The following is a 57,671-nucleotide window of genomic DNA, read 5'->3' as shown; positions in this document are numbered from 1 at the left end:
GGTCGCTCTGGCCGCCAACCAGACCCAGACCGTCGGCCCCTGCTTTGAGCTGGCCGCCGCCCCGCTGGGCAGCTTCTGCCTGACGGTGGCCGAGGGCCTGGTCCTCTCCTACGACGAGGCCGCCCGGACCGTCTCCCTGCGGTTCACCGACGCCGCCCTGGGCAGCGGCCGGGAGGAGCGCCACCTGACCCTGGAAGCTCCCTGCCGGGCCCTGCAGGTTCTGGCCGACGCCTCCAGCCTGGAAATCTTCCTGAACGGCGGCGCCGCAGTGCTGAGCACCCGCTACTATCCGGCCCCCGGCCCGGTGCCGGTCCGCCTGAACGGCACCGACGCCACCCTCTGGCCTCTGGCCCTATCCTGAACGGGTTTTCCACATTTGGGCAGCGCAGGGCGCTGGACCCCATATAAATAAGAAGGTAAATATCCGCGCCATTCAACGGCGGACAGGTTTTCCCTGCCCGCCGTTGGGTGCTGTGCGGCGTTGATTTCAACCCATACCATGAAGGAGGAACCACCAATGTCCGGTCACACTCTCTTTTCCATCGGCGAAGCCCTCATTGACATGATCCCCACCAAGAGCGGCTGTTCCTTTGCCGAAGTGCCCGCTTTCAGCCCCCGGGTGGGCGGCGCGCCCGCCAACGTCTGCGGCGCCTTCACCGCGCTGGGCGGCCACTCGGCCCTGCTGACCCAGCTGGGAGACGATCCCTTCGGCCACAAGATTGCAGACGAACTGGCCGGCCACGGCATCGACGTCAGCCGGGTATCCTTTACCGACAAGGCCAACACCGCTCTGGCCTTTGTCACCCTGGGCGCCGACGGCAACCGGACCTTCAGCTTCTACCGCAATCCCTCCGCCGACCTGCTCTACAGCGCCCAGCAGATTGACCCGGCCTGGTTTGACGATGCTTTCGCCCTTCACTTCTGCAGCGTGTCCCTGGTGGAAAGCCCCATGAAGCAGGCACACATTGCCGCCATTGAGGCCGCCGCCCGGGCCGGAGCCCTCATCAGCTTTGACCCCAACCTCCGGTTCCCCCTCTGGCCCGACCATGACGCCCTGAAAAAGACCGTTCTGGACTTTATGCCCAAGGCCTCGGTCCTCAAGATTTCGGACGAGGAGCTGGCCTTCCTGACCGGCACCGAGGATATCGACGCCGCCCTGCCCCAGCTGTTCACCGGCGACGTCCAGCTGATCCTCTACACCTGCGGCGGAGGCGGCGCTCACGCCTACACCCGCACCGCCCATGCCTTTGCCCAGGGCCAGAAGGTCCAGGCCGTGGACACCACCGGCGCCGGAGACGGCTTCATCGGCTCTTTCCTGTGGCAGCTGGCCCGGGACGGCGTCACCCGCGACACCCTGGCCGGACTCACTGCCAGCCAGCTGGAGAAGTATCTGGCCTTCTCCAACCGGTTCTGCGGCCTGAGCGTCCAGCGCTACGGCGCCATCGACAGCTACCCCACCCCCGCCGAAATGAATCTCTGATCCCTTTCTCCTGAATCCAGAATATTTCATCCCATCCAGGCCGCAGGCAGTTTTTGCCCGGCCTGGATTTTTTACTATTTTTAAAAGGTGGTTTTCCGCCAGAAATCTCCAAATCAGACCCTATTTTGCGGCTTATTTGGAAGTTCTGCACAAAAAATCCGCCACTTTTTTGGCGTATTGTTGTTTCAACACCATTAAAATGTAGGGATACAACGCAAAATATTTCTAATTTTCACCCCGATGTTGTGATATACTACAAGCACGGTAACCAATATTCCGCAACTTTGTCCAGTTCAGACTGTGCAAAGTGATGTACGCAAACCCACTTGGGCCAGTCCGGGGCAGGCGGTACCCCGCGGACGGCCCCCAGCCAAAAAAGGAGTAATCATCTATGGCAAACACCGGAACCACAGCCGTGCGCCCCTTCGGCATGAGGGACAAAATCGGCTACATGTTCGGTGACTTCGGCAACGATTTCACCTTCATGCTTTCCTCCAGCTTCATGATGGTGTTCTACACAGACATCATGGGCGTTCCCTCCGTCATCGTCGGTCTGCTGATGATGGTAGCCCGCTTTGTTGACGCCTTCACCGACGTCACCATGGGCCAGATCATCGACTATTCCAAGCCGACCAAGGACGGCCGTTTCCGTCCCTGGATCAAGCGGATGTGCGGCCCGGTGGCCATTGCTTCCTTCCTGATCTACCAGTCCGAGTTCGCCGGCATGCCCATGGCCTTCAAGGTCGTGTGGATGTTCGTCACCTACCTGCTGTGGGGCTCGGTGTTCTACACCTCCATCAACATCCCCTACGGCTCGATGGCTTCCGCCATCTCCCCCAACGCGGACGACCGCACCCAGCTGTCCACCTACCGCAGCATCGGCGCCACCCTGGCCAGCCTGGTCATCGGCACCGCCACCCCGCTGCTGGCCTATGAGACCGTCAACGGCAACCCCGTCCTGAGCGGCAGCCGCATGCTGGTGATGTCCGGTGCGTTCAGCATCTGTGCCGTGATCTGCTATCTGCTGTGCTTCAACCTGACCACCGAGCGTGTTGTCATTCCTGCCAAGACCGAGAAGTTCAGCTTTGTCACCCTGTTTAAGACTGTCTTTACCAGCCGTTCCCTGATCGGCATCATCCTGGCTGCCATCTGCCTGCTGCTCACCATGCTGACCATGTCCGGCATGAACCCCTACATCTTCCCCTACTACTTCCGCAACACCGCCGCCCAGTCCGCTGTGGCCATGTGTTCTTCTTTCGGCACCCTGCTGATTGCCGCTCCTCTGGCTCCGAAGCTCTCGGCCAAGTTCGGCAAGAAGGAGATTTCCATTGCCGGTTCTCTGGTCGGCGCCGGCCTGTTCCTGATCTGCTACCTGGTGCATCCTGAGAACGCCTGGGTCTACCTGGGCTTCTACACCCTGGCCTACATCGGCATGGGTCTGTTCAACACCGTTGTCTGGGCCATGATCACCGACGTCATCGACGACTGCGAAGTCCGCAAGGGCATCCGTGAGGACGGCACCATCTACTCCGTCTACTCCTTCGCCCGCAAGCTGGGCCAGGCCGCTTCCGCCGGTCTGGTGGGCGCCCTGCTGGGCATCATCGGCTACACCGCCGAGACCCAGTTCGAGCCCGCTGTCCAGAGCGGCATCTACACCATCGCCTGCATCGCTCCCGTCATCGGCTTTGTTGCCATCGCTCTGGTCCTGCTGTTCGTCTACCCGCTGGATAAGAAGACCGTGGACAACAACGTCAAGATTCTGGAAGCCCGCCGCGCAGAGAAAAAGTAATTTTACCAGCTCATGCTCCTTCTCTCATTCTCCGATGAGAGATGTTCCAACCTCCTAGCCATATGAAATAGAAGGGCCCTCCGGTTCCAGCCGGAGGGCCTTTCTGTTGGGGGCGGAGGGTTAAAACAGGACTCCACACCGAAAACTTTTTGTGAAAAGCCTTGCCAACCCGGGGCCGGACCGGTATACTGATACACCGATACGGAAAGGGGGCTATCCATGAGACCCAAAGTCATTGCGCACCGCGGCGCATCCTATCTGGCACCCGAAAACACATTGGCTGCCTTTCGTCTTGCCGCCAGCCTGGGGGCGGACGGCATCGAATTTGACACCCTGCTCACAGCGGACCGCCAGCTGGTGGTCCATCACGAATATATCACCGACCTGCACTGTTCGGCCCACAAGGTGATTCCCAACTGCACCCTGGCCGAGCTGAAGGAACTGGACTTCGGCAGCTGGAAGGGGGAACAGTGGGCCGGCGAGAAGATCCCCACCTTTGCGGAGGCCGTGGAGGCCTGCAGCTCGGTGGAGACCATCCAGGTGGAGTTCAAGTCCCCCCTGGGGGCCAACTCCACCACCGACCAGGACGCCTTTGCCGAGCTGATTCTGGAAGAAGTGGAGAGCTCCGGCCTGGCCGACAAGATTGTGGTCACGTCCTTCAACCATGGGATTCTCAGCCGGGTCAAGCGGCTGTCCCCCAACCAGCGGGTGGGCGTCCTCACTCTGAACTCGGTGGACTCCTATTTTGCGCCGCCTCCCGCCCTGCTCCAGGCCCTGGGCCTGGATTTCGGGTGGGGCCTGGGGGGCGAAAACGGCCTGCCCGACGAGGAGGAGGCCACCCGCACCCTGCTGGAGCTGTCCCAGCAGGGCCTTCTGGACGACGAAAACGTCAACCCGGCCCGCTGGACCATGGACCGCATCTGGGCCATCACCTCGGACTACCCGGGTCAGAACCTCTTTGAACTGCTCCAGAGCCTGCTGTCCCAGCACAACCTGGTCTCCTATGTATCCAGCCTGGACTTCAAGCCCGAGGTCCTCAGCTGCCAGTACAACACCTGTTTCCGGGACCGGGACCTGGTCCAGCAGATTCAGGCCATGGGGATTGAAGCCGCCCCCTGGCCGGTGGACGCCATCTACGACCTGAAAAGCATTCTGGACATGGACCCGGCCGCCATCGTCACCAACCGCCCCGAGCGGCTGCTGGAAATGCTGGATCCCTCCTACACCATCCCCCCGGAGGCCGCCGCCATGCTGGGCTGATGGGGCTGCATTTTTTATCATTCTCCGCGGATTTGTCACAATTTCGTCTTGACAAATCCGCTTTGTTTTTTCATAATGGTTTTGTATCAAATTGTTTTTACTCGGACAGTCCAAGGGCAAAACCATTTTGTCCCTGTCCGTTTTGTTCAAAGGAGAACCGGTATGTGTATGCAGCGATCCGAACTCACCATCCCCGTGGAAGAAATGTTTAAAAAAACGCCCAAAGACCTGCCCCAGGTGGTCCCGGCCCAGATCCGCCGGGTCAACAACCTGATTTCCCGCCGCGTCAACTATTACAGCCGCCTCAACGGCGTGGAGGACGTCACCGCCATGCACGGCTGGATTCTGGCCTATCTGTATGAGTCCCGGGACCGGGAGGTCTTCCAGCGGGATGTGGAGCGGGCTTTTTCCATCACCCGCTCCACCGTCACCAACATCCTCCAGCTGATGGAGAAAAAGGGGTATATCCGCCGGATGAGCGTCCCCCAGGACGCCCGGCTCAAGCGCCTGGTGCTGACCGAGGAGGGCGCCCAGGCCCATCAGCAGATCATGCTCAGCCTCCGCCAGACCGATCAGTGCATTTCCAGCCTCCTCACCGAGGAGGAAAACACCGAGCTTCTCCGCCTGCTCAACAAGCTGCGGGCCGGGCTGGAGTGAATCCCGCTCCCCTGGGTGCGCTGTTGAACAAAATGTGAACAGACTTTAAAACCTTCCATAAACCGGTTGACAACCGGTTTATGTTTGGATACAATGTTCGATGCAAAACTTTTTTGTTCGAGAACGAACATTTCAACACAACGGGCAAAACCGACCGAACCCCCTGGCATCCCGCCGCAGGCTGGGCCGGCTGGGCCCCCAGAAGCAAGGAGGAATAACCCATGATTAAAAAGTTGGCCTCCCATCTCGGCGAGTACAAGCGCGCGGCCATGGTCACGCCGCTTCTGTCCGCGCTCGAGGCCGTCATGGACGTTCTGCTCCCCCTTCTGATGTCCTACATCATCGACCAGGGCATCGAGAAAGGAGACATGAACGCCGTCCTCAAGTATGGCCTGCTCACCTTCCTGGTGGCACTGTTCGCGCTGTTCCTGGGCCTGACGGCCGGGCGCATGGCGGCCAAGGCATCGGCCGGCTACGCCGGGAATCTGCGCGACGCCATGTTTGAGCGGATTCAGCACTACTCGTTCACCAACATCGACAAGTTCTCCACCGCCGGCCTGGTCACCCGCATGACCACCGACGTCACCAATATGCAGAACGCCTTCCAGATGCTGATGCGCATGTGTGTGCGCGCCCCGGTTCACCTGATTTTCGCCCTGGTGATGTCCATCATCATCAATCCCCATCTGACCGGCATTTTCCTGGTGGCCATCCTGTTCCTGCTGGTGGTGCTGTCCTGCATCATGTTCCCCACCATCAAGATCTTCGACCGGGTGTTCAAGAACTACGACAACCTGAACGCCTCGGTTCAGGAGAACGTGGCCGCCATCCGGGTGGTCAAGAGCTTTGTCCGGGAGCAGCACGAGGACGAAAAGTACACCAAGGCCTGCCAGGATCTGTACAAACAGTTCGTCAAGGCTGAGAGCCGCCTGAGCTTCAACAACCCCTCCATGCTGCTGGCCGTCTACGGCTGCAACCTGGCCCTGTCCTGGTTCGGCGCCCACTACGTCCTGAACGGCATCATTTCCACCGGCCAGCTCAACGCCCTGTTCGGCTACGTCATGAACATCCTGATGTCCCTGATGATGCTGAGCATGGTGTTCGTCATGCTGAGCATGTCGGCAGCCTCCGCCCACCGCATCATTGAGGTGCTGGACGAAACCACCGACCTGCCCCCCGCCAAGACCCCCGTCAACGAGGTCAAGGACGGCGGCGTGGAGTTCGACCACGTCACCTTCAAGTATAAGCACGGCACCGGCAAGCCGGTCCTCAGCGACATCACCTTCCGCATCCAGCCGGGTGAGACGCTGGGCATCATCGGCGGCACCGGCAGCGCCAAGTCCTCCCTGGTCCAGCTGATCCCCCGCCTGTACGACGTGGCCGAGGGCAGCGTCAAGGTGGGCGGCGTGGATGTCCGGGACTACAACCTGGACGTCCTGCGCCACGACGTCTCGATGGTGCTTCAGAAGAACGTGCTGTTCTCGGGCACCATCCTGGATAACCTGCGCTGGGGCGACGAGAACGCCACCGAGGCCGAGTGCATCGAGGCCTGCCGTCTGGCCTGCGCCGATGAATTCATCGAGCGCTTCCCCGACAAATACAATACATGGATTGAGCAGGGCGGCTCCAACGTGTCGGGCGGCCAGAAACAGCGCCTGACCATCGCCCGCGCCCTGCTGCGCAAACCCAAGGTCCTGATTCTGGATGACTCCACCAGCGCGGTGGATACCGCCACCGATGCCAAGATCCGCCAGGCCTTCCGTGAGAAGCTGCCCGGCACCACCAAGATCATCATCGCCCAGCGCATTTCCTCGGTGCAGGATGCCGACCGCATCCTGGTGCTGGACAACGGCCAGATCGACGGCCTGGGCACCCACGAGGAACTGTTGGCCACCAACAAGATCTATCAGGAAGTCTACACCAGCCAGACTCAGGGCGGCGGCGACTTCGACAAGCAGGGAGGTGAAGAATAATGGCCGCACAGAATGTCCGTACCGTTCATAATCCCCGGGGCATGGCCGGACGCCCCCGTCCCAAGGTAGCCAATCCCGGCAAACTGCTCAAACGGATCATGGGCGAGGTGTTCAAGCACTACGCCCCCCACTGCGTCATTGTTCTGATCTGTATTTTCCTCAGCGCCTTTGCCAACGTGCAGGCCAGTCTGTTCCTGCAGACCCTGATCGACGACTATATCGCCCCCATGCTGCAGCAGCAGAACCCCGACTTCGGGCCCCTGATCGGCGCCCTGGTCAAGGTGGGCTGCATCTACCTGCTGGGCATCCTGGCCTCCTGGGCCAATGCCCGCATCATGGTCAACGTGACCCAGGGCACCATGCGGAACATCCGCATTCAGCTGTTCACCCACATGGAGAGCCTGCCCATCAGTTACTTTGACACCCATCCCCACGGCGACATCATGTCGGTGTACACCAACGACGTGGACACCCTGCGCCAGATGCTCAGCCAGAGCATTCCCCAGCTGATTTCCAGCGTCATCACCATCGCCTCGGTCTTCATCAGCATGTGCATCCTGGATATCCCCATGACCATCCTGACCATGTGCATGGTGGCCCTGATGCTGTTCTGCTCCAAGAAGATCAGCGAACAGAGCGGCAAGTACTTCATCTCCCAGCAGCGCGACCTGGGCGCCGTCAACGGCTACATCGAGGAAATGCTGGAAGGCCAGAAGGTGGTCAAGGTCTTCACCCATGAGGACAAAACCCTGGCCGGCTTCCGCGAGCTGAACGGCAAGCTGAAGGAGAGCTCCATCCGCGCCAACGGCTACGCCAACATCATGATGCCCGTCAACGCCCAGCTGGGCAACGTCAGCTATGCGCTGTGCGCCATTCTGGGCGCAGCCCTGGCGGTGGGCGGCATCGGCGGCATGACCCTGGGCACCGTCATGGCCTTCCTGGCCCTGAACAAGAGCTTCAACATGCCCATCACTCAGGTGTCCATGCAGGCCAACAGCGTTATCATGGCGCTGGCCGGCGCCGAGCGCATCTACGCCATGATGGACGCCCCCAGCGAGACCGACGACGGCTACGTCACCCTGGTCAACGCCAAGTACGACAAGGACAACAACCTGGTGGAGACCAGCGAGCGGACCGGCATCTGGGCCTGGAAGCATCCCCACCACGACGGCACCCTCACCTACACCAAGCTGGAGGGCGACATCCGGTTCAATGCGGTGGACTTCGGCTATGTGCCCGAAAAGACGGTTCTGCACGACATCGAGCTCTACGGCCTGCCGGGCCAGAAGATCGCCTTTGTGGGCTCCACCGGTGCCGGCAAGACCACCATCACCAACCTGATCAACCGGTTCTACGACATCCAGGACGGCAAAATCCGTTACGACGGCATCAACATCCGCAAGATCAAGAAGGCGGATCTGCGCCGTTCTCTGGGCATCGTGCTGCAGGACACCCACCTGTTCACCGGCACCGTCATGGACAACATCCGCTATGGCCGTCTGGATGCCACCGATGAGGAGTGCATCGTGGCCGCCAAGCTGGCCAACGCCGACGGCTTCATCCGCCGCCTGCCGGATGGCTACAACACCATGCTGACCGGCGACGGCGCCAACCTATCCCAGGGCCAGCGCCAGCTGCTGGCCATCGCCCGGGCCGCCGTGGCGGATCCCCCGGTGCTGATTCTGGATGAGGCCACCAGCTCCATCGATACCCGCACCGAGGCGCTGGTTCAGGCCGGCATGGACGGCCTGATGTACGGCCGCACCACCTTCGTCATCGCCCACCGTCTGTCCACCGTCCGCAACTCCGACTGCATCATCGTGCTGGAGCAGGGCCGGATCATCGAGCGCGGCAGCCACGACGAGCTGATCGCCAAGAAGGGCAAATATTACCAGCTCTACACCGGCAACCTGGCGGAGTAATCCAGCTTCTTCCAGTTCATGGCATTTTGCGCCAATTCAAGCGGTTTTTACCTGGCCCCGTTCCTCGGAGGAACGGGGTTTTTTAGCGTTTTTCCGGAAAAAACGATTTTCTCTCTTTAAACCTGCGCCGTTTTATTGTACAATAAAAGCTGAAACTGTTTACGAGAAGGAGAAACGCTCTTTATGGCGAAATCAGATATCCGCGTGCTGGCCCTTGACCTGGACGGCACTCTCACCAACGACGAAAAGCAAATCACACCCCGCACCCGGGCTGCCCTGGACGCCGCCCTGGCCAAAGGGGTGACGGTGGTTCTGGCCTCGGGCCGTCCCACCGCCGGCGTCACGCCGGTGGCCCAGGACCTGGCTCTGGGCCAGCCCGGCCGGGCCGGCGCCATCCTGTCCTACAACGGCGGCGCCATTGTGGACTGCGGCCCCGGCCACCGGGTCCTGTGGCATCAGGACCTGCCCGCCGCCATGGTTCCCGCCCTGTGCGACTTTGCCGCCCAGCAGAACGTGGCCATCGTGACCTACAACAGCCAGGGCATTGTCACCGAGCGCCCCGAGGACCCCTGGGCCCAGCGGGAAGGGTTCACCAACAAGCTGCCCATGATCAAAGTGGACAACCTGGCCGCCTACGTCAACTATCCGGTCAACAAAATGCTCATCACCCTGGACCCGGTCCGTCTGCCCCACGTGCTGAAGGCCGGCCTGGAGCGGTTTGCAGGCCAGATCGACCTGTATTCCTCCAGCCCCTTCTTCATTGAGGCGGTGCCTCTGGGCGTGGCCAAGGACCGCAGCCTGGCGGCCCTGCTGGACCGTATGGGCCTGACCCGGGACAACCTGATGGCCTGCGGCGACGGAATGAACGACCGCTCCATGATCCGTTACGCCGGGGTGGGCGTGGCCATGGCCAACGCCGAAGGCCCCGTCAAGGCCGAGGCCGACTACGTCACCACCGCCGACAACAACCACGACGGCGTTGCCGAAGCGGTGGAGCGATTCATACTATAAGAATGGGGAACAATAAAATCATGCCTCAGCGCAACTTGGTTATCTTTGATTTGGAATGGAACATCGGCTACCATCCCTATACCTTCAACTATCACGGGGTCGAGCAGACCCTGCGGGGGGAGATCATTGAAATCGGCGCCGTCAAGATCGACGAGAAGGGCAACGTCCTGGACACCTTTTCGATCCATCTGCGGCCCCGGATCTTCCGCAAACTGCAGCATCACATCGCCAAGGTCACCGGCCTGACCCAGGCCGACCTGGACCGGGGCGAGCCCATCCTGCAGGGCCTGCGCCGCTTTATGAAGTGGTGCGGCCCCGACGCCGAATTTGCCGAGTGGGGCCTGGACGACGTGCCGGTCCTCAAACAGAATCTTTTCCTGTGCAACCTGGACGAGAGCCATCCCACCGTCTGGTACAACCTGCAGCAGATTTTCCTCAGCCAGTACCCCCGCAAGGAGGGGGACGGCCTGACCCTGGAGAGCGTGGTCACCCGTCTGGGCCTGCCCACCGACCGGCCTTTCCATGACGCCTTGTCCGACGCCCTCTACACCGCCGACATCTGCCGCTGCATCGACCTGGCCCGGGGCCTGGCTGAGTACCCCTCCGAGGAGGAGCAGCTGCGCCAGAGCCTCTGTCCGCCTCCGGGGGATTACCGGGACTTCCGCCTGTGGGAGGGCTATGTGGAGCAGTTCGCCTGGCGCAACGACCCCAGCCTTCTCCACGCCCAGTGCCCGGTCTGCGGCGCGGCCCTGACGCCGGATGAAATCTGGCTCAAGAAGGGCAGCAACAGCTGGTACACCCTGGCCCAGTGCCCCCACTGCGCCGGCACCGAAAGCGAAGCCGGACAGGGGGTGTTCCTGCGGTATAAGCTGGCCCGCCGGGACGGCCTTCACTGGACCTATGCCCGCTGCCTGCAGATGCCCACCGAGGACCTGCTGACCAAATGGCACAAGCAGCGCCGCCAGCAGATGGACCGGCTCCACGCTGCCGAGGCCCGGGCCGCGGCCAAAGAGGAATAACCATCGTCATTTTGTCTTTTTGTGCAGGAACTTGACAATTCGTTCACTGGTTTGTCATATTCACTGGGTATACTAGAGACAGTCGGATACAATGGGAGGACAATACATGGAAGAAACGCTTCTTTATTGGAGCAATCAGATCACATCGCTGGAGTTCTGGCAGTCGCTGCTGGACAGCTTTGTGGGTTTGGGTCCCTTTGTGCCCATCCTGCTGGCGATGGTGGAATCCTTTGTTCCTCCCCTGCCCCTCATCGCCATTGTGGCCCTGAACGTGGCAGCCCACGGGCCCATCATGGGCTTTCTGTTCAGCTGGTGCGGCGTGGCCCTGGGCGGCATCCTGATGTTTGCCTTCTGGCGGCGGGTGGTCAAGCGTTTTTTCTGGCGCCACGCCAGCAAGTACGCGTGGTTCCGCAAGGCCCAGGGCTGGGTCAGCAACTGCGACACCTCCACCCTGTTTACCCTGGCCATGCTGCCCTTCACCCCCACCTCCTTCCTCCACCTGACCTTCGGCATCTCGGATTTTGACGGCCGCCGGTATATCGCCACGCTGCTGGCCGGCAAATTTGTGATGGTGGCCATGATGGCCCTGTTTGGGGAGTCCCTCAGCAACGCCCTGGAGAACCCCCTCTATCTGATTCTGGCGGTGGCCCTGTGGGTGGGCATGTACTTTGCCTCCAAGGTGTTCTGCCGCAAGCATCATCTGGACTGATCCGGACACAAAAAGCAAAAACCCGCACAGCCTCCAAAGGGAGGCCCTGTGCGGGCTTTTTTGTTGCCTGTTTGGAATTTATCCGCGGAGCGGGTTGCGCAGCTCCTCGGCGGCCAGCTCGTGGTCCAGCGCGGCTTTCCGGCTGTCCAGCAGCAGGTCCTTGTTGTAGCGGAAATAGCGGTCGCAGCCGTTCTCGGTGATGAAGGTATGGGCTGCCGGCGACACCGTCAGCTCGGTGACGAAAATCACCATCTCCTGGCTCTCGCCAAAGGCCTGTTCCATGAAGTCGAAGGCAGCCTCCAGGGCGGCGGAAGCCTCCTCCTGGATCTTTTCCCGCTCATCGGCCAGCTCCTCAAAGTAGCTGCGCAGCAGGTCCAGCGCCTCCTTGGTTCCGGCGGCGTTGGCCCGGCGCAGTTTGCCGGCCCACTCCCGCAGGGCGGCGGCCACCCCCAGACGGTGGGCCAGGGCTTCCTTGTCCAGGGCGTTGGCGGTGCGCAGGCGGGCGGTTTCCGCCTCATAGTCCGAAATCTGCTGCTGCAGCATCCGTTCCGGGTCGGAGGACTCGGCGTCGGGCAGCAGAGCCAGGTCCTGTTTGAGCTGACGCAGCAGGGCGTAGCAGTCGTCGGTCACCTGGTTGCGGCGGCAGGAGGCGGCAAAGCGGGATTTCAGCCCTGCCAGCATCAGGCTGACCAGGGACAGCCGCTCGTCAAAGGGCGCCTGCAGCAGCCGGGCAAAGGCCGTCGAACGGGGCTTGCCCGCCAGGATTTCCTCCACGCCGTAGTCGTCCCGGTACTTATAGTACAGGTCCAGGTAGGAGGCGAAGTCCTCGGCGATCTGCTTGTGCTGCAGATACTGCCGGATCACTTCCTCGTCGGCCTGGAGGTCCAGGGATTCGTAGGTGTCCAGCAGGTTGGACAGATCCTCCCAGCCGCGGGCGGTGACGAACTGGGTGCCCTCCACATCGGCGTTGATCTGGTAGAAGTTCTGGGGATGCAGTTCCAGATAGCTCAGGATGGCGCCATGGATGCCCACCGCCCGGGCGTAGTCCCGCCAGGCGGGAAGATCGGGCTCAATGTCCATCCGGCGGACGCGGTCCAGGGTGACGATGTCAAAATCCCGCACCGACTTGTTGTACTCGGGCGGGTTGCCCGCCGCCACAATCACCCAGCCCGCCGGCACCGCCTGGTTGCCGAAGGTCTTGCACTGCAGGAACTGCAGCATGGTGGGGGCCAGGGTCTCGGAGACGCAGTTGATCTCGTCGATGAACAGGATGCCCTCTTTCAGGCCGGTGGTCTCCATCTTCTCATAGATGGAGGAAATGATCTCGCTCATGGTGTACTCGGTGACCGAGACATCCCGGTCACCGTAGTGCTTCTGGCGGATGAAGGGCAGGCCCACGGCGCTCTGGCGGGTGTGGTGGGTGATGGTGTAGGCCACCAGAGCCACCCCGCACTCCCGGGCGGCCTGCTCCAAAATCTGGGTCTTGCCGATGCCCGGAGGGCCCATCAGCAGGATGGGCCGCTGACGGATGGCCGGAATGGCGTATTCCCCCAGGGCGTCCTTGGCCAGATAGGCCCGGACCGACCGCTTGATCTCATCTTTTGCACGCTTGATATTCATAGGCAGATTCCTCACGAATTGTTCAGGTCACGGTAGAGGTCCTGGTCCTCATCCAGGGCCGCAGCCAGGCTGCCGGCCGGGCTGGGAACCGAATCGGGCCGGGTGAACTCATCCTCGTCCAGCACCACCTTGATGGCCCAGGGCGGCACGTTGGCGTCGTCGAACTTATCCCCCAAAAACAGGAACGCCGTCTCGTAGGCCGGGCGGCGGGCGGGATAGGTTCCCCTGCCGTCGGTGAAATACAGCAGGCCCCGCAGGTTCTGGAACTTTTTCTCCTCGCACAGCTGAGTCACATAGGCAAAGGCGGGGCGGAAATCGGTTCCGCCGCCTCCCGCCAGCTCGAAATGATCCATCAGGTCGATGAGCTCGTCCTCGGTGGTGACCAAATGGTCCCGCTGGACTTTGTTGTCGGCCTGAATGATGTGGAGGTTCATCCGGCGGAAAAAGCTCTCCCGCTGTTTCAGCAGGGCGTAAGTCTCGGACAAGAAGCTCCGCACCAGCGCGCCCGAGGTGGAATAGCTGGTGTCGATGACCAGGGCGATCTCCTCGATCTTTTTGCTCTCCCGGGTCTCCACCGGCTCGATGAGGGGCATGTTTCCGTAGACCGACAGCCCGTAGGTGTAAAAGTTCAGATCAAAGGTGTCGGGGTCCAGATGGGGTTCCTCCCGCAGCACGCAGAACCGGCGCAGAAAATCCCGGTAACTGCTGCGGCTCCGGTTGGCGGCCTTCACCGCCTCGGCCAGATTGCCGGCGTTGGCGCCGGCTTCTTTGTCGTTCAGCTCCAGCTCGGTCTCCATCCGCCGCCCGATCTTCTGCCAGGTCTTTTGGAGCTGGGGGGACGGGGCGGGCTGGTTGGGCTGGCCGGGCTTGGGCCACAGACGGTGATCGTCGGCGTAGAATTCCCGGGCCAGCTGTTTCTGGACGCCAGGGGTCTGGGTCAGCAGCCAGCGGTAGGCCGGGGCTGCCGCCGCCACATGGCCCCCCTCGGTGAGGGCCTCATAGGCCCGGCGGCGGACGTAGGTCAGGGGCCGCAGGATGCTCTTGCGCCCCAGGCCGTCGATGACGTTTTCCACCGCCAGGTCGCAGGCCACATGCCACAGAGCCGGGTCCCGGCTGCCCTGCAGCCAGAGATGCCGGAATACGCAGTGGAATATTGTGTGAAGATATAACCGTTTGAGGTATTTTGGGTTTTCCCGGTAGAGCCGCAGCAGGGCGCTGGGCTGGTAGAACAGGCTCTGGCCATCGGTGGCCAGGACGCCGCACCGCTCGTCGGGAACGGGGGTCAGGGCCCCCAGGGCCTGATCCAGAAAGCGGAAGTCCAGGTACAGCTCGCTGCGCAGCACAGCCAGCACCTCGCCGCCCATCCGGGCCTGCCATTCCTCATGGGTTTCGGGCCGGGCCGACTGAAAGGGCGCGTTGAAATCCACCGGTGCTTTGCGGACCATACAGATCACCTCCCGGAATATTTATCTCAAAAATCATCAAATGTATAACGTCGTTTGGGCCGGGCGGGCCGGGCGCGGTACTCCGCATCGGCCAGCAGGGCGGCAGACTGGGCGTCTCCGGCCTGCTGGGCTGCCGCCGAGGCAGCTGCCAGGGCCGGACCGTCCAGGACGTTCAAGGCCAGCAATGCCCCCAGCGCCTCCCGGTCCTGGGCCCGGATGAGGGCCGCAGCCACCGCCGCCCCCTGCTGGGCCAGGAAGACCCGGTAACGCCCGGCAGCCTCCTCTCCCAGCTGCCAGGGATACCGCAGCCGATCCAGGCAGAGGAGGGCCATATAGGTGGGATCATCCCCGCCGTGGCCCTGGGCAAAGATGGCGTCGTACTCCTCGCAGCGCAGACGCCCGTCCCGGAAGCACTGGCGGTAGTGATACCCCTGGCCCGAGAAGGTGTGGAGCAGAATGTGGGCGGGGGTCTCCTCGATGTCCTCCCAGTACTCCGGGTAGCGGAACACCGCCGCGGTGTCCCCTTCGGGCCCGTCCGGCAGGAAAGCCGCCCGCAGGTTGCTGGAAATATTGTTGACGATGGCAAACAGGCCGGTAACGGCGTCGGGCTGGGCGCAGACCCGGACCTCGGTCAGGGCAAAGCAGTTGAGAAAGACATCGCTGCCCACCGCCAGAGGCCCGTCCCCCACCGTCATCCGGCGAAGGGCCCGGCAGTTGTAGAAGGCGCAGCTGCCCACCTCCCGCAGGGAGGCCGGAAGGGTGATTTCCTCCAGGAAGTTCCCCGCCACCGGGTGCAGGTCCTCCGACTCGGCGGCAGGGCCGGCGTACACCGGCCGGACTTCGCCGTCCCACCCGCAGCGGAGCAGCTGTCCCGGCATCCGGTCCCGGACGGTTCCCGCAAAGCAGTAGCCTCCCAGCCGGGCCAGGGGCAGAAGCTGCCCCTCGGGGCCGGGCAGAGCCTCGGGCAGGGTGAGGATGGGTTCCTCCCCATAGGCCCGGGCCAGGGCCGCTGTGCCGTCGGGCTGCACCGTATAATCAAAGGTATACCGCATGGATGCCTCCCTTCAAAACAAAGCGCTCCCGCGGCGTGTTGCCGCCGGGAAGCGCTTTTTTCCTGTGAATCAGCCCGCAGCCTGGGCCAGACAGTCATCCATACCGGCGAGAACCGCCTCGCTGGTGTAGGTGCTGCCGGACACCACGTCCACGTTGGCAGAGGAGCCGGCCTCGGTCAGAGCAGTGGCCAGCTGGGCAGCGGCCACGCCGCCCAGAGCGGGGGTCTCGCCCGAGGCATCCACCTGGACATCCGACACCATCCCGCTGGAGATGGTGACGGTGACGGTCACCTCACTGAGGTAGCCCTGCTGCACCGAGGTGTACACCCCATCCAGCAGCAAGACGTTGTTGGGGTTTTCGCCGCCGGGCAGCGGGTTCGTGTTGTGGATATAGAACACCAGGCTGAGCGCCATCAGAACGGTGACGACAGCCATCAGCAGAGCATTGCGCAAAAACCGTTTCGGCATTGTGGCAAGGCCCTCCTTTCCTCATGGTTTGAATTGGATCACTGGGGGCATTCCACCGGCTTGGCGGGCTTGAAGCTGTCCCGCAGGGTGACCACCCGGTTAAAGACGCCGGGGTGCTTGGAATCGGGGGTGAAGAAGCCGTTGCGGACAAACTGGAACTTGTCCCCCGGCTTGGCGTCGGCCAGAGCCATCTCCAGCTTGCAGCCGGAGCAGACGGTGACGCTGTCCTGGTTCAGGAAATCCCGGTAGCTGGTGCCCTCGGGGAGGTTGTTCATGTTCTCGCGGGTGAACAGCTTGTCGTACAGGCGGATCTCAGCCTCGATGCAGTGGGCGGTGCTGACCCAGTGGATGGTGCCCTTGACCTTGCGGCCGTCAGCGGGGTTGCCGCAGCCGGTCTCCAGGTCGGCGGTGCAGTGGATGGCGGTGACGTTGCCCTCGGCATCCTTGTCCACGCCGGTGCACCGGACGATATAGGCGCCCATCAGGCGGACTTCGCTGCCGATGGTCAGGCGCTTGAACTTGGGAGGCGGCACCTCTGCGAAGTCCTCCGACTCGATCCAGACCTCACGGCTGAAGGTCACCTCACGGGTGGAGCTGTCGTTGGCCTCCCGGTTGGGGTTGTTGGCCAGGGCAAAGGTCTCGGTCTTGTCCTCGGGGTAGTTGTCCACAATCAGCTTGACCGGGTGCAGCACCGCCACACGGCGCTGTGCGTTCAGGTCCAGCTCGCTGCGGACGCAGGCCTCCAGCTGGCGCATGTCGATCAGGTTGTCACACTTGGCGATGCCGGCCTCCCGCACAAAGGTGAAGATGGAGGAGGGGGTATAGCCGCGGCGGCGCAGGCCGCAGAGGGTGGGCATCCGGGGATCGTCCCAGCCGTCCACAATGCCCAGCTCCACCAGCTCACGCAGGTAGCGCTTGCTCATGACGGTATTGGTCATGTTCAGGCGGGCGAACTCCCGCTGTTTGGGGAACTCGGTGCCAAAGATGTTGGTGATGACCCACTCGTACAGGGGGCGGTGGTTCTCAAACTCCAGGCTGCACATGCTGTGGGTGATCCCCTCGATGGCGTCCTGAATGGGGTGGGCAAAGTCGTACATGGGGTAGATGCACCACTTGTCCCCCTGGCGGTGATGGCTCTCGTACTTGATGCGGTAGATGGCCGGGTCACGCATATTCATGTTGGGGCTGGCCAGGTCGATCTTGGCCCGCAGGGTCTTTTCGCCCTCCTTGAACTCACCGGCCCGCATCCGGCGGAACAGGTCCAGGTTCTCCTCGGAGGTGCGGTCACGCCAGGGCGAGGGACGGCTGGGCTTGCCGGCGTCGGTGCCGCGGTACTCCCGCATCTCGTCCCGGGTCAGGTCGTCCACGTAGGCCTTGCCCTCCAGGATCAGCTTCTCGGCGTAGGCGTAGCACTGCTCAAAGTAGTCGCTGCCGTAGAAGATGCCGCCGTTGGGATCGGCGCCCAGCCAGTGCAGGTCCTCCAGGATGCTGTTGACGTACTCCACGTCCTCACGGGCGGGGTTGGTGTCGTCCAGGCGCAGGTTGAATTTGCCGCCGTAGGCCTTGGCGATGGACCAGTTGATATAGATCGCCTTGGCGCTGCCGATGTGCAGGTAGCCGTTGGGCTCCGGCGGGAACCGGGTGTGGACCTCGCTGACCTTGCCTTCGGCCAGGTCGGCGTCGATGATATCGGTCAAAAAGTTTTTGTCTGCCATAATACAGTTCTCCCTCATACTGCTCGCTGCTCGGATATCGTCCCTCCGGCGCAGGCTGCGCCGCGGAACGTCTGCGGGAAAATAGGCCGGCGGGAAAAGGTTCCCCGGCTGTCTGCCGCGGGGTGCGGGCTGTTTTTCCACCCGGCCGCCGCGGCCCGTGGAATACCGGCCTTCCAGCCCAAAAAACCACAGAGAAAGCTGCCCGTGCATGCTTTTGGTGCACGCCAGGCCGCTTTCCCGCTGAGTGTGTTGCAGACACACCCTTATAATGGTATATCATACAACATTTTCAGCTTTCCTGCAAGAAGGACGGACCCAGTTTTCTCTTTTGATTCACCGCCCGGTTTTTTTCTGCCGGTAATTCGTGCAGAATGCTTGACATCCGCCATGAAGTATCGTATAGTTCTGCATGGTGTGAAATTTTCTGTGCTTTGGAAAGCACTGTGCAACGAGGAAACAAAATTATGATGGATCTAGTCAAAGACGCTTTTAAAAAGGAAAAACTGATTGCAAACTTCCGCTTTTTTGTTCTGCTGAACCTGGGCCTCATCCTGACGGCCCTGGGCATTGTCTGGTTCAAGACCCCCAACCACTTCGCCTTCGGCGGCACATCGGGCCTGTCGGTGCTGCTGTCGGCTTTGTTCCCCCAGTTCAACGTGGGCTTTTTCATGTGGGTGCTGAACCTGATCCTGGTGGTTCTGGGCTTTGTGTTCCTGGGCATCAGCTGCATGGGCTGGACGGTGTTCTCTTCCTTTGCCCTGTCCTTTTACGTTTCTTTGTGCGAGGCCATCTGGCCCATGCCCCATCCCTTCACCGACGACAAGCTGCTGGAACTGATCTTCGCCGTGCTGCTGCCCGCCATCGGCGCCGCCATTGTCTTCAACATCGGCGCCTCCACCGGCGGTACCGATATTGTTGCCCTGATCCTTACCAAGCATTCATCCCTGAACATCGGCACCGCCCTGATGGTCAGCGACGTGCTGATTATCATTGGCGCAGCCGCCATCTTCGGCGTGTCCACCGGCCTGTACTGTATCCTGGGCCTGATCGGCAAGTCCTTTGTGGTGGACGGCGTCATTGAAAACATCAACCAGCGCAAGGTGTGCACGGTGGTCACCTCCAACCCCGAGGACATCATCGACTTCATTCTGGACGACCTGCACCGCTCGGCCACCGTGGAGGACGCCCAGGGTGCCTACACCGGCAAGGACCTGACCGTCATCATCACCGTCCTGACCCGCCGCGAGGCCGCCCGCCTGCGCAACTTCCTGCGGACCAATGACAACCACGCGTTCATCACCATCGTCAACTCCAGCGAGATCATCGGCAAGGGTTTCCGCGCCCTCAACTGACCCCCCTTCGCCGACTGCCCAAAGCCAGCAAAGTCATACTTATTCGCAAAAAAAGCCGTCCAAAAGGGCGGCTTTTTTGCAGTTTTCACCAGAATTCACACCCAACCGGGCAGCAACTCCACCGTTCTGGCGGTAGTCAAACCGGGGCAGATATGATACAATAAGGCCGTAAGAAAGATCGCGGCCCCGGCGGCCGCTTGGAAGAAGAAGGAGTGTTTTTCGATGACTGAATACAAGCCTTTCAAAGAGGGCAAGGTCCGCGAGATTTACGACGTGGGCGACGCCCTGGTGATGGTTGCGACCGACCGCATTTCCGCCTTTGACGTGATCCTGAAGAACAAGATCACTAAGAAGGGCACCGTCCTGACCCAGATGAGCAAATTCTGGTTCGACTACACCAAGGACCTGCTGCCCAACCACATGATCTCGGTCAACACCGCCGATATGCCCGAGTTCTTCCGTCAGCCCCAGTTCGAGGGCAACAGCATGCTCTGCCGCAAGCTGACCATGCTGCCCATCGAGTGCATCGTCCGCGGCTACATCACCGGCAGCGGCTGGGCCAGCTACCAGAAGACCGGCAAGGTCTGCGGCATCACCCTGCCCGAGGGCCTGAAGGAGTCGGACAAGCTGCCCGAGCCCATCTACACCCCCAGCACCAAGGCCGACCTGGGCGACCACGACGAGAACATCTCCTACGAGCAGAGCATCACCGTGCTGGAGAAGCACTTCCCCGGCAAGGGCGAGGAGTACGCCGCCAAGCTGCGTGATTACACCATCGCCCTGTACAAGAAGTGCGCCGACTACGCACTGAGCCGCGGCATCATCATTGCCGACACCAAGTTTGAGTTCGGCCTGGACGAGGCCGGCAACGTGGTGCTGGGCGACGAGATGCTCACCCCCGATTCTTCCCGCTTCTGGCCCCTGGAGGGCTATGAGCCGGGCCACGGCCAGCCCTCGTTCGACAAGCAGTTTGTCCGCGACTGGCTGAAGGCCAATCCCGACAGCGACTACCTGCTGCCCCAGGACGTCATCGACAAGACCATCGACAAGTACCTGGAGGCCTACGAGCTGCTGACCGGCACCAAGCTGTAAGTCTTAAAAAATGCTCCTCCCCCGCCTGTCCGGCCCCGCGCCGCAGGCGGGTTTTTCTATGCCCGGATGCAGAGGCGCGCCCTCCATTCACAGACAACAAAAGCCCCCGGAGGGCTGGATGCCTTCCGGGGGCGGATGGTTCTTTGGTGGAGCCCTGCGGGCCTTACTCAATGTCGATCAGGTTGCTGTTGGGCTTGGGCAGCTGCTTCTTGACCTCAGGACGGGGCAGGGTGATCTTCAGGACACCATCCTCAAACTTGGCGTGGATGTCCTCCTTCTTGATCTCCTCGCCCACATAGAAGCTGCGGGTGCAGGTGCCCGAGAAGGTCTCGCGGCGGACGTAGCGGCCATTCTGGCCTTCGTTGCCGGTGGTGTGGCTGCGGACGGCCTGGATGGTCAGATAACCGTCCTGCAGCTGCATCTTGACGTTCTCCTTCTTGCAGCCGGGCAGGTCCACATCCATCTCATAACCGTTCTCGACTTCCTTCACGTCGGTTTTCATCATGTTGGATGCCCGCTTGCCGAAGGTGTTGCGGGTATCGCGGTTCAGCTCCCGCTCCATATCGCTGAAGAACGGATCAAACCAGTCATCGAACAAATTCTCATGAAAAACAGCAGGCAGTAACATAAGTCAAACCTCCTATCACAGCCCTCAGGGGCTGGTATATCATCTGAAATTCTCAGGGCGGGAAGGCCCTTGCCGGGGTTCTTTGGTTTCCCCCGGGGCCCTTCCTCCTGACCACGGCCTTAGTATAGCACGCATTTTTAGCACTGTCAAGCATAGAGTGCTAAAGTTAATTCTTTCTTCATAATCCTGTCACATTTCCCGACAGGGTGCGCGCTTTTTCTTTTCTGTACGCGCTTTTTCATCTCACATCCGCATTCTGTCCAGCGCTTGCGCATTCCTTCCGCTTGCATCTCCGGACACAAAAACGCCCCCGAGAGGCTTTCCGGAGGGCGGGGGCTTTGTGTTTTCATCGGTTCCGGGGCAGTTTGGGGGCGGGGCCGGTGGAGCCCCGGAGAATCAGCTGGCCGTGAAGCAGCAGGCTGCTGATGGGCACCCCGTTCATCAGGCTGTCCAGGGCGTAATAGCCGCTCTTGCCGATCTGGAGCCGATCCTGGCGGATGGTGGTGAGGGGCGGGGCGGTGTGGGCGCAGAAAGGCAGGTCGTCAAAGCCCACAATGCTCAGCCGCCGGGGCACGTCGATGCCCAGTTCCTGGCAGCGGATCAGCACCGTATGGGCCAGCAGGTCCGAGCTGCACAGGATGGCGGTAACCCCCTGGTCCAGCAGCCGGGGCAGGTGATTGTCCAGGCACTCGGAGAAGTAATAGGAGTATCCCGCCAGGCTCTTGGAGCTGGGCAGCTTGCGGCGGTTCAGCTCATAGAAGAAGCTGCGGTACCGCACCTGGGTGATGTGGGAGCCCAGCGCCCCGCTCAGGTAGCCGATTTTCCGGTGTCCCATGCCGTACAGGGCCTCTACCGCCTGGCCGATGGCCTCGTTGTTGTCGATGCCCAGGGTGGCCACGGTGGGGTTGCCCAGGATCAGGTTGTCGTACAGCACCGCCGGGGTGCGGCTGCGGGGAAATTCCTTCATCCAGGGGTCGTTCAGGCTCATGCCCAGAACCAGGGCCCCCAGATATCCCTCCCGCAGCATGAAGGTATCGTAAGGCACCGACTGCTGCAGCTCTTTGGTCAGCTCCACCACCCGCACGCCATAGCCCGAGGGCTCCGCCATCTGGCGGAAGCCGGTGACGATATCGGTGCCGAAATCCTCCGGTTTGCTGCAGCTCATGTTCTCGATCAGGATACACAGGCTCCGCACCGCGCCGCGGCGGGCCCGGGTATAGCCCAGGGCCACCGCTGTCTCCAGGATGGTCTTGCGCAGCGCGTCGCTGACGTCGGGCGCGCCGTTCAGCGCCTTGGATACGGTCCCCTTGGAGACGCCCACTTTCTTTGCGATATCATCCATTGTGACCATCCCGGCCGGCACCTTCCTTCTATGCCAATATGGCTTTTATTATACCTTTTCCATGCCAAAAAGGCAAATGTCGAAACCTTTAAAAAAGTTTCGAGAGTTTCAACCGGTATACTTCGTTTTGTCATATCACCATAAAGTCAGACACTTTTGTTGTGTAACCTTCACAAATTATTCACGAACCATCAAAAAAGACTTGATTCTTCGCTAAAACAGGTTTATATTTATCCCAGAGCGAAACATTACGAAACTTTCGCATTTTGGTTCACACGGCCATACTACACGATAGGAGGAATTGCCACATGCGCAAAAAATTGTCCGCAGCCCTTGCCCTGTTGCTGGCAGGGGCCACCATGCTGGGTTTGCTGACCGGCTGCTCCAGCCAACAAAGCGGCGCGAGCGAAGAGGTTCGGCTTATGGTCTGGAGTCCGTCCGAGGACCAGTCCAAAGACAGCGGCCAGTGGCTCCAGACCTGCTGCGAGCGGTTTGCCGAGCTTCACCCCGAGTGGGACATCACCTTTGTCTACGGCGTTGTGGATGAGACCAGCGCCGGCACCACCATCTCCCAGGACCCCGAGGCCAGCGCCGACGTGTTTATGTTCACCAACGACGTTTTGACCAACCTGACCGATGCGGGCGCTCCGGCCAAGTTTGGCGGCAAATACGCCGATCAGATCAAGTCCACCAACAGCGACGCTTTGCTGGACTCTCTGACCCTGGACGACTACCTGTACGCCGTCCCCTTTACCACCAACACCTGGTACATGTATTATGACAAGCGGGTCTTTTCGGAGGAGGACGTGAAGAACCTGGACACCATGCTGGAGAAGGGCGTGGTCAGCTTCCCCTTCACCAACTCCTGGTACCTGCCGGCCTTCTACTTCGGCAACGGCTGCACCCTGTTCGGTGACGGCACCCAGGAAGAGCTGGGCGCCGACTTCGGCGGCGAGAACGCCGTGGAGGTCACCAACTACCTGATCGACCTGTACAATCACCCCAACTTCGTGGTGGATGCCGACGGCTCGGGCATTGCGGGCCTGCGCGACGGCAGCATCAACGCCATGTTCAGCGGCTCCTGGGATGCGGCCTCCATCAAGGAGATCCTGGGCGAGAATATGGGTGTGGCCGCCCTGCCCACCTACACCCTGAACGGCGAGGAGAAACAGATGTACGCCTACGCCGGCAGCAAGGCCATCGGCGTCAACTCCCACAGCAAGTACATGGTGCAGGCCATCGAGCTGGCCATCTATCTGGGCTCCGCCGAGGCCCAGCAGCTCCACTATGAACTGCGCAACGTGATCCCCTGCAACACCGAGCTGCTGGCCGACCCCGCCATCGCCAGCGACCTGGTGGTGGCCGCCCAGAACGACACCTTCGACAACACCTCGGTTCTGCAGCCCTTCGTGGCCTCCATGAGCAACTGCTGGACCCCCGTGGAGAACCTGGGCAAGGGCATCCGCAGCGGAACCGTCACCCACGAAAACGCCGCGGAACAGACCATCGCCATGAACGACGCCATGAACAGCAACGGCATCTCGTAAGGAAAGGGAGGAATCGAGGATGAACGCGACAAGCGCATTGAAACTGCGCCGTGCCTATGTGGCCGAAAACCCCTGCACCTGCACGGCAGCTTTGAAAGACGGCGGCATCGAGACCAAGCTCTCGGCCCTGGTCATGGGCCTGGGCAACATCGTCCACGGACAGGTGGTCAAGGGCCTGCTGTTCCTGGCGGTGGAAGTAGCCTATCTGGTCTTTATGTTCACCTAGGGCTTCTATAACCTGTCCATGCTGGTGGGCCTGGGCAGCGTGGAACAGCAGGAGTACTGGAACGAGGAACTGCAAATTTTTGAGTACACCCAGGGCGACCAGTCCATCCTGCTGCTCCTGTACGGCCTGGCCACCCTCTTCATCACCGGCCTGGTGTTCTGGATCTGGCGCGGCACCCTCAAGAGCGCCTACCACGCCGAGTGCATGGCCAAAGCCGGCAAGCACATCAACACCTTCACCGAGGATCTGAAGGAGCTGCTGGACTCCAACCTCTACCGCCTCCTGATGACCCCCTCCATGTTCTTCATCACGGTGCTGACCATCCTGCCCCTGGTCTTTATGATCTGCATGGCCTTCACCAACTACAGCAAGATCGGCAACCATCTGGTCCTGTTCGACTGGGTGGGCCTGGACAACTTCCGCACCCTGTTTGACTCCAACTCGGTTCTGGGCTCCACCTTCTGGCGGGTCCTGGGCTGGACCCTGGTCTGGGCCTTCTTCGCCACCTTCACCAACTACTTCGCCGGCATGATCCTGGCCATCGTCATCAACCGCAAGGAAACCAAGTTCAAGGGCTTCTGGCGCTTCTGCTTCGTGCTGCCCTGCGCAGTGCCCATGTTCGTCTCCCTGCTGATCATGCGCACCATGCTCCAGCCCGAGGGCGCCGTCAACGTCCTGCTGCGCCAGCTGGGCTTCATCGCCGAGGGCACCAGCCTTCCCTTCTTCACCGATCCCACTTGGGCCCGGGTCACCGTCATCCTCATCAACATCTGGGTGGGCGTCCCCTACACCCTGCTCCAGCTCACCGGCGTGCTCCAGAACATCCCCACCGACCTCTATGAGGCCGCCACGGTGGACGGCGCCAACTCGGTGCAGACCTTCTTCCGCATTACCCTGCCCTACATGTTCTACGTCACCACCCCCTATCTGATCGCCACCTTCGCCGGCAACGTCAACAACTTCAACGTCATCTATCTGCTGTCGGGCGGCGACCCCGTCACCGACCTGGCCTCCACCGCCGGCAGCACCGACCTGCTGGTCACCTGGCTGTACAAGCTGACCATCGACAAGCAGTACTACAACGTGGGCGCCGTCGTCGGCATTCTGACCTTTATCATCCTGGCCATTGGCTCGCTGCTGACCTATCGCCGCAGCAAGTCCTACCGTGAAGAAGGAGGCTTCTGAGCATGAGTTCCAATCAAAAACAGGCCAGCGCCAAGCGCATCAAGGCCCGCAACAACGCCATTGTCTATGTGGTCCTGTCCATCCTGGCGGTGATCTGGCTGTTCCCGGTCCTGTGGGTGGTGCTGACCAGCTTCCGCGCCGAGAAAGGCAGCTACGTCTCCACCTTCTTCCCCAAGTCCTACACCCTGGACAACTACATCAAGCTGTTCACCGACACCAGCATCCTCAACTTCCCCCAGATGTTCATGAACACCCTGTTCATCGCCGTCTGCTCCTGCATTTTGTCCGCCTTCTTCCTGCTGTCGGCCTCCTACTGCCTGTCCCGGCTGCGGTTCAAAATGCGCAAGCCCTACATGAACATGGCCATGATTCTGGGCCTGTTCCCCGGCTTCATGTCCATGGTGGCCGTCTACTTCATCCTGAAGGCGGTGGGCCTCACCGAGGGCAACAACGTCCGTCTGGCCCTGATCCTGTGCTATTCGGGCGGCGCGGCCCTGGGCTTCCAGATCACCAAGGGCTTCTTTGACACCATCCCCATGGCGCTGGACGAAGCCGCCCTGCTGGATGGCTGCACCCGCTGGCAGATCTTCACCAAGATCACCCTGCCCCTGTCCAAGCCCATCGTCATCTACACCGTCCTGACCTCGTTCATCGGACCCTGGGTGGACTTCATCTTCGCCAAGGTGATCTGCCGCGCCAACTCCGACCAGTACACGGTGGCCATCGGCCTGTGGAAGATGCTGGAGAAGGAGTACATTGACAACTGGTACACCTGCTTCGCGGCCGGCGCCGTGCTGATCTCGATTCCCATTGCGATCCTGTTCCTGAAACTGCAGAAATACTACGTCAACGGCATGGCCGGCGCGGTCAAGGGCTGATCGGTATTCTCTGAGCGCATTTCCCCCAAGTCCCAACCCACGCAGCAGCCGTCAGACCCCCATATCTGGCGGCTGCTGTCCTTTTGACAGACCGAAGGAGCTTTCATGCAGACTGAAACCCAAACCGCGGCCGCACGCCGCAAAATGTACGATTCCAAGGCATTTGAAGTCCAGTTCCACACCGACGCCCCCCTGGGGGCCCTGTGGACGGCCCGGTCCACCCGCTTTGCCCTCTGGGCCCCCACCGCCCGCAAGGTGACCCTGTCCCTGTACGAGGACGGCGACGCCGGGGACAGCACCCTGATGATCGACCTGGTCCGGGGCGAGCGCGGGGTCTGGCAGACCGAGGTGGAGGGCAACCTGGACGGCCGCTATTACGACTACGCCGTCACCGACAGCGAGGGGGTCACCCGGCAGACCGCCGATCCCTGGGCCCGGGCCTGCGGCCGGGATGGGTTCCGCAGCATGGTCATCGACCTGCGCCGCACCGACCCCGAGGGCTGGGCCGCCGACCAGCCCCCGGCCCGCCATCCCGAGGACATCATCTGGGAGGTCCACGTCAAGGACTTTTCCCACGACGTCCACAGCGGCGTCCCCGAGGAACTGCGGGGCAAGTACAAGGCCCTGACCCTCACCGGCACCACCCTGGACGGCGACGGGGTCCACCCCACCTGTCTGGACTACCTCAAGCGGCTGGGCATCACCCATGTGCAGCTGATGCCGGTGTACGACTATGGTTCGGTGCCCGAGAGCGATCCCGAGGCCTTCAACTGGGGCTATGACCCGGTGAACTACAACGTCCCCGAGGGCAGCTACGCCTCCGACCCCTGCGACGGCGCCGTCCGCATCCGGGAACTGAAAGAGGCGGTCCAGGCCCTCCACCGCAGCGGCTTCCGGGTCATCATGGACGTGGTGTACAACCACACCTACAAGCTGGATTCCTGGCTGTGGCGGACCGAGCCCTGGTACTTCTACCGCCAGAACCCCGACGGCAGCCCCGCCGCCGGCTCGGGCTGCGGCAACGACCTGGCCAGCGAGCGGAGCATGTGCGGGCGGTATATCCTGGAATCGGTGCTGTACTGGGCCCGGGAATACCACATGGACGGCTTCCGGTTCGACCTGATGGGCTTGCTGGACACCGGCCTGATGGAGCGGATTCGTGCCGCCCTGGACGAGGAATACGGCCGCGGCGAAAAACTGCTGTTCGGCGAGCCCTGGAGCGCCGGCCGCAGCCCCATGCACCGGAAGGCGGTCCCCGCCGGCAAGCGGGCCCTGCCCACCCTGGATGAAAACATCGGCGCCTTCTGCGACGCCACCCGGGACCTGGTCAAGGGCCATATCCTCCACGCCGAGCGTCCCGGCTTTGTCAACGGCGGCTCGGCCCGGCTGGCCGACCTGAGCGCCGCCGTCACCGGCTGGGCCGGGGTGAAGGGCGGCCGGTTCGCGGTGCGGACCCCCTCCCAGACCATCACCTACCTGTCCAGCCACGACGACTGGACCCTGTGGGACAAGCTGGTCATCACCATGGACCCCACCCGAAGTTTTGACACCCCCACCCCCGAGGTACTGCAGGCCAACCGGCTGGCGGCAGCCTTCTGCTTTGGCTGTCAGGGCCGCCTGTTCCTGCTGGCGGGCGAGGAATTCGGCCGCACCAAACAGGGCCTGCAGGACAGCTACAACGCCCCCGCCCGGCTCAACCAGCTGGACTGGACCCGGGCCTGGTCGGGGCCCTGGCATGAGCTGGAGGAATATTACCGGGGCCTGATGGCCCTGCGCCAGCATCTGCCCGCCCTGTGGGACAAGACCGAGCAGGCCCGGAACCGGCTTCTGGCCTCCTGGCGGCCCAGCCGCCTGTGCGCGGCCTTCCTGCTGGACAACAGCGGCCCCGCCAGCCGGTGGGATCAGCTGCTGCTGTTCTACAACGCATCCGACCGCATCCGTCCCGCCGCCCTGCCCGAGGGCCGGTGGCAGCTGCTGGCCGACGAGGGCCGCAGCACCTGCTGGCAGGACCAGTCCCCCGTCCTGCTGGACGGCCTGGCCCAGCTGCCCACCTCCGGCGCCCTGATTCTGGGCCGGACATCACTGGATTAAGGAGTACATTGCTATGGACTTTCTCTTTGGCCGGCAGGACTTTGCCGGCGAAAACGCCCAGCAGAACTGTTTTTTGCTGGCCAACAGCCTGGGCGGCTACTGTTCCCTGTCGGCGGCCTTCTCGGCCACCCGCAACGACCACGCCTTTCTGATGGCCTGCCTGCGGGCCCCCGCTGCCCGTTTTGACCTGGTCCACCGCCTGTCCGAACAGCTGGACGCAGGCGGCCAGCGCCTCTGGCTCTCTACCCAGGACAAAGCCGGCGCCCCCGCCGAGGACGGCTGGCGGCATCTGATCCTGATGGACGCCGAGGGCCCCTGCTGGGTCTATGAGGCGGCGGGCGTCCGGGTCACCCGCCGGGTGGCCATCCAGTACGGCGCCAACACGGCGGCGGTCCGCTACACCATTGAAAACGGCTCCGCCTCCCCCTGCGCCCTGACCGTCACCCCCTGGCTGCGCTTTGTGCCCAAAGGGGGCAAGATGACCCGCCGCCGCATGTTCGACTGGCAGGCCGATCGGGTGTCCAGCGGCGGAATGGACCTGTATTTCTCGGTGGAAGGAGGCCGGGCCGAGGCCCTGGAAGCGCCTCAGTTTGAGACCCTGTTCTTCCGCCACGACGCCCCCGACGGCCGCACCCCCACCGGCCTGTGCGGCGCAGCGGGCCGCTTCCTGTTTGAGGCCGCCCCCGGCGAGACCCGGGAGGCCGCCGTGGTATTCAGCACCGAGTCCCGGCCGCCCAAAGCCGACGCGGTTCTCTCGGGCCAGGCCCGCCGCCGCAAGGCCCAGGCCGCGGCTGCCGGGCTCCACAGCCCTCTGGGCAAGGTTCTCTCGGAGGCCGCCGATGCCTTTGTGGTGGATCGGGCCTCCACCGGCGGCAAGACCATCATCGCCGGTTACCCCTTCTTCACCGACTGGGGACGGGATACCATGATCGCCCTGCCCGGCTGCACCCTCTCCACCGGCCGGTGGGAGGATGCCAAAAGCATCCTGCGCACCTTTGCCGAAAACGAGCGGGACGGCCTGCTGCCCAACCTCTTCCCCGACCAGGACGCCCCGCCCCAGTACAACACGGTGGACGCCGCCCTGCTGTTCATCAACTGCCTGTGGCTGTACCACGTCCGCACCGGGGACGACGCCTTTGTCCGGGAGGTCTGGCCCTGTGCCGCCCGCATTGTAGAGCGGTATCAGGCCGGCACCCTCCACGGCATCCACATGGACGCCGACGGCCTCATCTGCGCCGGCCAGGGCCTGGACCAGGTGACCTGGATGGACGTGCGGATCGGGGAAATCCTTCCCACTCCCCGCCACGGCAAGCCGGTGGAAGTCAACGCCTACTGGTACAACGCCCTCCGGATCATGGCCCGGCTGGCGCCCCTGACCGGCGCCGAGGGCGCATCCTATGACGCCCTGGCCGACCGGGTGGGCGAGATCTTCCGCCGCAGCTTCTGGATGCCGGACCAGCAGCGGCTGCGGGACGTCATCGGGGATGTGCCCTCCGAGGCCGACACCCAGCTGCGGTGCAACCAGATCTGGGCGGTGTCCATGCCCTTCACTCCCCTCACCCGCTCCCAGGCGGAAGGGGTGGTGCGCAGCGTCCGCCGGGCCCTGTGGACCCCCTGCGGTCTGCGGACCCTGGACCCCGCCGATCCCAATTTCCACCCTGTCTACGGCGGCCCCCAGAAGGTGCGGGACCTGGCCTATCATCAGGGCACCGTCTGGCCCTTCCCCCTGGGCGGGTATTATCTGGCTGAGCTGCGGCTGGGGAATTTCGGCCCCGACATCTGCCGCCGGGTGAGCCGGGATCTGGACGCCCTGGTCCCCGCCCTGCGGGAGGGATGCCTGGGCCAGCTGCCCGAAATCTATGACGGCGCCGCGCCGGGACCCTCCCGCGGGTGCTTCGCCCAGGCCTGGAGCGTGGGCGAGATGCTGCGGGTCTGCGAGGCGCTGGAACGCCCCGCCGCCGCGGGTCTGGACAACGGCTGGGCCCAGGAGTAAACTAAGGCTGTACGCCCATTTTCCCATCACGACAAGGAGGCAACGCCATCTATGAATCTGGCTGCCATCACCCATCAGGCCCGCACCCCCATGTGCTGTGCCCTGGACCAGGAAACCCTTCAGATTACCCTGCGCACCGGCCGGGATGCCGACGCGGTGGAATTGATTTACGCCGACCCCTATGAGGGCGGCATCGCCGGCGGCGAGGCCGCCTGGCAGGGCCGCCGGGCCCCCATGTCCCCCGCCTTCACCCTGGAACATCACCAGCTGTGGACTACCACCCTCCGCCCGCCCTACCGCCGTCTGCGCTACTGCTTCGCGGTGCATCAGGGGGAGGAGTGCTGGTATTACTATGAGGACGGGCTGCGGCCCTTCCTCCAGCTGGACAACCGGGTCCAGTGCTTCACCATGCCCTGGATGAACCCCGCCGACTACATCGCGCCCCCCGACTGGGTCCGCCATACCGTCTGGTATCAGATCTTCCCCGACCGGTTCTGCCGGGGCGGCAGCGGCCGGCCTGGGGCCCTGCCCTGGCGGCGGGGGCCGGTCACCAACGCCGACCGCTTCGGCGGAGATCTGGCGGGCATCACCTCCAAACTGCCCTACCTGGCCCGGCTGGGCATCGGCGGCCTTTACCTGACCCCCCTTTTCGCCTCCCCCAGCATCCACAAATACGACACCGCCGACTACACCCGCATCGACCCCGATTTCGGCGCCGAGGCGGACCTGTCCCGCCTGGTCCGCGCCGCCCATCAGAACGGCATCCGGGTGATGCTGGATGCCGTGTTCAACCACTGCGGCCCCGGCTTTGCCCCCTGGCGGGATGTGGTGGAGCACGGCCCCCAGTCCCCCTACTGGAAGTGGTTCTTTGTCCGTCAGTGGCCCTTCACCGAGGGGGACACCCGGGATGGCCGGTATTTCTCCTTTGCCTTCCACGGCGGCATGCCCAAGCTCAACACCAACGAGCCGGAAGTGCAGGAGTACTTCATCACCCTGTGCGAGAACTGGGTCCGCCGGTACGACATCGACGCCATCCGCTTTGACGTGGGCAACGAGATTTCCCACGCCTTCCTCCGCAAACTGCGGGCCCGGCTCAAGGCCCTCAAGCCCGACCTGTACCTGCTGGGCGAGATCTGGCACGACGCCTCCCCCTGGCTGGAGGGGGACGAGTACGACGCCGTCATGCACTATCCCCTCCAGAGCGCCCTGCGCCGCTTCTTTGAGGACGACGCCCTCCCCGCCGAGGCCTTCGGCTGGGATGTGGGCCAGTGCCTGGCGGCCTACCCGCCCCAGGTGGACACCGCCCAGTTCACCCTGCTGGACTCCCACGACACCATCCGGCTGCGGACCCGCGCCGCCTCGGAGGCGGATTTCTGGCAGCAGCTGGCGGCCCTGTTCACCCTGCCCGGCAGCCCCTGCATCTACTACGGCACCGAGCTGGAAATGGAGGGCGGACCCGACCCCGACTGCCGCCGGTGCATGCCCTGGGAGGAGCTGGACACCCCCGCCGGCAAGGCCAGCCACGACGCCCTGCAGGCCCTCATCGCCCTGCGCCGGCAGGAACCCGCCCTCCAGGGCCGGGAGATCGTCTTTGACCCCGGCCCCGGGCGTCTGGTCCGCTACCGCCGGGGCAATCCGGCCGAGGCGCTGGAAATCTGCCTCAACGCCGGCAACCAGCCCCAGCCCCTGGCCCCGGGCGGTGAGGAACTGTTCTGCCGCGGCTGGGACGGCGGCGTCCTGGCCCCCGGCGGCATCCTGATCCGCCGGGCCTGAGCGCCCATCCCATCCACAACAAGGAGGTTTTTCCCTATGATGGATTTCAGCAAAAAAGACTGGTGGAAACAAGCTGTCATCTACCAGATTTATCCCAAGAGCTTTCAGGACTCCAACGGGGACGGCATCGGCGACCTGCCCGGCATCCTCTCCCGGCTGGACTATCTCCAGAAACTGGGTGTGGACGCCCTGTGGCTGTGCCCGGTGTTCGCCTCCCCCCAGGCCGACAACGGCTATGACGTGGCCGACTATCAGGCCATCGACCCCATGTTCGGCAGCCTGGACGATATGCGCACCCTGATCCGGGAGGCCAAGGCCCGGGGCATCGGCATTCTGCTGGACCTGGTGCTGAACCACACCAGCGACCAGCACCGCTGGTTCCAGGCGGCCTGCCAGAGCCGGGACAACCCCTGCCACGACTACTACGTCTGGCGGGACGGCGAGCCGGGAGTCCTGCCCAACGACATGCGGGCCGCCTTCGGCGGGCCGGCCTGGACCTATGTGCCGGCGGTGGGACAGTATTACTTCCATCAGTTCGCCCCCCAGCAGCCCGACCTGAACTGGTTTAACCCCGCCGTCCGGCAGGAACTGTACCGGATGATCCGGTTCTGGATGGAGGAAGGGGTGGAGGGCTTCCGCCTGGACGTCATCGACCAGGTGGCCAAGGAGCCCGACCGCAAAATCACCGCCAACGGCCCCCATCTGATGGAGTTTCTGCGGGAACTGAACCGGGAGACCTGGGGCGGAGCCAACCTGGTGACGGTGGGCGAGGCCTGGGGCGCCAACCTCGACCGGGCCCGCCAGTACAGTGCCCCCGACGGCACCGTGTTCAGCATGGTGTTCCAGTTTGAGCAGATGGTGCTGGACCACACCGGCAACAAGTGGGAGCCCAAAGACTTCTCCCTGCCCCAGCTCAAGGAGAGCATTGCCCGTTGGCAGAAGGGCCTCCACGGCTGCGGCTGGAACAGCCTTTTCTGGAACAACCACGACCTGCCCCGGATCGTCAGCCGCTGGGGCGACGACGGCGCCCATCGGGTGGACTCGGCCAAGGCCCTGGCGGTGGCCCTCCACGGCCTGCAGGGCACGCCCTACATCTACCAGGGCGAGGAGCTGGGGATGACCAACGTGGACTTCCCCCTGGAAGACCTGCGAGACCTGGAGAGCATCAACGCCTACCACGAGCTGATCGCCAAGGGCGAGCCGGAGGAGCTGGCCATGGCCCACATCCACCGGATGATGCGGGACAACGCCCGCACCCCCATGCAGTGGACCGCCGGGCCCAACGCCGGATTCACCACCGGCACCCCCTGGATGAAGCTCAATCCCAACCACACCGAGATCAACGCCGAGGCCGCTCTGGCCGACCCCGACTCGGTCTTTTACACCTACCAGAAGCTGATTGCCCTGCGCAAGGAGCATCCGGTCTTTGTGGAGGGAGATTTCACCCTGCTGTGCCCCGAGGACAAGCAGGTCTTTGCCTACCTGCGCCGGGGGGCCGGCCAGGAACTGCTGGCCGCTGTCAACCTCAGCGGCCAGCAGGCCGCCTTTGACCTGCCCGAGGCCTTCCGGGGCTGCACCCCGCTGCTGGCCACCCAGGGCGCGCCCCAGGATGGGGTCCTGCGCCCCTGGGAGGCCGTCCTCTGGCTGCGCAGCCTGTAAGTCTAACTTGTTTGGTTGATCCATACTCTGTTTTGTCACAGAAAAGGAGGGGTTTCCCATGGAACTCAAACAACAGCTGTCCGCCATCACCCAGGAGCGCTTTGGCTGTCCGCCTGCGGACTGCACCGATGCCCAGCTCTATCAGGCCCTGCTGGCCCTGACCCAGGAGCGGGCCGCCGCCCTGCCGGCCCCCGACACCGGGCGCAAGCTCTACTACTTCTCAGCCGAGTTTCTGCTGGGCAAGCTGCTCAGCAACAACCTGCTGGCCCTGGGCCTGTTCGAGCCGGTCCGCACCCTGCTGGACGAGATGGGCCGCTCGCTGGCGGCTTTGGAGGAATACGAGCCCGAGCCCTCGCTGGGCAACGGCGGACTGGGCCGTCTGGCCGCCTGTTTTCTGGATTCCATTGCGGCCCTGGGCCTGCCCGGGGACGGCGTGGGCCTGAACTATCACTACGGCCTGTTCCATCAGAAGTTCACCGACCGCAGGCAGCAGGAACAGCCCGACCCCTGGATTCAGCCCGAGAGCTGGCTGATTTCCACCGGCAAGACCTTCACCGTTCCCTTCGGGGGCTTTGAGCTGACGGCCAATCTCTACGACATTCTGGTGCCCGGCGCCCACAGCGGCATTGCCAACCGGCTTCACCTGTTTGACGTATCCGACCCCGCCCAGCCCCCTGCCGACGGCATTCGGTTTGACAAGCGGGACATCCCCCACTGCCTGACCTCCTTCCTCTACCCCGACGACAGCGACTACGAGGGCCAGCTGCTGCGGGTGTATCAGCAGTACTTCATGGTGTCGGCGGGGGCCCAGCTGATTCTGGAAGAACTGGCCGGCCGGGGCTTCGGGCCCGAAACCCTCAGCGACCATGTGGCCATCCAGATCAACGACACCCACCCCTCCATGGTGATTCCCGAGCTGATCCGCCTGCTGACCGGTCTGGGCCTGACCTTCGACCAGGCCCTGGCCCAGGTGGAACAGACCTGCGCCTACACCAACCACACCATTCTGGCCGAGGCGCTGGAAAAGTGGCCTCTGGACTACATCCGGACGGTGGCGCCCCAGCTGGTGCCCATCATTGAGGAGCTGGACCGCCGGGCCCGCCAGCGCAGCGGCGACGACCGGGTGTCCATCCTGGACCCCTGGGGCCGGGTGCACATGGCCCATATGGACATCCATTACGGCCACTCGGTGAACGGCGTGGCGGCCCTCCACACCGAAATCCTCAAAAACAGCGAACTGAAACCCTTCTACGACCTGTACCCTGAGAAGTTCAACAACAAGACCAACGGCGTGACCTTCCGCCGGTGGCTGGAAGCCTGCGACCCGGCCCTGGCCCGGTGGATCACCCAGCGGATCGGCGACGGATGGACCCGTGACGCCGCCCAGCTGGAAAAGCTGCTGGACTACGCCGGCGACGCCGACAGCCTCAGCGCCCTGCTGGAGGTCAAGCAGCACAACAAGCGGAAATTCCAGGCCCTGCTGCGGCAGCGCCAGGGGGTGGAGATCGACCCCAACTCCATCTTTGACATCCAGGTCAAGCGTCTCCACGAGTACAAGCGCCAGCAGATGAACGCCCTGTGGGTCATCTACAAATACTGTGAGATTAAGTCGGGCCGTCGTCCGGCCCGGCCCATCACCGTCCTGTTCGGGGCCAAGGCGGCCCCGGCCTACACCATGGCCAAGAACATCATCCACCTGATCCTCTGCCTGCAGGCTTTGACCGAATCGGACCCCGACGTCCGGCCCTGGCTCCATGTGGTGATGGTGGAGAACTACAACGTCAGCTGGGCCGAGGCCCTGATCCCCGCCTGCGACCTGTCGGAACAGATCTCCCTGGCCTCCAAGGAGGCCAGCGGCACCAGCAACATGAAGTTCATGGCCAACGGCGCAGTGACGCTGGGCACCATGGACGGCGCCAACGTGGAAATCGCCGATCTGGTGGGCCCGGACAACATTTTCACCTTCGGCGCATCCAGCGACCAGGTCATCGACCTCTACGCCCGCAATGCCTACCGGTCTCTGGACTACTACCACCGGCCCAACCTGGAATATCTGGTGGACTTCTTGCTGACGCCCCAGATGCTCTCGCTGGGTGACCCCAACCTGCTGTGGCCCCTGTGGAACGACCTGAAGTACAAGGACTGGTTCATGGCCCTGCTGGATCTGGAGAGCTACATCGCCGCCAAGGAGCGTGCGCTGGCCGCCTACGAGGACCGCACCGCCTGGGCCAAAAAGATGCTGGTGAACATTGCCAAGTCGGGATATTTCTCCTCCGACCGCACCATCGCCCAGTACGACGCCGACATCTGGCATCTGTGCCCAGCCGCCGCCCCGGAAGCTCCCGCAAAGGCTGAGGCCGCCCCAGAGGCCGCGGAGGCCCCCGAAACGCCCGCCGCCCCTGAGAAGGACGAATAACCAGCCCCGGGCAGGCCGCCCCACACACAATAAAAAGCCGGAAGGCGCGGAATGAATCCGCAGCCTTCCGGCTTTCTTTATGTGGATATCGCTCAGCGGGTTTCCGCCAGCAGCACTTCCGACAGCATCCCGCGGACGGCGTCGGTCAGATCCATGGTCTGGAGGACGCCCAGCAGTTCGGCGGCATTCATGCCGCTCTGCAGGTAGCCGTAGATCCGCTCTTTCAGGTTGTACTCCATCTCGGCCTTGTACAGCAGCTGGAAGGTCTCCTGCAGCAGGTCATTGGACCGCACCGCCACCGGATGGCCGAACCGCACCTCCAGCCGGTCGGCGGGGGTGATGGCGGGGGCCTGCACCGTCAGAGTGTGGGTGTCCTCCTGATAGCTGCACACTGCCTCCGCCGGCTGGCCGTTCACCAGCACCTCCACCGGCTGGTCGGCCACGCCCCGGAATTCCAGGGTGTAGGTCCGCCGGGCGGGGACGGTGGCAGGATTGCCCTCCACCGGGGCGATGGTGAAGCAGCCTTCTTTCATGCAGTCCCAGGTCATATGGGTGATAGCGGCGGTGGGAGCCGGGTCCAGGCTGACGCCGTCATCCTCGTACAGGTCAAAGGCTCCGTCGCTGCCCGGGAACACCTTGACCACCATGACCTCGGGGTTGTCGATGCGGTTGCTGTAGGGTTCCAGGGCGGCCATGGGCAGGATGCCGCCCGCCCTGGCCAGCACCGGGATGTCCTCGATGCCCCGCCAGAGGATCAGTTTCCGGCCGCCGTCGTAGACCCGGCCGTTGAACAGGTCGAACCACTTGCCCGCCGGCAGCCACGCCTCGAAGGAGGCGGCCCCGGCCTTTTTGTCCATGGGCCGGGTGATGGGGCAGGCGATGAGCTGGGTGCCGAAATAGTACTCGTTAGGCACCTCGTAGGCCTCGGGCTGTTCCGGCTCCAGGTAGTACATGGGCCGCACCAGCGGCTGGCCCTCCTGGCTGGCCAGCCGGTTCATGGTGTAGAGATAGGGCACCAGCTGATGGCGCAGGCGCAGGTATTTCTTCATCACCGTCTCGGAAATCAGGTTGTAGTTCCAGGGTTCCTTGCCGGTGAAGCGGCTGTTGGAGCTGTGCAGCCGCATGATGGGCGAAAAGACACCCAGCTGGACCCAGCGGGTGGACAGTTCATCGTCCTTGTAGCCCATCATATGGCCGCCGATGTCGTGGCTCCACCAGCCATAGCCCACATTGCTGGCGTTGGCGGTGAAATAGGGCTGGAAGTCCAGCGATTCCCAGGTGATGATGGTATCCCCCGAGAAGCCCACCGGGTACCGGTGGCTGCCCACGCCGGCGTAGCGGGAGAAGGTCATCCCCCGCTTGCCGTCCCGCATGCTGTCCAGATAGTGGTAGTGGTTCAGCATCCACAGGGGGTCCAGACCGGGGATTTTGGTGCGGGTGCCCTGCTGCCAGTCCAGCCACCAGAAGTCCACCCCGTCCTTTTCCTGGGGGTGGTGGAGGCACTCAAAATAGGCTTTCAGGAATTTGGGGTCGGCGATGTCGAACTCGATGGTCTCGCCGGTGCGCCAGTCCCGGCCCAGCGCCTCGGCCATGGGCCGGTAGGCCTCCTCAAAGGCACGGACGCCGTCCGCCGGGTGAACGTTCAGCGTCACCCGCAGGTTGTGCTGGTGCAGCCAGTCCATGAAGGCCGGCGGGTCGGGAAACAGCTCTTTGTTCCAGGTGTAGCCGGTCCAGCCGCTGCCGTACTTGGGGTCCACGTTCACCAGGTGCCAGTCCATGTCGATGACCGACACCGAGAAGGGCACCTGTTCCTTCTCAAACCGCTGGACCAGTTCCTTATACTCCTGGTCGGTGTAGCGGTGGTAGCGGCTCCACCAGTTGCCCAGGGCGAACCGGGGCAGCATGGGGGTATCCCCCGTCAGGCGGTAAAAGTCCCGCAGGCAGCCCTGGTAGTCGTGGCCGTACCCGAAGAAGTACAGGTCTACCGTCTCCCCTTTCCGGGTCTCCACCCAGCCGTCCTCCCGGATCACCAGGGAATGGCTGTCGTCCAATACGCCATACCGTCCCCGGGACACCACGCCGTGGTCCAGCTCCACCGCGCCGTCCGCCCCGTCCAGGGTGCGGGCGGTGCCGCCCAGGTCCTCCACCGGCTCGCCGTAATGCCAGACGGCGTTGTGGGCGTCCTTGCTGGCCTTGACCGTCAGGGACAGGCCGCTGGGGGAAAAGGCCTGTTTGTCGTACAGCAGCTCCACCCCTTCGGTGACGATTTTGAGGGAGTGTTCGGTCTCATACACCTCAAAGGCGGGCACCGGGAACTCCCGGTTCATCACGCACTGGGTGGGGCGGTCCTCAAAGATCCCCGCCTCATTGTACTCCAGTCGGAACAGCCGCGGCGTCAGCAGGCTGAACCGGTATTTGTCCCCCTGCACCACCGCTTCCCGGCGGCAGATGGGACGGCTCTTGATCTGGGTCGTTTCCATAGGCAGCATCCTTTCCTTATCCTTCATCCATCAGGCCCTCTTTTTGGTCTGCGGCCCTATTATAGCAGATTGCAGCCGCCGTTCCAAGACAAAGTTTCGTATTGTTTCGTTTTTTTCTTTTACACTGCCCGGGGCGTTTGAAGCGGCCGGCGTTCCGGCGCGCAAAAGCGCCCGGACGTCCCCAAGGCAGGAGGGGTGCGTCCGGGCGCTGCGGGAGGGAATGGCGCAGGAATGCTCAGGAAAAAGGGGGTTTACTCCTCTTCCTTGACCATGCCCACCAGGTCGAACTTCTCGGTGGAGATGACCACGTCGTAGTTGTCGTGGGCGGGCTTGGGATATTTGACCCAGATGGTCCGGTCCGACATATTGTAATACCAGGCGCAGGGAGACTCGTCGAAGACCTCCCGCACGATGGTGCGGGGCACCGGCTGGCCGTCCACCGTCACCCAGTAGGCGCCCTTGGACTTGCTGACCAGGCGAATGGTGAGGCTGTCCACGGTATCGGTGTAGCTGCCCTCCTTGCGGAAGGACAGGACGGTCTGTTCCCCGGCCATGACCTGGATTTCGGTGCGGGAATAGACCCCGTTCTGATAATCCTGGGTGTGGCCGTCGTCGTCGTACAGGACAAAGCTGGTGTCGGTCTCGGCGGCCACCAGCAGGTCCAGATGGCGCAGGGTGTCGCTGAGGATGTGCTTCACGTCCTCGCTGGTGACGAACACCGCCGAGCCCCGCAGGAACATGGGGATGCTGCCCAGGTCCACCGGCACTTTGATGGTCTGGCCGCCGGCATAGGGCCGGAGGTTGTCGTTCATGTCGTACCAGGTGCAGCCGGCGGGCAGGTAGATGGTGCGGGTCCGGGCCCCCTTCTCCACCACGTTGGCCACCAGGACGCTGCTGCCGTACATAAAGGTCAGGTTCTGGTCGCTGTAGCAGGCGGGGTCGTCGGGGAACTCCAGGAACAGGGGCCGCATGGCCGGCATGCCGGTCTGGCTGGCCTGGTACATCAGGGAGTACAGATAGGGCAGCATCCGGTAGCGCAGAGCGTAGGCGGCGCGGATGTAGTCGTTGTTCTCCTCGTACATCCAGGGCTGGGTGACGGTGTTGTCGTCGTTGGCCGAGTTCAGGCAGAAGCGGGGCTGGAAGATGCCGCTCTGAATCCACCGCAGCAGCAGTTCCGCCTCGGGGGCGGGGCCATGGAAGCCGCCGATGTCGCAGCCCATGTTGGCGCAGCCCGACAGGCCCATGCCCAGGATGGTGGCGATATTGAACTTGACGGTGCGCCAGTCAGTGAGGTTGTCGCCGCCCCACACCTGGGCATAGCGCTGGATGCCCGCAAAGCCGGCCCGGTTGATGATGTAGGGGCGCTCGCCGGGGTAAACCTCGGCCAGAGCTTCCTTGCCCACATAGGCCATCAGGTTGGAATGAAGGATTTTGAGCTCGGCCATGGTCCCCTTCTGGCCCTCAAAATCGCACTGGGCGGTGCGGTCCTCCACGCCGTCCATCTCGCAGTTGTCGTTCCAGACCGTCTTGGCCCCCAGCTCCAGGACATTTTTCTTCAGCAGCTGTTTCCAGGTGTCCCGTCCGGCCTTGCCGGTGAAGTCGAAGAAGCGGCCTTCCCCGCCCCACCAGCGGCCATAATAGTCGCCGGCGCCGTCGGGAGTTTTGACAAAGACGCCGTTCTTCTCAAACAGAGGCATGTAGGGGTGATTTTTCAGGATGCCGGGCTTGAGGTTGGGGATGACATTGATCCCCATCTCGTTCATCCGGGCAAAGAAGCCCGCCGGGTCGGGGAAACGCTTGTAGTTCCAGTTGAAGACATACCGCAGATTGTCCTCTTCCCCGCTGGTGTAGCCCGACGCCAGCCAGAAGTTGTCGATCAGGACGCCTTCCTTCTTGTGCTTGTCGATGACCTTGTAGATCTCCTGGTCGCAGTCCTTTTCCAGCTCGGCGTAGTACATGGTGGAGGCGCAGTAGCCCAGGGACTGTTTGGTGGGCAGGGCCGGGCGGCCGGTGAGCTGGGTGTAGTGATCCAGCACCTGGCGGATGTCGGGGCCGTTGAGGAAGAACAGGTCGATGTCGCCGCCGTCGGTCTGGTAGTAGCTGTACCGGTCCCAATAGCCCGAAATCTCCTGGCCCATGTCAAAGACGCTGTCATAGGAGTTGTGGTAGAACAGGCCCAGGGCGTGGCGCTGCTGGTCGCTGACCCGGATATAGAAGGGAATGTGCTTGTACATGGGGTCCCCGATCTCAGGGTCATGGCCGATGGCGTCCTTGGGGGCCATCCGCATCCGGCGGCCCTTCTTGTCCAGGTGTCCTGTCTTTTCGCCAAAGCCGTAGAAGTGGTCGTGGGCGGCGTCGATCCGGGAATAATGGGACAGCCGGCCCAGCTGATCCCGCTCAAAGGCGCGCTCCCGCAAATCGGCGTAGATCAGCTCACCTTCGGCGGTGTACAGCCGGAAGGACAGGGGGCACTTGTTCATTACCAGGGTCAGGGTGCGGGTGCGGAAGGTCAGGGTCTTTTCGCTCTCCTCACAGGGGACGTCCAGGGCCGTGATGCGGACCCGCTCATCCTTGAGCAGCTCGTCCATCCGGTCGGGCCACGCCGTGGTGACCAGGGTATAGGATTCCTCCTTGAAGGCGCGGTCAAAGGACACCCGCACCCGGATGATATCGTCGGTCATGAACACCAGCAGAATGTCCGCCGTGTCGCCGTGAATCTTGTATCCGTTCCCGGTCTTTTCCAGAGACTGGAAGTGTTTGAGCAGCATAATCGTTCTTCCTTTTTGTTTTATTTACATGCCGATGAGGTCAAAGTCCTCAAAGGACACGGTCAGGGTAACATCCTTGCGGGGGTTGGGGTACTTGACCAGCACAGCCTTCTTGGTCTGGCTGTAGTACCAGCCCTCGGCGGCGGCCTCGAACTTGCGGCGGTTGAGGAAGTGCTCCAGCTTCTGCCCGTCCAGGGTGACCCAGAAGGGGCTGCGGTCCTTGCGGACCATCTCCACCATCACCCGTTCCACAAAGTCGGTGTAGCTGCCCTCGGCGGCAAAGTCCACCTTCACCACGTCGGTGCCCGACACATGAATCCGGGTCTTGCGGCAGACGCCGTCCTTGAAGTCATTGGTGACGCCGTCGTCGTCGTAGAGGGTGTAGGTCCGCTCCCCGCCGGGGATCACCGTCAGGTGCAGGTCGGTCATATGGTCGTTGGCCATGCTCATCAGCTGGTTGTCGGCCATGGGCACAATGGCGCCCTCCCGGAGGAACATGGGGATGGTGCTGATGTCCACCGGGATTTCGATGGTCTGGCCGCCCTCGTAGCAGGTGAAATGGTTGTTCCAGTCGTACCACTTGCAGCCGGCAGGCAGGTACACCTTCCAGGTCTTTGCGCCCGGCTCCAGCACGTTGGCCACCAGGATATCCCGGCCAAACAGGAAAGTAAAGCTCTCGTCGTAAACCTTGGGATCCTGCTGGAACTCATACACCAGAGGCCGCATGATGGGTGCGCCGGTCTGGCTGGCCTCGTACTCGGCCGAGTACAGATACGGCGTGAACCGGTAGCGCAGCAGGATGGCGTCCCGGATCAACCCCGCCGAGCCGCGGTACATCCAGGGCTCGGTGACGGTGTTGTCGTTGCTGGCCGAGTGGATGGAGAACCGGGCCTGGAAGATGCCATTCTGAACCCAGCGGACAAACAGTTCCTCGTCGGGGGCGGGGCCGTGGAAGCCGCCGATGTCGGCGCCCTCGTTGGGCTGGCCGGACAGGCCCATGCCGGTGATGATGGGGATGTTGTAGCGGAGGGTTTTCCAGCTGGTGTAGTTGTCGCCGCACCAGGTCTGGGCGTATTTCTGGATGCCGGCCGAGCCGCTGCGGCAGACGATGTAGGGGCGGGCCTTGGGGTTGTGCTCCACCACCGCCTCGGCGCCCAGCTTGCACATCAGGGTGCTCATCAGGGGTTTGAGCTGGGCGATGGTGCCGCCCTTGCCGTCAAAGCAGCAGCGGCAGTCCTTGTCCAGCAGGCTGTCATACTCGCAGTTGTCGTCCCAGATGGAGTCGGTGCCCACGTCGATGACGTTGGCGGTCAGGTATTCCTTCCAGGCTTTGCGGGCCTCGGGGTTGGTGTAGTCCCAGAAAGCGCCGTCGCCGCCCCACCACTTGCCGACGCCGTAGGTGTCCTCCTGGGAATCCTTGACAAAGACGCCCTTCTGGACAAACTCGTCGAACCAGGGATGGCACAGCAGGATGCCCGGCTTGACGTTGGGGACGTTTTGGGCGCCCTTCTCGTTCATGGCCGCAAAGTAAGCCCGGGGATCCTTGAACCGCTCGGTGTTCCAGGTGAAAACACAGCGTTTATTGTTGTAGCTGGTATACCCCGAGGACAGGTGGAAGCCGTCGATGGGGAAGCCTTCCTCCTTGACGGTGTCGATGAAGTCCAGGACGGCGTCGTCGCTGTCCTTCTCCAGCTCGGGATAGTACATGGAGGAACCCTGGTAGCCCAGCGCCCGCTTGGGCAGCAGGGCAGGACGTCCGGTCAGGAGGGTATAGTTGTCCACCACCCGGCGGATGCTGTCGCCTGCCAGCAGGAACAGGTCGATGTCGCCGCCGTCGGCCTGCCAGTAGGTGTAGCGGGACCAGTAGTTGCTCTTTTCGCAGCCCATGTTGAACACGGACTCATAGAAGTTGTGGTAGAACAGGCCCACCGCCTTGCGGGTGGTGCGGGAGAGACGGATGTAGAACGGGATGTGCTTGTAGAGGGTGTCCATCTTCTCGGCGTCATAGCCCATGGCGTCGGTGGCACGCTCCCGCAGGAAGGTCTTGTTCTTGTTCAGGGCGCCGGCCTTCTCGCCGAAGCCGTAGAAGCAGTCCTCTTCCTCCATGGCGCTGTAGTGGGTGATGCGGCGGTTGGAGTCCAGGGTATAGGGGGTGCCGGCCAGATCGCTGTACAGCAGATCGCCGTCCCGGTTGTACAGCTGGAAGCAGAGGGGGGATTTCCGTGCCACCAGCTTCACCTTGCCGGTGTCGAAGGTGATCTCCCCTTCGGTCTCCTCCACTGCGGGAGTGCAGGGGGTCAGGCGGCTGCGCTCCGCCTCGAACAGACCGTCCAGGCGGTCCTCCCAGGCGGTGGTGGACAGAACATAGGACTCCTCGGCCAGTTCCCGGTCAAAGGATACCCGCAGACGGACGATTTCGTCGGTGACAAAACAGACCTTGATGTCCGCGCAGTTGGTGTGGAACAGGAACGCGCCGTCCAGGCGCTCCATGGCCTGGATTTCCTTGCAAAGATACATGGAATTACTCCTTTCCGGAAGGACATTTTTTCACAAGTATAACATACCTGTGTTGGTATGGAAAAGAGCCCCCGACCATTTGACGGGCAGATAGTCAGGGGCTCCATCCGGTAACCAGCGACCTTTATGCCGCAGCGGGAAAATGCAGGGAATTCACGCTCATGCCCACCAGAAGGTATCCACCAGGCCGCACAGATAGGGCACGATCATGGGGATGGCAGGGATGAAGGTGATGAGCATCAGGGCCACCACCATGCCGACGAACAGAGGGATGATGTACTTGGTGACGCCTTCGATCTTGACCTTGGCCACGCCGCAGCCCACGAACAGGCAGGAACCGACGGGCGGGGTCACCGAGCCGATGCCCAGGTTGGTGATGAGCATCAGGCCGAAGTGGACCGGGCTCATGCCGATGCTGGTGGCGATGGGCAGGAAGATGGGGGTGAAGATCAGGACGGCGGGGGTCAGATCCAGGAAGCAGCCCATGATCAGCAGGAAGACGTTCATGATGAGCAGGATCACATAGCGGTTGCTGGAGATGCTCATGAGGCCCTCGCTGATGGCGGCGGGGATGCCCGAGTAGGACATGACGTAGGACATGATGGAGGAGGCCGCGATCAGGAACAGGATGGTGGCCGAGCTCTTCATGGTGTCCGCCAGCATGTTGTAGAAGGTCTCGAAGCTGATTTCGCGGTAGACCACAGCCAGCAGCAGGCAGTACAGGCACATGACCACGCCGGCCTCGGTGGCGGTGAAGAAGCCGCCCAGGATGCCGCCCATGACGATGATGACGGCCAGCAGGGAGGGAATGGCGTCGATCCAGACCCGGAGGGCGGAGGCGTCCTCCTTGACGGTGGAGGCCTTGTAGCCCTTCTTGACGGCCAGATAGATGGTCAGGGCTGCCACGCACAGGCCCAGCAGGATGCCGGTCAGATAGCCGCCCATGAACAGGGCTGCCACCGACACGCCGCCGGCGGTGATGGAGTAGAGGATCAGCGGACCGGACGGGGGGATCAGGATGCCGGTGGGGGCGGAGCAGATATTGACGGCGGCGGAGAAGTTGGGGTCATAGCCCTCCTCTGCCTCCAGGGGGCTCAGGATGGAGCCCATGGCCGAGGTGGCGGCCACCGAGGAGCCGGACACGGCGCCGAAGAACATATTGGCCAGCACGTTGGTGGCGGCCAGATAGCCGGGGATCTTGCCCACCAGCAGGCGGGCCAGACGGATCAGGCGGCGGGCGATGCCGCCCTTGTTCATGATGTTGCCGCCCAGGGTGAAGAAAGGCAGGGCCAGCAGCGAGAAGGAGTCAAGGCCCGAGAAGCACCGCTGTGCCGCGATAAGGGCGAAGATGTCCGCGGGCATGCTGAACAGGGCGGTGATGACCGAAGCGATGCCGATGCCGGCCGAGATGGGGACACCCGCCAGCAGCATGACGAAGAAGGAGCCGAAAAGGCTCAGGGTTGCCTGTACGACCATCAGTTTTTGCCTCCTTTCTTCTCAGCGAACAGCTGGGCGTACTTGAGCACGCGGGCCAGCACGATAAAGACGCCCGAGATGGGCAGGATCGAATACAGGAAGGTGAAGGGCAGATGCATGACCGACGAGATGTTCAGGGCGTTCATGGACAGCTTGAGTCCGCCGTAGATAAAGACGTAGCAGACAAAGAACAGGGTGGCCGCCTCGATGAAGATGTTGAGGGCCACGGCTGCGCCGCCCTTGACCCGGCCCTTGATCAGGTCCAGGGACAGGTGCTCGTCCCGGTAGAAGCAGTAGGCCGAGCCAATGAGGGAGGCCCAGATCAGGACGTAGCGGAGGAACTCATCGGTGAAGGTGGAGGGGTCGCCCAGCACCATACGGCTGAAAATCTGCCAGGTACCGCCCGCCAGCAGGGCGAACATGGACAGCGCCAGCAGGAAACGCATGACGGTGTCCAGGATTTTTTCAAATGTTTTCACAGTCTCATCTCCTCATTTGTAGGCGCAGGCGGTGGGGACAGCCCGCGCCGGGTACAGATGCGCGGGGCCGTCTCACACGGCCGCCTGCTGAATCCGCTCCACGTAGGCGTACACCTCGGGGGAATCAGCCTGCAGGTCGGTGTAAATGGACTGGCACGCCTCCTGGAAAGCGGGGATATCCACGTCATAAATCAGCTCGACGCCCTTTTCCTCGGCGGCGGCCAGGACTTCGTCCTCAAAGGCTGCCCAGGACGCCTTATAGTCCTCGGTCATGGACCGGGCGCAGGCGGTCACAATCTCCCGCTGGTGGTCCGAGAAGGCGTTCCAGGTCTCGGTGGACATGAGCAGGATATCGGGGATGCGGGTGTGCTCGTCGAAGCAGTAGTACTGGGTGACGTCGGCGTGGTCACGCAGGGCGGTGACGTTGTTCTCCGCGCCGTCGATGACGCCCTGCTGCATGGCGGTGTAAATTTCGGAATAGCTGGTGACGGTGGCCGAGCCGCCCAGGGCGGTCATCATGTTAATGGCCATCTGGGAGTCCATGGTACGGATCATCAGACCCTTCAGGTCCGCGGGGGTGCGGATGGCCTTGTTGGCGGTGTAGAAGGAGCGGGCGCCCGAATCCATCCAGGTCAGACCCATGAAGCCCTTGCTCTCGGTGAGCTTGTACAGGTCCTGGGCGATTTCGCCGTCCATGACGCTGTAGTAGTGAGCCTGGTCGTTGAAGACATAGGGCACCGACAGGACGTTCCACTCCTGCTGGAAGTTGCCCAGGGTGGACGCCGAGACCTTGGCCATATCCAGCGCGCCGGCGCGGATCTGGGTGATGTTGTCCACCTCGCTGCCCAGGGTGGCGTTGGGGAAGATCTCGATGTTGATGGTGCCGCCGGTCTGCTCGCGGACCGCATCGGCAAAGGCACTCAGGGCGATGTGGACCGCATGGTCCTCGGCCAGACCGTGGGACAGGGTCAGGTCAAAAGTTTTCTCGTCGCCGTTGGCCTGGGCTGCCTGCTTGCCGCCGCAGCCAGCCAGGGCGCCTGCCGCAGCCACAGCGCCCAGCGCTGCCAGAAAGTTACGGCGGGAAATCAGCTTTTTCATTGGGATACAGTACCTCCTTTTCACTTGCGGCCTGCCTTTTCAGGTGCCGCACTCCGAATCTTCCGTCTTTCCTTGGGTCCGCCCCCCTCCTTTCCGTGGTTCGATTGTATATCCAAAGCAGCCCGGGACCGGGGCGTGCAGCCGCCGCATCCCTCATAGGGCGCAAGGTTACCGTTTGGATCTTCCGGCCTTCTTTTTGCCTCTTTGGGCGGCCGGGGCCTTCCCTGCTTTCCGGTTGTCCCAGATACGCAGGATATCCCGCAGGCTGAAGGTCAGCAGGGAGAAAGGCGCCTCCCACTGTTTGCCGGTGCGCTCGCTCACCAGCTGCATCACGTCCTCGGCGGTGCCCGGCTGGATGGTGGACCGGTCCACCATCACCACCGACTCCGGTCCGAAGAACAGGTACAGATACCGCCGGTCCTGGACGATGCGGTCCAGCTTGTCGTAGCGCAGTTTTTTCCGGATGCCTCCCTCCTCCAGCTCCATGTGGCCGGCGCAGAAGGTGCACACCGACGAGGGCAGCGCCCCGCCCCGGGCCTCGATGACCCCCTCGGCCCGGACGATGGCCGGAAAATCCCGGCCCACAAACAGCAGGCATCCCGCCAGCAGCAGAAGCCCCTGAACCAGCATGGGCACCGGTGCGAACAGCCCGGCTGCTGCCAGCGCCACTCCGGCCACCGCCGTCACAACCACACGGCCCATCCGGTAGGTGTTGTACTGGGTCTCAAACAGCTCCTGAATGGTGTTTTCGGTGTGGTCCATCCGGCCCTGGTACTGTACGGCCATGGGTTTTTCCTCCTTTGTCCGGCGCAGAAACGGCGCATCATTTTTTGCGTGTGCTGTTGTATCCATGCTATGTGAGAATTGTACAATAATATTCTCCATATTTTGGATAATATGTTTAATTTTTAACTTACCGTCATAATAATAACAAATTATCGGAGGAAAATCGTCTGAATGTGTGATAAAATGTTCGCAAAATGTGACCTGTTGTGATATACTGGGTTCAGCAGCAAAACCATGCAGGAGGGACGTTCATGCGTTCGTTTGTCACCCCCTACGCCGACCAGAACATCACCCCCGAGGAGGCCAACCGCCGCCTGCCCTGGGACAAAGTGGTGGTGGGCTGGTATTCCAACCGCCGGGTTCACCAGTCGGTGACCCACTACCACCCCTATCACGAGTACATTTATATGGTCAGCGGCAAGGCCCGCTATTACGTCAGCGGCGGCCAGTACGAGCTGCACCCCGGGGAGCTGATGCTGATTCCCCCCAAAGTGGTGCATACCGGCTACTACGACACCTACGACCGTCTCATCATCCAGATTGACGATGCCTTTTGGCAGCAGACGCTGGAGACCAGCGGCCTGGGAGCGGCGGGCTGCACCATTCCCGACCGGCTTCTGATTTTCCACGAGGACGCCGGCTACAAGTGGAAGGTGCGGTCCCTCATCGAGCAGGCCGCTGCCGCCCTCACCATCCCGGACGAGGCCGAGCGGGAACAGATGTACCGGCTCCTCCTGAGCCAGCTGACCATGATCATCCGCCAGATCATCCGGGAGGATGGCCTGGGCAAACCCACCTCCACCAACGCCCTGGTGGCGTCGGTGACCAACTACATCCAGCAGCATTTCCGGGACCCCGACCTGACCGTCACCCAGCTGGCCCAGTACGCCTACGTCAGCCGGGAGCACCTGTCCCGCATCTTCAAGGAATACACCATGCAGAGCATCCACGACTATCTCACCGAGCTGCGGATGCAGAGCTGCCGCCAGGACATTGCCGACGGCAAGCGGATTCTGTCTGCCTGCACCGAAAACGGCTTCAGCAACTACAGCAGTTTCCTGAAAACCTTTCGGAAGCTGTACGGCATGACCCCCGCCGACTACCGCAGCCACCTGAACTCCCTGGACACCAAGGTCTCCCCTGCCCCGTCCGCCGGACCGGCTCCTCACCTTTGAACAAAACAAAAAACAGCCCGCCCCCTCCGGAAGGCGATCCGGTTGGGTGCGGGCTGTCTGGTTTTATGGGTTCAGGTCAGGAGCTCAGTGGATTTCGTACCACTTGATCTCGTTGGCCTCCAGGTGGAGGTCAAAGCTCTGACCGTCGGTGGTATAAACGGTGGTGTCCTGGGGCTCGTAGGTGTTGTTGACCACGCAGTACTTGTGGTTGGCCACATAGGCGTGAACTTCCACGTTGTAGTTGGAGCTGAACCAGGTGTGGAGCTCCTCCTCGCTGTGGGCGCTCCACAGGATGGCGCGGTAGAGGGCGCGGCTGTTGGCGAAGCTGTAGGGCAGGCCGCTGATGTAGACGGCGCGGCCCTGGCCAAAGTCGTTGGCCGCCAGCTGGACTTCCTTGTCCCGCTGGATCAGGACCTGGGCGCCTTCCAGGGCGTAGATGCTCTTCTGGCCCTCGCCGAAGTCCATGTCGTGGTCGGGGCAGTCGGCCAGGATGAAGTGGTCGCGGTGCTCCTCCCAGTTGTACTTATCGTAGTTGAGGGTGAAGCCGTTCTCCTTCTCCACGCCCAGGACGCCGGCCAGCTGCAGGTAGCGGCCCTGGTACAGGTGGCCGGAGGGCTCGCCCACGCCGATGAGGCCGCCGCCGTTCCACACGAACTGCTTGACCGCCGAGGCCACGGCGGGGTCCTCCCACCAGCGGCCGCCGGTATGGGCGGTGTCGGCATCGCCCACGTTGATCAGGACGTCGATGTTGTCCAGCAGGTGGGGATCGGCCTTGATGTCGTCGAAGCTGATGAACTGGACGTCAAAGGGTGCGCCGCTCAGGGCCTCGATGACGCCGGCGTAGCTGTAGTTCTTCTTATAATAGAGGGCGTGATGAACCATGTGGCAGCCCCAGGCCCGCATCTTGCCCCAGCAGTTCAGCACCGCCACCCGCTTGACGCAGTAGGGCGTGGTGCCCTTGATGTTGTCGTACAGCTCCCGGAACTCGTTGCAGACACTCTCCACATAGTCGATGAACTCGGGGAACTCCAAAGCCAGCTTCAGATAGCCGCCGTAGCCGATGCGGTCGATGGGCTTGCGCAGGATGGCCCGCCGGGCGGTCACCCAGTTCTCCTTGGCCTCCCGCACCGGGTCGCCGCCCTCGTGGAAGGTATCGGGGAAGAAATAGGGCAAGAACCGGCCCTCGGTGTACTTGACGCCCTCGATGTCCGAGATCAGGCGCAGGGTGGAACCGTTGCCCACGCTGCCCACCACGGCGTCCAGGCCGATGGTCTTGAACTCCGGCATGAAGGGCTCGGTGCCGATCCAGTGGTCGCCCAGGAACATCATGGCCTCGCAGCCGCACTCGTGGGTGATGTCCACCATCTCCTTGGCCAGCTTGGCCACTTCCCGGCGCTGGAAGGCCTGGAAGTCCCGGTATTCCTTGCTGGGAACCCGGTACTGGTTGTTGTAGTAGCCCTGATCGATGATGTACTCGGGGCGGAACTTATAGCCCACTTCCTTCTCGAACTGCTCCAGAATGTAGGGGCTCACCGAGGCGGAATAGCCGTACCAGTCCACGTACTTCTCCCGCTTCAGCTCGTCGAAGATGAGGGTGAACTGATGGAAGAAGGTGGTGTAGCGGATGACGTTGACGTAGGGATGCTCCTGGATGAACTTGCGCAGCCGCTCCATGGAGTACTTGTGGGTCTTGGGCTGGCGGACGTCGAAGGTGATCTGGTGCTCAAAGTTGGTCCAGCCGTTGGTGGTGGCGTTGTACATGTGGACGGGGTCCCAGATCAGGTAGGCCAGGAAGCTGACGGTGTACTCATGGAAGGGCACAGCCTGCACCGTCACGCAGCCGTCGGCGTAGCTCCACTGGCTGGGAGGCACCGGCTGGCCGGTGGTGCGGTCCATGACTTCCCACCAGCGGGTGATGTCGTCCCGGGTGTTCACCTCCATCAGCTCGGGGCTGATCCCCTTCATCAGGGGGATGGTGACGGTGTCCCCATGGGCGGTGTAAAAGCCGGTCATGATGTAGCACTGCTGGATTTCATCGGGGTTGGCCTTGGCCCAGGCATTGTCCTTGCGGGTGGTGTAGTAGGTGGAGTAGATCTTGGCGTCGGCGTCCCGCAGCTGCTGGGGGAAATCGGTGCCGTCACAGTCGCGGATGGCGTCAGCGCCCCACTTTTTCAGGATTTCCAGGGTTTCGGGCACCACATCCAGGTCGGTGGGGATGGTTACGCGCCCTTTTTTCTGCGTGTCGTTCATGCGTATGCTCCTTTGTTTCCTTTTCCGTTTTCCAACATTCCCTCGGGGCAGGTCAGCGGCGGTCCCGGAAGGGACTGTTGTAGATGGCCAGCGCCGCCAGCAGCAGCGCCACGCCCACTACCATCACGCCGAGGCCCGCCAGCTGGCCGGTCATCTGCCAGCCTTTCACCACCAGCACCATTGCCAGGACGAACAGCACCGCGATTAAGACGATGCGCAGGACAGGGTGTTCTTTCCAAAATTCCATGGTGTCTCCTCCTTTAGCCCTTCAGGCCGCCCACGGTCATGCCCTGGGTCAGCTGCTTCTGCACACAGATATAAAGGATGAGGGTGGGCAGCATCACCAGCACCAGGCCGGCGTACATGGTGCCGTACTGGGCCGCGCTCTGCTGGGCCTGCATCAGGTTCAGCAGGCCCACCGGCAGGGTGCGGGGGGCGCTGGTGGAGCTCATCAGGGTCATCGAGATGATGTACTCGTTCCAGAACGAGAGGAAGTTGAACAGGATGATGGTGATGATGGAGGGCTTGGCCATGGGGAAGATGATCTTGACCATGGCCGAGAAGTAGCCGGCGCCGTCGATGTAGGCGGCCTCCTCAAAGTCGTGGGGCAGGGTGGCAAAATAGCCCGACAGCAGGTAGATGGTGAAGGGCAGGGCCGTGGAGGCGTACACCACCGCCAGGACCACCAGGTTGTTCAGCAGGAAACTGGTGCCCACCACGTTTTTCAGCCAGGTGTCGCCGTCCCGCAGCATCAGAAAGATGGGGACCACAATGTAGTTGACGTTGATGAACAGGCCCGCCATGAACAGGGTGTTCAGCAGCTTGCTGCACCGGAACTTAAACCGGGACAGGCAGTAGGCCGCCGGCAGGGCGATCACCAGCAGCAGCACCAGGGCCAGGGCGGTGACCATCACCGAGTTGAGCATGTACTGGCCCATCTTGGCGCCGTTCCAGGCGTCCACAAAGTTCTGCCAGTAGAAGCCGGCGGGCAGGGCCCAGGGATTGCCGTAAAACTCCGAGTTCTGCTTGATGGAGGCCATAAAGACCCAGGCCACCGGCACCAGGATGGTGACGGCCAGCAGAATCAGGACAAAGTAGATGAAGAATTTGTACAGCCCCTCGGCCGAGCGGGGGGTTTTCTGTTCCTGTTTGTTTTCCATACAGTTTTTCCCTCCTTAGAATTCCAGGGGCTCACGGCTGGTAGCCTTGTTGACGCAGGCGGACAGAGCGAAGGAGAACACAAAGATCACCACGCCGATGGCCATGCTGTAGCCGTACAGGCCGGCGTTTTTCTGGCTGTACATGTAGTTCAGGGCCACGTCCGACGCGCCGTTGGGGCCGCCGCTGGTCATGGCGGTGACGAACAGGAAAGCCATGTTGATGGTGGAAATGATGAAGAAGGTCAGGGTGGTGCGGATGTTGGTCCAGATCAGGGGGATGGTGATCTGGAAGAACTGGGTCAGCCGGCCGGCGCCGTCCAGGTTGGCGCTCTCATACAGGCTGGCGGGCACCGACGCCATGGACGCCATGTACATGACCATGTAGTAGCCCACCGCCTGCCAGACCATGGCGATGATGAGGGAGGGAATGACCAGTTTTTCGCCCTTCCACAGGATGGGGTTGGTCATGTCCCGGAACAGGCCGATGATGCTGTTGAGCATGCCGTTCTCCGGCTTGTAGATGGCCGAGAAGATACCCGAGATGACAACCACCGACAGGATGTTGGGGATGTAGAAGACGATGCGGAAGAAGTTCTGGCCTTTGATCTTTTCCCGGGTCAGGATGGCCGCAAAGACCAGGGCAAAGGCGAAGGTGACGATGGTGACCACCACCACCAGCAGGATCATATTCTGCATCGAACGGATGAACTGGGTATCATGGATCAGCTGCTGGAAATTTTTCAATCCGACGAAGGTCTCATTGGGAGAATAGGCCCCCCGCTCATACAGCGACATCCGGAACACGTTCAGGGTAGGCAGGATCATGAAGATAAAGAACAGGATCGTCGCCGGGGCGACGCACAGCACCAGAAAGCGGCTGCGGCGCTTATTGGACTTCATACAGGGGACCGCTCCTTTCAAATCAAAAGCGGAGGCGGCTTAACCGCCCCCGCTGGGCAGGGCTTGGGTTGGGAAAGGATGGATTACTCCACCAGGTTGGCCCGCATCTGATCGCTGGCCGACTTGATGCCGTCGATCCACTCCTGCTCGGTGATGCTGCCCGAGACCAGGGAGTTGACGGGATCAAAGAAGACGGTGCGGATCTCGATGCCGGGGATGGCGGTGAAGGCGGCGAAGTTGCCCATGGCAGCCTTGGCGCCGTTGTCGTAGATGGAGTAGAACAGCTTGTTGTCGCCCTCCAGGCCATCGGCGATGCCCAGGACGGGCTGGATGGCGTTGGACTCAGCGAACAGCTCGCAGGCCACATCGCTGTACAGGAAGGCCAGGAACTGCTTGGCGGCGTCGATGTGTTCTGCGCCGGCGGGGATCCAGGCCTGCTCAAACCAGGTGTAGCTGTAGCGGTCGCCGCCCTCGGAGACTGCGGGCAGGGCGGTCATGCCCCACTCGAAGCCCTCAGCGCGGGGAGCCTCAGCCATTTCGCCCACGATCCAGGTGCCGTTGGGCATGAAGATGGCCTTGTTGTCCAGCACCAGCTGCTGGTTCTGGGTGAAGTCCTGATCGTTGGCCTGGGCGGGGGTGATGGGGTTGGTGTAGGTGGCCAGCTTGGTCACGATGTCGAAGCAGGTCTGTGCCTCGGGGGTATCCCAGATGCCCTCCTCGTAGTGGGTGGCCTTCTCGAAGAACTCGGGGCCGCCGGCTGCGTACATCAGAGCGTAGAAGAAGGCGTCAAAGTAACCGGTGGTGGGGTAAGTAAACAGGTAGGTGCCTGCGGCCAGAGCGGCGTCGCCCAGCTCCCACATCTCGTCCCAGGTCTGGGGCACTTCCCAGCCGTTCTCAGCCAGGAAAGCGGCGTTGTAGAACAGGCCGCAGGGGCTGTAGAACATGGGGGCCAGATAGGTCTTGCCGTCGTTGTAGGGGTTGGTCAGGCTGGTGTCGGTGAAGCCGCCGGCGATCTTGTCGCTGACCTTCACGGTCTCGCCGGGAACGGTCATGCTCAGCACGTCGGTGATGTCGGCGATCAGGTTGCCCTTGATGAACTGCTCGGTGAGGGCTGCCTCACGGCCGGTGGCCAGATGGACCACGTCGGGGTAGTCGCCGCCCTGCATGGAGGGGCCGATGACGTCCTCCAGGTTCTTGTCGGTGGTCAGCTCCACGGCGATGCCGGTCTGCTCGGTGAAGGCGTCGGCCACCTTCTGCCACATCTCGGAACCATAAGCGGTCTCGATGGCGGCCACCTTGATGCTCTCAGCGGGGGCGGCTGCACCAGAGGAGGCAGCGCCCGAAGCGGCGGTGGAGCTGGACGAACTGCTGCCGCAGGCGGCCAGGCCCAGGGCAGCTGCGCCAGCGCCCACAATCTTGATAAAGTTGCGACGAGAAATGCGTTTCATAAGTCAATCCTCCAACTTGGATTATCCTGTCCGTTCAAGACGGGCGGCCGCACAGGTCCGGCCAGGTGCCGCGTCTTTTTCTCTGTACCCAATATAGAAGATTTTCACTTGTTTCACAAGCGCATTCTTGTTCCGTTTTTTAGAAATCTTGCTTTCAGTAAAATACAACAGGTCAAATTGCTATGCAATTTCCAACAACTTTGTACATATTGCTTATATAAGACTGATACCGTCAAATATTTACAAAAAAGTGACAAACCACAGAATTTTCTCTGCACAATCCGACCGAAATTGGCCCTTGCAAAATGCGGCGGGATTCTCTATAATAAAACCAAATTCCGGAGCTTCCGCCAGGGCGGAAAGTGCAATCTTGCTCTTATTTTTATAAATATTGCTTCGCATTTTAGAGGTTTCGGCCAGGAGGTTTTTCATGAGCACCGACCGCTTTGACATCAGCCACGCCCCCGCCCCGCGGGAGGCATTCCGGCTGCTGTACATCAGTAAAAGCCGCTTCGGCGGCGACTGGAACAGCACGGCCCACACCCATTCCTGCACCGAGCTGTTCTACTGTCTCAGCGGCGAAGGTCAGTTTTACATCAGCGGGCGGCTGTACCCGGTCCACCCCGACGACATGGTGATCGTCAACCCCCAGGTGGAGCACACCGAGCTGAGCCTCAACGCCGCCCCTCTGGAATATGTGGTGCTGGGGATCTCGGGCATCGAGGTCCTGTTCGGCAACGCCGACGCCCCCTACGCCATCCTGAACTGCAAGGAGCACCGGGAGCGGCTGGGCACCCTGCTGCACATGCTGCTGGCCGAAGCGGACCACAGCCTGGACGGCTACGAGACGGTGTGTCAGGACCTGCTGGAAGTGCTGCTGATCTGGCTGGTGCGCACCACCACCCTCTCCCTCCAGATCCAAAAGACCGTCGCCCGCTCAGACAACCGGGAGTGCGCCGAGATCAAGCGTTACATCGACGTCAACTACAAGGAGAACCTGACCCTGGACAAGCTGGCGGCCCTGGCCCACATCAACAAGTATTATCTGGCCCACACCTTCCAGAAGGAGTACGGGGTCTCCCCCATCACCTACCTGAGCCGCCGCCGGATTGAGGAGAGCAAGTACCTGCTGGGCAATACCAACCACACCCTGGCCCAGGTCAGCGAGCTGCTGGGCTTTTCGTCCCCCAGCTACTTTTCCCAGTGTTTCCGCAAGGCCGAGGGCATCAGCCCCAACGAATACCGCCGCCAGGTGCGGCAAGGACAGCGTCCCGCGCCGCCCACACGGCGCTGAAAATAAAAACGGAGGAATTGCATTATGAAACCCATTACAGAAGCTCTGCTGCACCAGGCTGCCGCTGCTTTCGCTTTTGACTGCGCCACGGGCGACATCGAGCGGTACGGTGCGGGCCACATCAACGACACCTTTGCGGTCTGGGCCGCGGACAAAAGCAAACGCTTTATCCTGCAGCGGATCAACACCGACACCTTCACCGACCCCGCCGGGCTGATGGAGAACATCTGCGGCGTCACCAGCTACCTGAGCCGCCAGATTCTGGCCTGGGGCGGCGACCCCGCCCGGGAAACCCTGAACGTCATCCCCACCCGGGACGGCAAGCCATACTACACCGACTCCGAAGGAGGCGCATGGCGGGCCTACATCTTTGTGGAGGGGACGGTCTGTTTACAGAAAGTAGAAAACGAGCAGGATTTTTACACTGTGGCCGAGACCTTCGGCGGATTCCAGAACCAGCTGGCCGGCTACCCCGCCGCCACCCTGCACGAGACCATCGCCCGGTTCCACGACACCCCCAACCGCTACGCCAACTTTGAGAAGGCTCTGGCCGCCGACGTCATGGGCCGCGCCAAGGATGTGGCCGCCGAGATCGCCTTTGTCCGGGCCCACGAGGCCGACTGCCATGTGCTGGTGGACCAGCTGGCCGCCGGCGTGCTGCCCCTGCGGGTCACCCACAACGACACCAAGCTGAACAACGTCCTGATCGACGAGGCCACCGGCAAGGGCATCTGTGTCATCGACCTGGATACCGTCATGCCCGGCCTGTCGGCCTATGACTTCGGCGACTCCATCCGGTTCGGCGCCAACGACTGTGCCGAGGACGAGCCCGACCAGAGCAAGGTCCACTTCAGCCTCCACCTGTACGAGGTGTTTACCAAGGGCTATCTGTCGGCTGCCGGCAGCGCCATGACCGAGGCCGAGCGCAAGAGCCTGCCCTGGGGCGCCAAGCTGATGACCCTGGAGTGCGGCATCCGGTTCCTGACCGACTATCTGGAGGGAGACCATTACTTCAAGATCAGCCGTCCCGACCAGAACCTGGACCGCGCCCGGACCCAGTTCACCCTGGTGCAGGGCATGGAGAAGGAATTCGACGCCATGACCCGGATTGCCCTCCAGGTCTGAGCCGCTCCTATATATAAATAGAAGGGACCCGCCGTCCCCTGCTGAAAACGCCCCCTGCCCGGGGTTTGTCCACCGTGAACCGGTCCAAATTGTGCGGACAGTACAAAAAAGCCCCAAGTGTAGGATATTAGGATTCAGCAGGAGTGGCGGAGCGTTAGCGGAGCCACTCCTGCTTTCGCTTGGATTCTCTCGTAGTTATAAAACTGGATGTATCGGTCGATCATCTCGTTGGCCTCGGAGAATGTAGCCGGTTTGTGGCGGTAGATGCACTCCGTTTTGAGAATGGAGAAAAAATTTCAGCCATCGCGTTATCATACGGATTTCCCCGTCTTGACATAGATGGTGTAATGCCGTATTCTTTAGTCAGGTTAAAGTACGCTTGGGAAGTATACTGAAACCCCTGGTCGCTGTGG

44 protein-coding genes and 1 pseudogene (1 of these 45 running past the window's edge) are annotated in these 57,671 nt (G+C 62.2%); 24 read left to right on the top strand and 21 right to left on the bottom strand.

Annotation, left to right across the window (positions count from 1 at the left end; all coding sequences use genetic code 11):
- From B5E67_RS04600 to B5E67_RS04555, 10 genes are all read left to right on the top strand, one after another.
- Positions 1-361, top strand: partial view of a glycoside hydrolase family 32 protein gene (locus B5E67_RS04600; protein ID WP_087383270.1) — the final stretch only. It extends 1,034 nt beyond the left edge of the window; 361 of the gene's 1,395 nt are visible here — the last part of the coding sequence; the start codon falls outside the window, past its left edge; its stop codon occupies positions 359-361.
- 156 nt (positions 362-517) lie between these two features.
- Positions 518-1,480 carry a carbohydrate kinase gene (locus tag B5E67_RS04595; RefSeq protein WP_087383267.1) on the top strand — a complete coding sequence of 321 codons (963 nt, stop codon included), beginning with the start codon at positions 518-520 and terminating at the stop codon, positions 1,478-1,480.
- 391 nt (positions 1,481-1,871) lie between these two features.
- A complete protein-coding gene (locus B5E67_RS04590; protein WP_087383264.1) occupies positions 1,872-3,269 on the top strand; it encodes an MFS transporter in 1,398 nt (465 codons plus the stop codon).
- Between the two features lie 219 nt (positions 3,270-3,488).
- The gene (locus B5E67_RS04585; RefSeq protein WP_087383261.1) at positions 3,489-4,529 is read left to right on the top strand and encodes a glycerophosphodiester phosphodiesterase family protein; all 1,041 of its coding nucleotides are present in this window, start codon (positions 3,489-3,491) and stop codon (positions 4,527-4,529) included.
- Between the two features lie 168 nt (positions 4,530-4,697).
- Positions 4,698-5,186 carry a MarR family transcriptional regulator gene (locus B5E67_RS04580; RefSeq protein WP_087246507.1) on the top strand — a complete coding sequence of 163 codons (489 nt, stop codon included), beginning with the start codon at positions 4,698-4,700 and terminating at the stop codon, positions 5,184-5,186.
- A gap of 221 nt (positions 5,187-5,407) precedes the next feature.
- A complete protein-coding gene (locus B5E67_RS04575; RefSeq protein WP_087383258.1) occupies positions 5,408-7,159 on the top strand; it encodes an ABC transporter ATP-binding protein in 1,752 nt (583 codons plus the stop codon).
- Entirely contained in the window at positions 7,159-9,081 is a 1,923-nt protein-coding gene (locus tag B5E67_RS04570) for an ABC transporter ATP-binding protein (protein ID WP_087383255.1), read from the top strand. The genes B5E67_RS04575 and B5E67_RS04570 overlap by 1 nt, the downstream gene beginning before the upstream one ends.
- Positions 9,082-9,264: 183 nt before the next feature.
- Positions 9,265-10,092, top strand: a complete 828-nt coding sequence (locus B5E67_RS04565; RefSeq protein ID WP_087383252.1) for a Cof-type HAD-IIB family hydrolase — start codon at positions 9,265-9,267, stop codon at positions 10,090-10,092.
- 20 nt (positions 10,093-10,112) lie between these two features.
- The gene (locus B5E67_RS04560; protein ID WP_087364093.1) at positions 10,113-11,111 is read left to right on the top strand and encodes a 3'-5' exonuclease; all 999 of its coding nucleotides are present in this window, start codon (positions 10,113-10,115) and stop codon (positions 11,109-11,111) included.
- A 106-nt stretch (positions 11,112-11,217) separates the two neighbouring features.
- Positions 11,218-11,820 (top strand): VTT domain-containing protein, encoded by a 603-nt coding sequence (locus tag B5E67_RS04555; RefSeq protein WP_087383248.1) that lies wholly within the window; start codon positions 11,218-11,220, stop codon positions 11,818-11,820.
- Between the two features lie 78 nt (positions 11,821-11,898).
- Here B5E67_RS04555 and B5E67_RS04550 read toward each other — a convergent pair whose 3' ends face one another.
- The 5 genes from B5E67_RS04550 to B5E67_RS04530 form a co-directional block, all read right to left on the bottom strand.
- Positions 11,899-13,440: an ATP-binding protein gene (locus B5E67_RS04550; protein WP_087383245.1), complete on the bottom strand. Its 1,542-nt coding sequence runs from the start codon at positions 13,438-13,440 to the stop codon at positions 11,899-11,901.
- Between the two features lie 11 nt (positions 13,441-13,451).
- Positions 13,452-14,885, bottom strand: a complete 1,434-nt coding sequence (locus tag B5E67_RS04545) for a VWA-like domain-containing protein (protein ID WP_087383242.1) — start codon at positions 14,883-14,885, stop codon at positions 13,452-13,454.
- Positions 14,886-14,911: 26 nt separating this feature from the next.
- Positions 14,912-15,937 (bottom strand): leucine-rich repeat protein, encoded by a 1,026-nt coding sequence (locus tag B5E67_RS04540; RefSeq protein WP_087383239.1) that lies wholly within the window; start codon positions 15,935-15,937, stop codon positions 14,912-14,914.
- A gap of 69 nt (positions 15,938-16,006) precedes the next feature.
- Entirely contained in the window at positions 16,007-16,405 is a 399-nt protein-coding gene (locus B5E67_RS04535) for an FMN-binding protein (protein WP_087383236.1), read from the bottom strand.
- Between the two features lie 38 nt (positions 16,406-16,443).
- A complete protein-coding gene (locus B5E67_RS04530; protein ID WP_087383499.1) occupies positions 16,444-18,120 on the bottom strand; it encodes a glutamine--tRNA ligase/YqeY domain fusion protein in 1,677 nt (558 codons plus the stop codon).
- Positions 18,121-18,584: 464 nt separating this feature from the next.
- Here B5E67_RS04530 and B5E67_RS04525 point away from each other — a divergent pair, with 464 nt between their 5' ends.
- On the top strand, positions 18,585-19,472 hold the full coding sequence (locus B5E67_RS04525) for a YitT family protein (protein WP_343286513.1): 888 nt from the start codon (positions 18,585-18,587) through the stop codon (positions 19,470-19,472).
- A 222-nt stretch (positions 19,473-19,694) separates the two neighbouring features.
- The gene (locus tag B5E67_RS04520) at positions 19,695-20,564 is read left to right on the top strand and encodes a phosphoribosylaminoimidazolesuccinocarboxamide synthase (protein ID WP_087364075.1); all 870 of its coding nucleotides are present in this window, start codon (positions 19,695-19,697) and stop codon (positions 20,562-20,564) included.
- Positions 20,565-20,727: 163 nt separating this feature from the next.
- Here the strand turns inward: B5E67_RS04520 and B5E67_RS04515 are convergent, their stop codons facing one another.
- Complete coding sequence (locus tag B5E67_RS04515) at positions 20,728-21,192, bottom strand: Hsp20/alpha crystallin family protein (protein WP_087364072.1); 465 nt, start codon at positions 21,190-21,192, stop codon at positions 20,728-20,730.
- Between the two features lie 346 nt (positions 21,193-21,538).
- Positions 21,539-22,534: a LacI family DNA-binding transcriptional regulator gene (locus B5E67_RS04510; protein ID WP_343214625.1), complete on the bottom strand. Its 996-nt coding sequence runs from the start codon at positions 22,532-22,534 to the stop codon at positions 21,539-21,541.
- 308 nt (positions 22,535-22,842) lie between these two features.
- Between B5E67_RS04510 and B5E67_RS04505 the strand changes: the two genes are divergently transcribed.
- From B5E67_RS04505 to B5E67_RS04470, 9 genes are all read left to right on the top strand, one after another.
- The gene (locus B5E67_RS04505; RefSeq protein ID WP_087383233.1) at positions 22,843-24,081 is read left to right on the top strand and encodes an extracellular solute-binding protein; all 1,239 of its coding nucleotides are present in this window, start codon (positions 22,843-22,845) and stop codon (positions 24,079-24,081) included.
- A gap of 19 nt (positions 24,082-24,100) precedes the next feature.
- Complete coding sequence (locus B5E67_RS16085; RefSeq protein ID WP_343286512.1) at positions 24,101-24,307, top strand: hypothetical protein; 207 nt, start codon at positions 24,101-24,103, stop codon at positions 24,305-24,307.
- A gap of 18 nt (positions 24,308-24,325) precedes the next feature.
- A complete protein-coding gene (locus tag B5E67_RS04500) occupies positions 24,326-25,492 on the top strand; it encodes a sugar ABC transporter permease (protein ID WP_343286511.1) in 1,167 nt (388 codons plus the stop codon).
- Positions 25,493-25,494: 2 nt separating this feature from the next.
- A complete protein-coding gene (locus tag B5E67_RS04495; RefSeq protein ID WP_087247267.1) occupies positions 25,495-26,370 on the top strand; it encodes a sugar ABC transporter permease in 876 nt (291 codons plus the stop codon).
- Positions 26,371-26,475: 105 nt separating this feature from the next.
- Positions 26,476-28,461 (top strand): type I pullulanase, encoded by a 1,986-nt coding sequence (pulA, locus tag B5E67_RS04490; RefSeq protein WP_087383230.1) that lies wholly within the window; start codon positions 26,476-26,478, stop codon positions 28,459-28,461.
- 13 nt (positions 28,462-28,474) lie between these two features.
- A complete protein-coding gene (locus tag B5E67_RS04485) occupies positions 28,475-30,454 on the top strand; it encodes an amylo-alpha-1,6-glucosidase (protein WP_087383227.1) in 1,980 nt (659 codons plus the stop codon).
- Positions 30,455-30,505: 51 nt separating this feature from the next.
- On the top strand, positions 30,506-32,227 hold the full coding sequence (locus tag B5E67_RS04480) for a glycoside hydrolase family 13 protein (protein ID WP_087383225.1): 1,722 nt from the start codon (positions 30,506-30,508) through the stop codon (positions 32,225-32,227).
- A gap of 36 nt (positions 32,228-32,263) precedes the next feature.
- The gene (locus B5E67_RS04475) at positions 32,264-33,886 is read left to right on the top strand and encodes an alpha-glucosidase (protein WP_343286510.1); all 1,623 of its coding nucleotides are present in this window, start codon (positions 32,264-32,266) and stop codon (positions 33,884-33,886) included.
- Positions 33,887-33,944: 58 nt separating this feature from the next.
- Positions 33,945-36,302: a glycogen/starch/alpha-glucan phosphorylase gene (locus B5E67_RS04470; RefSeq protein ID WP_087383222.1), complete on the top strand. Its 2,358-nt coding sequence runs from the start codon at positions 33,945-33,947 to the stop codon at positions 36,300-36,302.
- 92 nt (positions 36,303-36,394) lie between these two features.
- Here the strand turns inward: B5E67_RS04470 and B5E67_RS04465 are convergent, their stop codons facing one another.
- The 7 genes from B5E67_RS04465 to B5E67_RS04435 form a co-directional block, all read right to left on the bottom strand.
- A complete protein-coding gene (locus tag B5E67_RS04465; RefSeq protein ID WP_242956782.1) occupies positions 36,395-38,809 on the bottom strand; it encodes a TIM-barrel domain-containing protein in 2,415 nt (804 codons plus the stop codon).
- A 224-nt stretch (positions 38,810-39,033) separates the two neighbouring features.
- The gene (locus B5E67_RS04460; protein WP_087383219.1) at positions 39,034-41,550 is read right to left on the bottom strand and encodes a TIM-barrel domain-containing protein; all 2,517 of its coding nucleotides are present in this window, start codon (positions 41,548-41,550) and stop codon (positions 39,034-39,036) included.
- 24 nt (positions 41,551-41,574) lie between these two features.
- The gene (locus B5E67_RS04455; protein ID WP_087383216.1) at positions 41,575-44,067 is read right to left on the bottom strand and encodes a TIM-barrel domain-containing protein; all 2,493 of its coding nucleotides are present in this window, start codon (positions 44,065-44,067) and stop codon (positions 41,575-41,577) included.
- Positions 44,068-44,226: 159 nt separating this feature from the next.
- Positions 44,227-45,543 (bottom strand): TRAP transporter large permease, encoded by a 1,317-nt coding sequence (locus B5E67_RS04450; RefSeq protein WP_087383213.1) that lies wholly within the window; start codon positions 45,541-45,543, stop codon positions 44,227-44,229.
- On the bottom strand, positions 45,543-46,022 hold the full coding sequence (locus B5E67_RS04445; protein ID WP_242956780.1) for a TRAP transporter small permease: 480 nt from the start codon (positions 46,020-46,022) through the stop codon (positions 45,543-45,545). The genes B5E67_RS04450 and B5E67_RS04445 overlap by 1 nt, the downstream gene beginning before the upstream one ends.
- 72 nt (positions 46,023-46,094) lie before the next feature.
- Positions 46,095-47,120: a TRAP transporter substrate-binding protein gene (locus tag B5E67_RS04440; protein WP_087247281.1), complete on the bottom strand. Its 1,026-nt coding sequence runs from the start codon at positions 47,118-47,120 to the stop codon at positions 46,095-46,097.
- A 168-nt stretch (positions 47,121-47,288) separates the two neighbouring features.
- A complete protein-coding gene (locus tag B5E67_RS04435) occupies positions 47,289-47,906 on the bottom strand; it encodes a YcxB family protein (protein ID WP_087383210.1) in 618 nt (205 codons plus the stop codon).
- A gap of 251 nt (positions 47,907-48,157) precedes the next feature.
- On the opposite strand from B5E67_RS04435, the gene B5E67_RS04430 reads away from it, so the two are divergent.
- On the top strand, positions 48,158-49,081 hold the full coding sequence (locus B5E67_RS04430) for a helix-turn-helix domain-containing protein (RefSeq protein WP_087383207.1): 924 nt from the start codon (positions 48,158-48,160) through the stop codon (positions 49,079-49,081).
- Positions 49,082-49,165: 84 nt separating this feature from the next.
- Here B5E67_RS04430 and gnpA read toward each other — a convergent pair whose 3' ends face one another.
- The 6 genes from gnpA to B5E67_RS04400 all read right to left on the bottom strand — a co-directional run bounded on the left by gnpA (position 49,166) and on the right by B5E67_RS04400 (position 55,271).
- Positions 49,166-51,331, bottom strand: a complete 2,166-nt coding sequence (gene gnpA, locus B5E67_RS04425) for a 1,3-beta-galactosyl-N-acetylhexosamine phosphorylase (protein ID WP_087383204.1) — start codon at positions 51,329-51,331, stop codon at positions 49,166-49,168.
- Between the two features lie 52 nt (positions 51,332-51,383).
- On the bottom strand, positions 51,384-51,578 hold the full coding sequence (locus B5E67_RS04420) for a hypothetical protein (protein ID WP_087247289.1): 195 nt from the start codon (positions 51,576-51,578) through the stop codon (positions 51,384-51,386).
- A 13-nt stretch (positions 51,579-51,591) separates the two neighbouring features.
- On the bottom strand, positions 51,592-52,491 hold the full coding sequence (locus tag B5E67_RS04415; RefSeq protein WP_087247291.1) for a carbohydrate ABC transporter permease: 900 nt from the start codon (positions 52,489-52,491) through the stop codon (positions 51,592-51,594).
- Between the two features lie 15 nt (positions 52,492-52,506).
- The gene (locus B5E67_RS04410) at positions 52,507-53,391 is read right to left on the bottom strand and encodes a sugar ABC transporter permease (RefSeq protein WP_087364720.1); all 885 of its coding nucleotides are present in this window, start codon (positions 53,389-53,391) and stop codon (positions 52,507-52,509) included.
- An 83-nt stretch (positions 53,392-53,474) separates the two neighbouring features.
- Complete coding sequence (locus tag B5E67_RS04405) at positions 53,475-54,839, bottom strand: carbohydrate ABC transporter substrate-binding protein (protein ID WP_087383201.1); 1,365 nt, start codon at positions 54,837-54,839, stop codon at positions 53,475-53,477.
- 240 nt (positions 54,840-55,079) lie between these two features.
- Positions 55,080-55,271 (bottom strand): hypothetical protein, encoded by a 192-nt coding sequence (locus tag B5E67_RS04400; protein WP_087383198.1) that lies wholly within the window; start codon positions 55,269-55,271, stop codon positions 55,080-55,082.
- On the opposite strand from B5E67_RS04400, the gene B5E67_RS04395 reads away from it, so the two are divergent.
- Positions 55,270-56,133, top strand: a complete 864-nt coding sequence (locus B5E67_RS04395; RefSeq protein WP_087383195.1) for an AraC family transcriptional regulator — start codon at positions 55,270-55,272, stop codon at positions 56,131-56,133. The two genes, B5E67_RS04400 and B5E67_RS04395, sit on opposite strands and share 2 nt — an antisense overlap.
- Positions 56,134-56,157: 24 nt before the next feature.
- Complete coding sequence (locus B5E67_RS04390) at positions 56,158-57,258, top strand: aminoglycoside phosphotransferase family protein (RefSeq protein ID WP_087383192.1); 1,101 nt, start codon at positions 56,158-56,160, stop codon at positions 57,256-57,258.
- A 254-nt stretch (positions 57,259-57,512) separates the two neighbouring features.
- Here B5E67_RS04390 and B5E67_RS04385 read toward each other — a convergent pair.
- Positions 57,513-57,671, bottom strand: a pseudogene (locus tag B5E67_RS04385) (DDE-type integrase/transposase/recombinase); the annotation flags it as partial.

Source organism: Faecalibacterium sp. An122, assembly GCF_002160895.1.
Lineage (GTDB): Bacteria > Bacillota > Clostridia > Oscillospirales > Ruminococcaceae > Faecalibacterium.
This window is presented reverse-complemented; position numbering and strand designations above follow the sequence as displayed.

Bases quoted from the DNA above. Each gene is read 5' to 3' on its own strand.
- B5E67_RS04595 (WP_087383267.1), top strand. From the start codon at position 518: ATGTCCGGTCACACTCTCTTTTCCATCGGCGAAGCCCTCATTGACATG.
- B5E67_RS04590 (WP_087383264.1), top strand. From the start codon at position 1,872: ATGGCAAACACCGGAACCACAGCCGTGCGCCCCTTCGGCATGAGGGAC.
- B5E67_RS04585 (WP_087383261.1), top strand. From the start codon at position 3,489: ATGAGACCCAAAGTCATTGCGCACCGCGGCGCATCCTATCTGGCACCC.
- B5E67_RS04580 (WP_087246507.1), top strand. From the start codon at position 4,698: ATGCAGCGATCCGAACTCACCATCCCCGTGGAAGAAATGTTTAAAAAA.
- B5E67_RS04575 (WP_087383258.1), top strand. From the start codon at position 5,408: ATGATTAAAAAGTTGGCCTCCCATCTCGGCGAGTACAAGCGCGCGGCC.
- B5E67_RS04570 (WP_087383255.1), top strand. From the start codon at position 7,159: ATGGCCGCACAGAATGTCCGTACCGTTCATAATCCCCGGGGCATGGCC.
- B5E67_RS04565 (WP_087383252.1), top strand. From the start codon at position 9,265: ATGGCGAAATCAGATATCCGCGTGCTGGCCCTTGACCTGGACGGCACT.
- B5E67_RS04560 (WP_087364093.1), top strand. From the start codon at position 10,113: ATGCCTCAGCGCAACTTGGTTATCTTTGATTTGGAATGGAACATCGGC.
- B5E67_RS04555 (WP_087383248.1), top strand. From the start codon at position 11,218: ATGGAAGAAACGCTTCTTTATTGGAGCAATCAGATCACATCGCTGGAG.
- B5E67_RS04550 (WP_087383245.1), bottom strand. From the start codon at position 13,440: ATGAATATCAAGCGTGCAAAAGATGAGATCAAGCGGTCGGTCCGGGCC.
- B5E67_RS04545 (WP_087383242.1), bottom strand. From the start codon at position 14,885: ATGGTCCGCAAAGCACCGGTGGATTTCAACGCGCCCTTTCAGTCGGCC.
- B5E67_RS04540 (WP_087383239.1), bottom strand. From the start codon at position 15,937: ATGCGGTATACCTTTGATTATACGGTGCAGCCCGACGGCACAGCGGCC.
- B5E67_RS04535 (WP_087383236.1), bottom strand. From the start codon at position 16,405: ATGCCGAAACGGTTTTTGCGCAATGCTCTGCTGATGGCTGTCGTCACC.
- B5E67_RS04530 (WP_087383499.1), bottom strand. From the start codon at position 18,120: ATGGCAGACAAAAACTTTTTGACCGATATCATCGACGCCGACCTGGCC.
- B5E67_RS04525 (WP_343286513.1), top strand. From the start codon at position 18,585: ATGATGGATCTAGTCAAAGACGCTTTTAAAAAGGAAAAACTGATTGCA.
- B5E67_RS04520 (WP_087364075.1), top strand. From the start codon at position 19,695: ATGACTGAATACAAGCCTTTCAAAGAGGGCAAGGTCCGCGAGATTTAC.
- B5E67_RS04515 (WP_087364072.1), bottom strand. From the start codon at position 21,192: ATGTTACTGCCTGCTGTTTTTCATGAGAATTTGTTCGATGACTGGTTT.
- B5E67_RS04510 (WP_343214625.1), bottom strand. From the start codon at position 22,534: ATGGATGATATCGCAAAGAAAGTGGGCGTCTCCAAGGGGACCGTATCC.
- B5E67_RS04505 (WP_087383233.1), top strand. From the start codon at position 22,843: ATGCGCAAAAAATTGTCCGCAGCCCTTGCCCTGTTGCTGGCAGGGGCC.
- B5E67_RS16085 (WP_343286512.1), top strand. From the start codon at position 24,101: ATGAACGCGACAAGCGCATTGAAACTGCGCCGTGCCTATGTGGCCGAA.
- B5E67_RS04500 (WP_343286511.1), top strand. From the start codon at position 24,326: ATGCTGGTGGGCCTGGGCAGCGTGGAACAGCAGGAGTACTGGAACGAG.
- B5E67_RS04495 (WP_087247267.1), top strand. From the start codon at position 25,495: ATGAGTTCCAATCAAAAACAGGCCAGCGCCAAGCGCATCAAGGCCCGC.
- pulA (WP_087383230.1), top strand. From the start codon at position 26,476: ATGCAGACTGAAACCCAAACCGCGGCCGCACGCCGCAAAATGTACGAT.
- B5E67_RS04485 (WP_087383227.1), top strand. From the start codon at position 28,475: ATGGACTTTCTCTTTGGCCGGCAGGACTTTGCCGGCGAAAACGCCCAG.
- B5E67_RS04480 (WP_087383225.1), top strand. From the start codon at position 30,506: ATGAATCTGGCTGCCATCACCCATCAGGCCCGCACCCCCATGTGCTGT.
- B5E67_RS04475 (WP_343286510.1), top strand. From the start codon at position 32,264: ATGATGGATTTCAGCAAAAAAGACTGGTGGAAACAAGCTGTCATCTAC.
- B5E67_RS04470 (WP_087383222.1), top strand. From the start codon at position 33,945: ATGGAACTCAAACAACAGCTGTCCGCCATCACCCAGGAGCGCTTTGGC.
- B5E67_RS04465 (WP_242956782.1), bottom strand. From the start codon at position 38,809: ATGAAGGATAAGGAAAGGATGCTGCCTATGGAAACGACCCAGATCAAG.
- B5E67_RS04460 (WP_087383219.1), bottom strand. From the start codon at position 41,550: ATGCTGCTCAAACACTTCCAGTCTCTGGAAAAGACCGGGAACGGATAC.
- B5E67_RS04455 (WP_087383216.1), bottom strand. From the start codon at position 44,067: ATGTATCTTTGCAAGGAAATCCAGGCCATGGAGCGCCTGGACGGCGCG.
- B5E67_RS04450 (WP_087383213.1), bottom strand. From the start codon at position 45,543: ATGGTCGTACAGGCAACCCTGAGCCTTTTCGGCTCCTTCTTCGTCATG.
- B5E67_RS04440 (WP_087247281.1), bottom strand. From the start codon at position 47,120: ATGAAAAAGCTGATTTCCCGCCGTAACTTTCTGGCAGCGCTGGGCGCT.
- B5E67_RS04435 (WP_087383210.1), bottom strand. From the start codon at position 47,906: ATGGCCGTACAGTACCAGGGCCGGATGGACCACACCGAAAACACCATT.
- B5E67_RS04430 (WP_087383207.1), top strand. From the start codon at position 48,158: ATGCGTTCGTTTGTCACCCCCTACGCCGACCAGAACATCACCCCCGAG.
- gnpA (WP_087383204.1), bottom strand. From the start codon at position 51,331: ATGAACGACACGCAGAAAAAAGGGCGCGTAACCATCCCCACCGACCTG.
- B5E67_RS04420 (WP_087247289.1), bottom strand. From the start codon at position 51,578: ATGGAATTTTGGAAAGAACACCCTGTCCTGCGCATCGTCTTAATCGCG.
- B5E67_RS04415 (WP_087247291.1), bottom strand. From the start codon at position 52,491: ATGGAAAACAAACAGGAACAGAAAACCCCCCGCTCGGCCGAGGGGCTG.
- B5E67_RS04410 (WP_087364720.1), bottom strand. From the start codon at position 53,391: ATGAAGTCCAATAAGCGCCGCAGCCGCTTTCTGGTGCTGTGCGTCGCC.
- B5E67_RS04405 (WP_087383201.1), bottom strand. From the start codon at position 54,839: ATGAAACGCATTTCTCGTCGCAACTTTATCAAGATTGTGGGCGCTGGC.
- B5E67_RS04395 (WP_087383195.1), top strand. From the start codon at position 55,270: ATGAGCACCGACCGCTTTGACATCAGCCACGCCCCCGCCCCGCGGGAG.
- B5E67_RS04400 (WP_087383198.1), bottom strand. From the start codon at position 55,271: ATGAAAAACCTCCTGGCCGAAACCTCTAAAATGCGAAGCAATATTTAT.
- B5E67_RS04390 (WP_087383192.1), top strand. From the start codon at position 56,158: ATGAAACCCATTACAGAAGCTCTGCTGCACCAGGCTGCCGCTGCTTTC.